Annotated in this window: 32 protein-coding genes, 1 pseudogene and 1 riboswitch (1 of these 34 running past the window's edge); of the genes and pseudogenes, 19 read left to right on the plus strand and 14 right to left on the minus strand. The window is 70.9% G+C overall.

The window, feature by feature from the left end; translation table 11 throughout:
* The 3 genes from ACIQAC_RS39025 to ACIQAC_RS39035 form a co-directional block, all read right to left on the minus strand.
* Positions 1 to 1,162: the 5' portion of a hypothetical protein gene (locus tag ACIQAC_RS39025; RefSeq protein WP_402200164.1), read on the minus strand. It extends 233 nt beyond the left edge of the window; only the first 1,162 of its 1,395 coding nucleotides appear in the window; the start codon lies at positions 1,160 to 1,162; the stop codon falls past the left edge of the window.
* Positions 1,163 to 1,486: 324 nt separating this feature from the next.
* Complete coding sequence (locus tag ACIQAC_RS39030) at positions 1,487 to 2,623, minus strand: alpha/beta hydrolase (protein WP_402200166.1); 1,137 nt, start codon at positions 2,621 to 2,623, stop codon at positions 1,487 to 1,489.
* A gap of 288 nt (positions 2,624 to 2,911) precedes the next feature.
* Positions 2,912 to 3,631, minus strand: a complete 720-nt coding sequence (locus ACIQAC_RS39035) for a class II aldolase/adducin family protein (RefSeq protein ID WP_402200167.1) — start codon at positions 3,629 to 3,631, stop codon at positions 2,912 to 2,914.
* Between the two features lie 252 nt (positions 3,632 to 3,883).
* On the opposite strand from ACIQAC_RS39035, the gene ACIQAC_RS39040 reads away from it, so the two are divergent.
* From ACIQAC_RS39040 to cobI, 9 genes are all read left to right on the plus strand, one after another.
* On the plus strand, positions 3,884 to 5,125 hold the full coding sequence (locus tag ACIQAC_RS39040; RefSeq protein ID WP_402200169.1) for an anion permease: 1,242 nt from the start codon (positions 3,884 to 3,886) through the stop codon (positions 5,123 to 5,125).
* 40 nt (positions 5,126 to 5,165) lie between these two features.
* Positions 5,166 to 5,390: a hypothetical protein gene (locus tag ACIQAC_RS39045; RefSeq protein WP_402200171.1), complete on the plus strand. Its 225-nt coding sequence runs from the start codon at positions 5,166 to 5,168 to the stop codon at positions 5,388 to 5,390.
* A gap of 167 nt (positions 5,391 to 5,557) precedes the next feature.
* Positions 5,558 to 5,700, plus strand: a riboswitch (cobalamin riboswitch).
* Between the two features lie 99 nt (positions 5,701 to 5,799).
* Positions 5,800 to 6,846, plus strand: a complete 1,047-nt coding sequence (locus tag ACIQAC_RS39050) for a cobalamin biosynthesis protein (RefSeq protein ID WP_402200172.1) — start codon at positions 5,800 to 5,802, stop codon at positions 6,844 to 6,846.
* Positions 6,843 to 8,348: a cobyric acid synthase gene (locus tag ACIQAC_RS39055; protein WP_402200175.1), complete on the plus strand. Its 1,506-nt coding sequence runs from the start codon at positions 6,843 to 6,845 to the stop codon at positions 8,346 to 8,348. Before ACIQAC_RS39050 ends, ACIQAC_RS39055 begins: the two co-directional genes overlap by 4 nt.
* Positions 8,345 to 12,004 carry a cobaltochelatase subunit CobN gene (cobN, locus tag ACIQAC_RS39060; protein WP_402200177.1) on the plus strand — a complete coding sequence of 1,220 codons (3,660 nt, stop codon included), beginning with the start codon at positions 8,345 to 8,347 and terminating at the stop codon, positions 12,002 to 12,004. The genes ACIQAC_RS39055 and cobN overlap by 4 nt, the downstream gene beginning before the upstream one ends.
* On the plus strand, positions 12,001 to 14,007 hold the full coding sequence (locus ACIQAC_RS39065; protein WP_402200178.1) for a putative cobaltochelatase: 2,007 nt from the start codon (positions 12,001 to 12,003) through the stop codon (positions 14,005 to 14,007). The genes cobN and ACIQAC_RS39065 overlap by 4 nt, the downstream gene beginning before the upstream one ends.
* Positions 14,007 to 14,606 (plus strand): cob(I)yrinic acid a,c-diamide adenosyltransferase, encoded by a 600-nt coding sequence (cobO, locus tag ACIQAC_RS39070; RefSeq protein WP_402200180.1) that lies wholly within the window; start codon positions 14,007 to 14,009, stop codon positions 14,604 to 14,606. Before ACIQAC_RS39065 ends, cobO begins: the two co-directional genes overlap by 1 nt.
* The gene (locus tag ACIQAC_RS39075) at positions 14,603 to 16,051 is read left to right on the plus strand and encodes a cobyrinate a,c-diamide synthase (protein ID WP_402200182.1); all 1,449 of its coding nucleotides are present in this window, start codon (positions 14,603 to 14,605) and stop codon (positions 16,049 to 16,051) included. The genes cobO and ACIQAC_RS39075 overlap by 4 nt, the downstream gene beginning before the upstream one ends.
* Positions 16,048 to 16,782, plus strand: a complete 735-nt coding sequence (gene cobI / locus ACIQAC_RS39080; protein ID WP_402200185.1) for a precorrin-2 C(20)-methyltransferase — start codon at positions 16,048 to 16,050, stop codon at positions 16,780 to 16,782. Before ACIQAC_RS39075 ends, cobI begins: the two co-directional genes overlap by 4 nt.
* 20 nt (positions 16,783 to 16,802) lie before the next feature.
* Here cobI and ACIQAC_RS39085 read toward each other — a convergent pair whose 3' ends face one another.
* Positions 16,803 to 17,549: a ZIP family metal transporter gene (locus tag ACIQAC_RS39085; RefSeq protein WP_402200186.1), complete on the minus strand. Its 747-nt coding sequence runs from the start codon at positions 17,547 to 17,549 to the stop codon at positions 16,803 to 16,805.
* A 124-nt stretch (positions 17,550 to 17,673) separates the two neighbouring features.
* Between ACIQAC_RS39085 and cobM the strand changes: the two genes are divergently transcribed.
* Genes cobM through cobC form a run of 6 tightly spaced genes read left to right on the plus strand, consistent with a single transcriptional unit; the run spans position 17,674 to position 23,976 of the window.
* A complete protein-coding gene (gene cobM, locus ACIQAC_RS39090; protein ID WP_402200189.1) occupies positions 17,674 to 18,492 on the plus strand; it encodes a precorrin-4 C(11)-methyltransferase in 819 nt (272 codons plus the stop codon).
* Positions 18,489 to 19,721, plus strand: coding sequence for a precorrin-6y C5,15-methyltransferase (decarboxylating) subunit CbiE (gene cbiE, locus ACIQAC_RS39095; protein WP_402200192.1), 1,233 nt, complete (start codon positions 18,489 to 18,491; stop codon positions 19,719 to 19,721). Before cobM ends, cbiE begins: the two co-directional genes overlap by 4 nt.
* A complete protein-coding gene (gene cobJ / locus ACIQAC_RS39100; protein ID WP_402200194.1) occupies positions 19,718 to 21,427 on the plus strand; it encodes a precorrin-3B C(17)-methyltransferase in 1,710 nt (569 codons plus the stop codon). The genes cbiE and cobJ overlap by 4 nt, the downstream gene beginning before the upstream one ends.
* Positions 21,424 to 22,011 (plus strand): precorrin-8X methylmutase, encoded by a 588-nt coding sequence (locus ACIQAC_RS39105; RefSeq protein WP_402200196.1) that lies wholly within the window; start codon positions 21,424 to 21,426, stop codon positions 22,009 to 22,011. Before cobJ ends, ACIQAC_RS39105 begins: the two co-directional genes overlap by 4 nt.
* Positions 22,008 to 22,934 carry a sirohydrochlorin chelatase gene (locus ACIQAC_RS39110; protein ID WP_402200199.1) on the plus strand — a complete coding sequence of 309 codons (927 nt, stop codon included), beginning with the start codon at positions 22,008 to 22,010 and terminating at the stop codon, positions 22,932 to 22,934. The genes ACIQAC_RS39105 and ACIQAC_RS39110 overlap by 4 nt, the downstream gene beginning before the upstream one ends.
* Complete coding sequence (gene cobC / locus ACIQAC_RS39115) at positions 22,924 to 23,976, plus strand: Rv2231c family pyridoxal phosphate-dependent protein CobC (RefSeq protein WP_402200202.1); 1,053 nt, start codon at positions 22,924 to 22,926, stop codon at positions 23,974 to 23,976. The genes ACIQAC_RS39110 and cobC overlap by 11 nt, the downstream gene beginning before the upstream one ends.
* A gap of 451 nt (positions 23,977 to 24,427) precedes the next feature.
* Here the strand turns inward: cobC and ACIQAC_RS39120 are convergent, their stop codons facing one another.
* Positions 24,428 to 25,312: an SCO1860 family LAETG-anchored protein gene (locus tag ACIQAC_RS39120; RefSeq protein WP_402200205.1), complete on the minus strand. Its 885-nt coding sequence runs from the start codon at positions 25,310 to 25,312 to the stop codon at positions 24,428 to 24,430.
* Positions 25,313 to 25,778: 466 nt separating this feature from the next.
* On the opposite strand from ACIQAC_RS39120, the gene ACIQAC_RS39125 reads away from it, so the two are divergent.
* On the plus strand, positions 25,779 to 27,299 hold the full coding sequence (locus ACIQAC_RS39125; protein WP_402200207.1) for a carboxylesterase/lipase family protein: 1,521 nt from the start codon (positions 25,779 to 25,781) through the stop codon (positions 27,297 to 27,299).
* Between the two features lie 12 nt (positions 27,300 to 27,311).
* Here ACIQAC_RS39125 and ACIQAC_RS39130 read toward each other — a convergent pair whose 3' ends face one another.
* The 4 genes from ACIQAC_RS39130 to ACIQAC_RS39145 are packed head-to-tail and all read right to left on the minus strand — an operon-like array spanning position 27,312 to position 30,904.
* Complete coding sequence (locus tag ACIQAC_RS39130; RefSeq protein ID WP_402200209.1) at positions 27,312 to 28,403, minus strand: amidohydrolase family protein; 1,092 nt, start codon at positions 28,401 to 28,403, stop codon at positions 27,312 to 27,314.
* 25 nt (positions 28,404 to 28,428) lie between these two features.
* Entirely contained in the window at positions 28,429 to 29,235 is an 807-nt protein-coding gene (locus ACIQAC_RS39135) for an amino acid ABC transporter ATP-binding protein (RefSeq protein WP_402200212.1), read from the minus strand.
* On the minus strand, positions 29,232 to 30,059 hold the full coding sequence (locus ACIQAC_RS39140; RefSeq protein ID WP_402200215.1) for an amino acid ABC transporter permease: 828 nt from the start codon (positions 30,057 to 30,059) through the stop codon (positions 29,232 to 29,234). Before ACIQAC_RS39140 ends, ACIQAC_RS39135 begins: the two co-directional genes overlap by 4 nt.
* Positions 30,056 to 30,904 carry a transporter substrate-binding domain-containing protein gene (locus ACIQAC_RS39145; protein WP_402200217.1) on the minus strand — a complete coding sequence of 283 codons (849 nt, stop codon included), beginning with the start codon at positions 30,902 to 30,904 and terminating at the stop codon, positions 30,056 to 30,058. Before ACIQAC_RS39145 ends, ACIQAC_RS39140 begins: the two co-directional genes overlap by 4 nt.
* 182 nt (positions 30,905 to 31,086) lie before the next feature.
* On the opposite strand from ACIQAC_RS39145, the gene ACIQAC_RS39150 reads away from it, so the two are divergent.
* From ACIQAC_RS39150 to ACIQAC_RS39160, 3 genes are all read left to right on the plus strand, one after another.
* Positions 31,087 to 32,187 carry a pyridoxal-phosphate-dependent aminotransferase family protein gene (locus ACIQAC_RS39150; RefSeq protein WP_402200220.1) on the plus strand — a complete coding sequence of 367 codons (1,101 nt, stop codon included), beginning with the start codon at positions 31,087 to 31,089 and terminating at the stop codon, positions 32,185 to 32,187.
* An 84-nt stretch (positions 32,188 to 32,271) separates the two neighbouring features.
* Positions 32,272 to 33,141 (plus strand): helix-turn-helix domain-containing protein, encoded by an 870-nt coding sequence (locus tag ACIQAC_RS39155; RefSeq protein ID WP_402200223.1) that lies wholly within the window; start codon positions 32,272 to 32,274, stop codon positions 33,139 to 33,141.
* Positions 33,138 to 33,401, plus strand: coding sequence for a DUF397 domain-containing protein (locus ACIQAC_RS39160; RefSeq protein ID WP_402200224.1), 264 nt, complete (start codon positions 33,138 to 33,140; stop codon positions 33,399 to 33,401). The genes ACIQAC_RS39155 and ACIQAC_RS39160 overlap by 4 nt, the downstream gene beginning before the upstream one ends.
* 780 nt (positions 33,402 to 34,181) lie before the next feature.
* Here the strand turns inward: ACIQAC_RS39160 and ACIQAC_RS39165 are convergent.
* The 5 genes and pseudogenes from ACIQAC_RS39165 to ACIQAC_RS39185 form a co-directional block, all read right to left on the minus strand.
* Positions 34,182 to 34,667 (minus strand): hypothetical protein, encoded by a 486-nt coding sequence (locus ACIQAC_RS39165; RefSeq protein WP_402200225.1) that lies wholly within the window; start codon positions 34,665 to 34,667, stop codon positions 34,182 to 34,184.
* 398 nt (positions 34,668 to 35,065) lie between these two features.
* Positions 35,066 to 35,401 (minus strand): hypothetical protein, encoded by a 336-nt coding sequence (locus tag ACIQAC_RS39170; RefSeq protein WP_402200227.1) that lies wholly within the window; start codon positions 35,399 to 35,401, stop codon positions 35,066 to 35,068.
* Positions 35,402 to 35,916: 515 nt separating this feature from the next.
* Positions 35,917 to 36,665, minus strand: a pseudogene (locus ACIQAC_RS39175) (transposase family protein).
* A gap of 280 nt (positions 36,666 to 36,945) precedes the next feature.
* Positions 36,946 to 37,158: a hypothetical protein gene (locus tag ACIQAC_RS39180; protein ID WP_402200229.1), complete on the minus strand. Its 213-nt coding sequence runs from the start codon at positions 37,156 to 37,158 to the stop codon at positions 36,946 to 36,948.
* A 152-nt stretch (positions 37,159 to 37,310) separates the two neighbouring features.
* A partial coding sequence (locus tag ACIQAC_RS39185) for a polymorphic toxin-type HINT domain-containing protein (protein WP_402200232.1) occupies positions 37,311 to 43,886 on the minus strand: 6,576 nt, incomplete at its 5' end.

The following is a 43,886-nucleotide window of genomic DNA, read 5'->3' on the forward strand; positions in this document are numbered from 1 at the left end:
GCCAGGTGGCCTCCTCGCGGGTGAGCACCTCGTGGGCGTCCTCGGGGTCGGCACCGTCGTGCTCGGCGAGCCACAGCAGGGCGTAGGGCCGCAGCGTCGGCTCGTCGACGACCGTGCGGACGCCGGGCTCGGCGGGGGCGCCGACGACCCGCAGCGCCTCGAAGGCGAGGCTGCGCAGCAGGGCGTCCTCGCCGCGGGCGGCGTCGAGCAGTTCGGTGACGGCGCTGCCGACGGGCCGGGCCGCGAGCCAGGCGCGGTACTCGGCGCGGGCGGCGTTGGGGCGCAGCTGGGAGCAGCCGCGGAGCATGTCCTCGGCGGCGGCCTCGATGTTGCCGGCGGGGCTCTGCGCGGCGACGCAGATCTGCTCCAGCTTGACCCAGACCGCCCAGCTGCCGAGCGGGGTGAGGGTGGCCTGGGCGTCGCCGTAGGTGAGGGCGCCGACGGAGGCGAGGGCGTGCAGGGCCCAGTCGAGGAGCGGGGCGAGGGCGGTGTCGTCGCTCGGCGGGGTGGGCTCCGGCTGGGGGCCGTAGGGGATTTCGCAGCGCTCGGTGCGGAGTTCGCCGACCCGCTGCTGGAGGAGGTCCAGGAGCTGTTCGACGGGGACGGAGCCGGCGGAGAGCTGGAGGAAGGAGAGCACCTGGGGCATGGCCGAGACGACCTCGGCGACGGCGGCGGGCTCATGGCCCCGCGGCTCGGGGTGGGCGAGCGACCAGGCGTCGAAGAGGGCGACCCAGCCGCGCAGTACGGCGCTGTCGTCGCGGTCCCAGGCGCGCAGCCGCCAGCCGGGGCGGGCGACGTCGCCGTGCACCTCGACGAGGCCGGCGAGGCGGGCGGTGTCCCAGTCGGCGCTGACCTGAGCCGGGGTCAGGCCCAGCTCGGCGGCGGCCCGTTCGGCGGTGGGGGCGGAGAGGGTCGCCATGCCGTCGGTGGTGGCGTCGTCCCGCCCGGGGCTGAGCGCGGTGTCGGCCCAGCGGGCCACGCGGGCGGCTCCGGCCAGCCCCGAGCGGGCCATTCTGGCCAGCTCCGCGGGTGCCGGGGTGCCCTCCGGGGGGCGGGGGGCGGGTCGGCGCGAGCGCCGCTGGTTCATCGCTCGGGGGGCGGCGGCCAGGGGTCGCGGGCGGACAAGTCGAAGCCTGGAGTCGCGCGGGATACGGGACGTCACGGGTGCAGTCTTCCGGTTGACGGTCGGAAAACCCAAACGGAATGTCACGGCGGGCTACGGGACTGGCCAACGGGCGGGACCTGAAGGGCGGTGAACAGGCGCGATCAGGCCAGTGGTACGGGCTTAAACGGAACCGTCGCGACCGGGTGGCGGGAGACGGGGGTGCGGGACGGGTGGTGCGGGGAAGTCGGTTGGGGGCGGGGGGAGTTGGCGGCCCGGTGTCACTTCGGGGCGTGCCGCGGCCGGCTACCGGAGGGCGCCTCGCGATCCGCCCCGGGTGTGTCGGGTCTCCGCGGGTGTGTCAGGTCTGCCGCGGGGCCCGGCTCACATCAGGGGGACGAGGAAGCGGCGCAGGGTCTCCTCGTAGGTCCCGGGGTCCGCGTTCCACATGGCTGCGTGGGGGGCGTTGTCGACCTCGTGGAGGGTGATCAGGTCGGGGCGGCGGGCCGCGAAGCGGCGGGAGATGTCCCAGGGGGCGACCTGGTCGCCGGGGCCGTGGACGACGAGGGTCGGCACGGTGAGCCGGTCGGCGGTGAGGGGCGCGGCCGGGTCGGTGCCGGTGGCGGTGTGCAGGCCGGTGCGGCCCTGGGCGGCGCGGACCGCGAGCGGCAGCAGCGCGCCCGGGGTGCGGCGGGCCGTGGCGAGGGCCTTCAGCGTGGTCTGCCAGCTGAGCACGGGCGAGTCCAGGACGAGGCCGGAGACCCGGTTGCGTACGGCGGAGTGCGTGGCGGCGTGCAGGGCCATGGTGGCGCCGGTGGACCAGCCGAGCAGGACGACCTGGCGGGCGCCGTAGCGGACGGCGTACCGGATCGCCGCGTCGACGTCGCGCCACTCGGTCTGGCCGAGATGGTTCAGGCCGTCCGGGGAGCGGGGGGCGCCGGGGTCGCCGCGGTAGGCGGGGGCGAGGACCGGGAAGCGCTGGTCGTGCAGGAACCGGATGAGGTTCATGGTGTGTTCGCGGGTGGTGCCCAGGCCGTGCAGGGCGATCACCCAGGTGTCCCGGGCGGCGGGGACGAACCAGGCGGGGAGTTCGCCGAGTTCGGCGGGGACGCCCACGTCGGTGTGGTCCAGGTCAAGGGCGGTGCCGGGGTCGCCGATGTGGAGGCCGGGCGTGAGCCAGACGTGGTCGCCGGCGGCGGGGTTGCCGTGGGTGACGCGTTCGAGGCGGCGTACGACGGTGTCGGCGGAGTGGGGCGCGGCGGTCAGGACGGGGCCGACGACGGCGTGGGAGAGGTCGCCGGTGAGGCCGTAGGTGCCGGGGCGCAGCGAGGCCAGGTGCCGGGTGAGGGTGATCTGGCCGGCGGCCGTGCCGTGCACGGTGAGCCGGGGCTCGGTCGGCAGGGGGCGGCCGGGCGGCGCCTTGAGCGCGGCGTCGCTGGCGAGCCGTCCGGCGGCCACGCTTGCCGCGCCGGCTGCCAGGGCTACGGTGACGGCTGTGGCCGTCGCTTTGACAGTGCGCACGGGTCCAGTGTCCTGGCCGATCTTCTTTGGGGCCAGTGGGAGGGGTGGCCGGGGTTGGTTCGGGCCCGGCCCGTTGCCCCTGAAGGTGTTGCCCTTGAAGGTGTTGCCTTTGAAGGTGTGGAGTGCGGGTGCGGGCTTGTTGTGGCTGGTCGCGCAGTTCCCCGCGCCCCTGGGTGGGCTCGCCGTGCCGTCCGAGAGGATGTGCCGTTTCCTCGGCCGCCGAAAAGATCGCGCAGTTCCCCGCGCCCCTCATAACGATGCGCAGTTTCCCGCGGCCCTGGGTGGGGGCTAGGGGCGGTGTTGGCCGTAGGTGTGCATTTTTTGGGTTGCTTCTGTTAGTTGGGGGGTGGTCAGGAGGGTGGGGGTCCGGTCCGGGATCGCGGAGGCGGTCAGCCAGAGGTGGGACATCCATTCCAGTTGGGCTGTGCGGTCGTAGGCCTGGTCGAGGGTGGTGCCGTAGGTGACGGTGCCGTGGTTCTGGAGGAGGCAGCCGGAGCGGTCGGCGAGGGCGCGGAGCATGTTCTCGGCCAGCTCCTTCGTGCCGTAGGTCGCGTAGGGGGCGACGCGGACGGGGCCGCCGAGTGCCGCGGTCATGTAGTGGATCGTCGGGAGTTCCTGGACCAGGGTCGAGACGGCGGTCGCGTGGACGGCGTGGGTGTGCACGACGGCGCCCGCGTCGGTGGCGCGGTAGACGGCCAGGTGCATGGGCAGCTCGCTGGTCGGGACGAGCGTGCCGAGGACCTGTCGGCCGTCCAGGTCGACGCCGGTGATGTCGTCGGGGCGGAGGCGGTCGTACGGCACTCCCGACGGGGTGACGAGTACGGTGTCGTCGACGCGGACGGAGACGTTGCCGGAGGTGCCGACCACCAGGCCGTCGGTGACCGTGCGGCGCGCCGTCGCCACCAGCGCCTCCCAGGCTTCCGCCTCCGCCTCGTTTGCCCGTCGCGCGTCGTTCCGGTCGCCCCGTGGGTCCCGTGGGTCCCGCTGGTCCTGTCGCTGCTCAGCCATGGCGCGATCCTGCCAGCAAAGGAAAGTGACCAGAGTCTCTTCGGGCGTCCTCGGAGCGGCCGGGGAGGGTCGCGACGCGGGTGTGGTCCGTGCGGCACACGGGGTGTGTGTGCGGTACCGGGTTCGGTCCCGGGAAAACGGAACGTCAACCACCCACCCCGGCAACCACGGATCCCCCTTCAGTTCACCCGTCGTTCATCTGGGTTACTTAGGTTCATCCGGCCGATGACCTTCGAACGAATGCCTGGGTAAATGGAAAGCTTCTCGCTGATCCTCGCGATTGTGGTGGTCACTGCTCTCGCGTTCGATTTCACGAACGGTTTCCACGACACAGCGAACGCGATGGCCACGACCATCTCGACCGGCGCCATGAGACCCAAGATCGCGGTGGCGATGTCCGCCGTCCTCAATCTCGTGGGCGCTTTCCTCTCCGTGGAGGTCGCGAACACGATCTCCAAAGGGCTCGTCGACGAGTCGGGTATCCAGCCGGAGGTCATCTTCGCCGCCCTGGTCGGCGCGATCCTGTGGAACCTGCTGACGTGGCTGGTGGGTCTGCCGTCCTCCTCGTCGCACGCCCTGATGGGCGGTCTGATCGGCGCCACCATCGCCTCGGCCGGCGTCGGTGCCGTGCACGGCGACGCGCTGGTCACCAAGGTGCTGATCCCGGCGATCGCCGCCCCGATCGTGGCCGGCCTCGCCGCGATGCTCGCGACCCGGCTCACCTACACCCTGGGCAAGAAGGCCGACGGCAAGGCCGCCGCCAAGGGCTACCGGGCCGGACAGATCGCCTCCGCGGGCCTCGTCTCGCTGGCCCACGGCACCAACGACGCGCAGAAGACGATGGGCATCATCACCCTCGCCCTGGTCGCCGGCGGCAGCCTCGCCCCCGACTCCGACCCTCCCACCTGGGTGATCCTCTCCGCGGGCCTGGCCATCGCGCTCGGCACCTACCTCGGCGGCTGGCGCATCATCCGCACCATGGGCAAGGGCCTGACCGATCTCCAGCCGCAGCAGGGCTTCGCCGCCCAGACCAGCGCCGCGACGGTCATCCTGGCCTCCTCGCACCTCGGTTTCTCCCTCTCCACCACCCACTCCGTCTCGGGTTCGGTGATGGGCGCGGGCCTGGGCCGCAAGGGCGGTGTGGTCCGCTGGTCCACGGCGACCCGGATGTTCATCGCCTGGGGCCTGACGCTGCCGGCCGCCGCGCTGGTCGGCGCGGTCGCCGAGTGGGTGACCGGCTTCGGGGCCTGGGGCACCGGGTTCGTGGCCGCGTTCCTGATCGGCTCCAGCGCCTGGATCTGGAAGCTGTCCCGCCGCGAGGTCGTCGACCACACCAACGTCAACGGCACCGAGGAGCCGGGCGTGGTCACCGCCGCCATCGCCGCCGTGACCCCGCCGCCCGCGGGCCCGGCCGACGAACTGGCCGCCACCCTGCCCGCGCCGGCCGTCCCGGCCGCCTCCGCCGACGCCGCGGCGCCACGCGCCGGCGTCTGAGCCCGCCCACCCCTCCCCACTCCCCCAAGGACACACCAGCATGAAGATCGACTGGGCGGCACTCGGCTCCGTCTTCGGCGTCAGCCTCGTGGTCACCGTGGCCCTCGTCGGCCTGTTCACCCTCGGCGTGATGGGTCTGTCGCGCCGCGAGCGCGCGGTCGCGCAGGCCGGCGGCGGCGCGGCGCTCGCGGTCACCGGCGCGTACGCGTGCTTCGCGGCGTGCGCGGCGGCGGTGGCGTACGGGATCTATCTGATCGTCGCCTGACGGCACGATCTCGCCCGGCGGCACGATCGTCGCCCGGCGGCGGCACAGCGGCAGACCGCGAGGGCGGGTACGGGACATGGTTCCGTACCCGCCCTCGGCGGTGTTTCCGACAGGGGCGGTGTGGGCCTCAGCACACTCTCCCTTCGCAGGTCAACGGCAAGTTGACGGGTCTTCCAACCCCGTGGTGGACTGCCGGGGCCATGTACGGCGGCAGAAGAGGAAGCCGGTGTGAATCCGGCGCGGTCCCGCCACTGTCACCGGGGAAGAAACCCCCGGGAGCCAGGAACTCTCACCGCCGGTCTCGTCGAATCAGGGCGCGGACACCCTGAGTGAGGACATATCGCCATGCTCGGCTGCCGAACGAGATTCCGTACCAGGACACTTCCTGACCGCACGGCCGGCTGAGCCGATGGGTGCCGATCGCGTCTTCGCGTACGGCGCCGCCGCCGGGCTCCTCGGTGACCTGCTCCTCGGCGATCCCCGCCGCGGGCATCCGGTCGCCGGTTTCGGGCGGGCCGCCGGTGCCGTGGAACGTCTGCTGTGGCGCGACCACCGCGGGTGGGGTGCGCTGCACACCGCCGTGTGCGCGGGCGGTGCCGTGGCTCTGGGTGCCGTCGCCGCGCGCGTTGTACGGTCCTCCCCCGCCGCGTCCGTCGCGCTGACCGGTGCCGCCACCTGGGCCGTCGTGGGCGGGACTTCCCTCGGGCGGGAGGCCCGGGCGATCGGGCGGGCGCTGGAGGCCGGGGACGTCGAGGGGGCGCGGGCACGGTTGCCGCATCTGTGCGGGCGGGATCCGCAGGCGCTCGACGCCGACGGGATCGCTCGCGCTGTGGTCGAGTCCGTCGCCGAGAACACGTCCGACGCGGTGGTGGGGGCGTTGGTGTGGGGGGCCGTGGGTGGGGTGCCGGGGCTGCTCGGGTTCCGGGCCGTGAACACGCTGGACGCGATGGTGGGGCACCGGTCGGTGAAGTACCGGCGGTTCGGGTGGGCTTCGGCCCGGCTGGACGATGTGGCCGGGTGGCCCGGGGCGCGACTCACCGGGGTGCTCGCTGTGGTCGCCGGGGCGGATCGGGTGGGGGCTGTACGGGCTTGGCGTGCCGATGCCGCCGAGCATCCGAGTCCCAATGCCGGGGTTGTCGAGGCGGCGTTCGCGGGGGCGTTGGGGGTACGGCTCGGCGGGACCTTGTCGTACGCGGGGCGGGTTGAGCGGCGGCCTGTGCTGAATCGTTCCGGGCGGGCGGTCGCCATGGCCGACGTGGAACGTGCCGTGCGGTTGTCGCGGCGCGTGCAGTGGATGGCGCTCGGCGTCAGTGCGGGGGCTGCGCTGCTGCGGGGCCGGTTGCAGCGGCACCCGGCGTTGGGGGCTGTGCCCACCCTCCCCGTCGCCCTGCGCAACGCCTGCCCACAGCCGGTGCCGAGCACGCAGCGCGAGCAGACCGCCGGAGGTGCCGCGTGACGGGGCTGCTGGTTGCCGGGACCACCTCTGATGCCGGGAAGAGTGTGGTGACCGCCGGGATCTGTCGGTGGTTGGTTCGGCGGGGGGTCCGGGTCGCGCCCTTCAAGGCGCAGAACATGTCGCTCAACTCCTTCGTCACCCGGGAAGGTGCCGAGATCGGGCGGGCCCAGGCCATGCAGGCGCAGGCCTGCCGGGTGGAGCCGACCGCGTTGATGAACCCCGTGCTGCTGAAGCCCGGCGGTGACCGGAGCAGTCAGGTTGTGCTCATGGGGAAGCCCGTGGGGGAGATGACTGCCCGGGGCTATCACGGCGGGCGGCAGGAGCAGTTGCTCGGGACCGTGCTCGACTGTCTTGCCGAACTGCGGGGCACGTATGACGCGGTGATCTGTGAGGGGGCCGGCAGTCCGGCCGAGATCAATCTGCGGCGGACCGACATCGTGAACATGGGGATCGCCAGGAACGCCCGGCTCCCCGTGCTGGTGGTCGGTGACATCGACCGGGGTGGCGTCTTCGCGTCCTTCTTCGGGACCGTCGCCCTGCTGTCGCCGGAGGACCAGGAGCTGGTCGCCGGGTTCCTCGTGAACAAGTTCCGCGGGGACGTCTCCCTACTCGAACCCGGGCTCGACATGCTCAAGGGGCTCACCGGGCGGCCCACTTACGGCGTGCTGCCGTTCCGGCACGGGCTCGGCATCGACGAGGAGGACGGGCTCCGCGTCTCGCTGCGCGGGACCGTCCGGGAGTCCGTGGTCGCGCCGCCCGTCGGCGAGGACGTGCTGCGGGTCGCCGTCTGTGCCGTGCCGCTGATGTCGAACTTCACGGACGTCGACGCGCTCGCCGCCGAACCCGGTGTGGTCGTGCGGTTCGTGGACCGGCCGGAGGAACTGGCCGACGCGGACCTGGTCGTGGTGCCCGGCACCCGGGGCACGGTGAAGGCCCTGGAGTGGCTGCGGAACCGGGGGCTCGCGCGGGCGCTGGCACGGCGGGCCGCCGAGGGGCTGCCGACGCTCGGCATCTGCGGCGGCTTCCAGCTCCTCGGCGAGCACATCGAGGACGACGTGGAGAGCCGGGCCGGTCATGTCGACGGGCTCGGGATCCTGCCGGTGCGGGTGCGGTTCGCGCGCGAGAAGACCCTCACGCGGCCGGTCGGCGAGGCCCTCGGGGAGCCGGTCGCCGGGTACGAGATCCATCACGGGGTCGCCGATGTCGTGGGCGGGACCCCGTTCCTGGGTGGGTGCCGGGTCGGTCAGACCTGGGGCACGCACTGGCACGGCTCCCTGGAGTCGGACGGGTTCCGGCGGGCGTTCCTGCGCGAGGTGGCCGCCGCCGCGGGCCGGCGTTTTGTGCCCGCACCCGACACCACGTTCGCCGCGCTGCGCGAGGAGCAGCTCGACCGGCTCGGCGATCTCATCGAACAGCACGCGGACACGGACGCGCTGTGGCGGCTCATCGAGTCCGGCGCGCCGCAAGGACTGCCCTTCATTCCACCGGGAGCGCCCGTATGACCACTGGCACTGTGTTGTTGTTGTCGACCGCCGACACCGATCTGCTGGCGGCGCGTGCCTCCGGCGCCCCCTACCGGATCGGCAACCCGACCCGCGTACACGTGACCGAGGAGCTGCCCGCGCTGCTCGACGGGGCGGACATCGCCGTCGTACGGCTGCTGGGCGGGAAGCGGGCCTGGGAGGACGGACTGGCCGCGCTGCGGGCGGCCGGGGTTCCGACCGTGCTGCTCGGCGGGGAGGCCGTGCCCGACGCCGAGTTGATGGCCGAGTCGTCCGTGCCGGCCGGGGTGGTCGCCGAGGCCCTGCGGTATCTGGTCGAGGGCGGGCCCGGGAACCTCACCGAGCTGGCCCGGTTCCTGTCCGACACCGTGCTGCTGACCGGTGAGGGCTTCGAAGAGCCGCGGAAGATGCCCGAGTTCGGCGTCCACGGCGAGCGCGCCCACGAGGAGGGGCGGCCGACCGTCGGTGTGCTCTTCTACCGGGCGCACGAGACGAGCGGCAACACCGCCTTCGTCGACACGCTCTGCGACGCGATCGAGGCGCGCGGCGCCAACGCCCTTCCCGTGTACTGCGGTTCGCTGCGCGGCGCCGATCCGCAGCTGTACGAGATCCTCGGCCGGGCCGACACGCTCGTCGCGACCGTGCTCGCCGCCGGTGGCACGCACGCCTCGCAGGCGTCGGCCGGCGGTGACGAGGAGGCCTGGGACATCGGGGCGCTTGCCGACCTCGACGTGCCGGTGCTCCAGGGGCTGTGTCTGACGTCGTCGCGGGAGGCCTGGGACAAGTCCGACGCGGCGCTGTCGCCGATGGACGCGGCGATGCAGGTCGCCATCCCGGAGTTCGACGGGCGGCTGATCACCGTGCCGTTCTCCTTCAAGGAGCAGGGGCCGGACGACGTGCCGGTGTATGTCGCCGACCCCGAGCGGGCCGCCCGGGTGGCCGGGATCGCCGTACGACACGCGCGGTTGAAGCACAAGCCGAACACGGAGAAGCGGATCGCGCTCGTCTTCACCGCCTACCCGACCAAGCACTCACGGGTCGGCAACGCGGTCGGTCTGGACACCCCCGCGTCGGCGGTGCGGGTCCTGGACACGCTGCGGGAGGCCGGGTACGGGGTGAGCGGATATCCGTCCGGCGGCGACGAGTTGATCCACCGGCTCATCGAGGCGGGCGGGCACGACGTCGAGTGGCTGACCGAGGACCAGCTGGCCGCGGCGCCCGCGCGGGTGCCGCTGGCGGACTACCGGGCGTGGTTCGACAAGCTCGAACCGGCGCTCAAGGAGGGCATGCTGGAGGCGTGGGGCGAGCCGCCGGGCTCGCTGTACGTCGACGGGGACGACATCGTGCTCGCGTCCCTCCAGTTCGGGAACGTCGTGGTGATGATCCAGCCGCCGCGCGGCTTCGGCGAGAACCCGATCGCGATCTACCACGACCCCGACATGCCGCCCTCCCACCACTACCTGGCGGCCTACCGCTGGCTGGAGAACAGTTTCGGCGCGGACGCCGTGGTGCACATGGGCAAGCACGGCACGCTGGAGTGGCTGCCCGGCAAGGGGCTCGGGCTGAGCGGCGGCTGCGCGCCGGACGCGGTGCTCGGCGAACTGCCGCTGGTCTACCCGTTCATCGTCAACGACCCCGGCGAGGGCACCCAGGCCAAGCGGCGCGGACACGCCACCGTGGTCGACCACCTCGTACCGCCGATGGCGCGTGCGGACACCTACGGCGATCTGGCGAAGCTGGAGCAGCTGCTCGACGAGTACGCGCTGGTCTCGGACCTGGACCCGACGAAGGCGCCGGCCGTCCGCGCGCAGATCTGGACGCTGGTGAAGGCCGCCGAGCTCCACCACGACCTGCATGTCGACGACCAGCCGGACGACGACGCGTTCGACGAGTTCGTGATGCACATCGACGGCTATCTCTGCGAGATCAAGGACGTGCAGATCCGCGACGGACTGCACATCCTGGGCGGTGGTCCGGTCGGTGAGGCCCGTGTCAACCTGGTCCTCGCCGTGCTGCGGGCCTCGCAGGTGTGGGGCGGGCAGGCGAACGCGCTCCCGGGGCTGCGGGCGTCGCTCGCCGCGCACTTCGGTCTGGTCGAGAAGGAGCTGCTGGCCGAGCCGGGCGCCCCGGTGAAGGTGCCGGCCGAGCTGACCGGGCTGGTGGACGGGCCGGCGCGGTCGGCCGCCGACGCGATCGACCTCCTTGAGCAGCTGTGCCGGCGACTCGCGGAGGGCATGGAGGAGCGCGGGTGGGCGACCGCCGAGAGCGAGCCCCTCGTCCGTCAGGTGCTCGGTGCCGAACTCCCGGACGCCGTCGCCGTGTTGCGGTTCGCCTGCGACGAGGTCGTGCCGCGGCTCGCGCGCACCACCGACGAACTGGACCACATCGTCCGGGCGTTGCGCGGCGGTTACGTCCCGGCGGGCCCGTCGGGCTCCCCGACCCGCGGTCTGGTCAACGTCCTGCCGACCGGCCGGAACTTCTACTCCGTCGACCCCAAGGCCATCCCGTCCAGGCTGAGTTGGGAGGTCGGGCAGTCGCTCGCCGACTCGCTCGTGCAGCGCTACCTGGACGACAACGGGGAGTATCCGAAGTCGGTCGGCCTGACCGTGTGGGGCACGTCCGCCATGCGCACCCAGGGCGACGACATCGCGGAGATCCTCGCGCTGCTCGGCTGCCGTCCCGTCTGGGACGACGCCTCACGCCGGGTGACCGGCTTCGAGGTGGTGCCCCTGGCCGAGCTGGGCCGGCCGCGCATCGATGTCACGGTCCGGATCTCGGGCTTCTTCCGGGACGCGTTCCCGCACGTCGTCGGACTGATCGACGACGCGGTACGGACGGTGGCCGACCTGGACGAGCCCGCCGACCGCAACTACGTGCGGGCGCACGCCGACGAGGACACCGCCGAGCACGGTGACCGGCGGCGCGCGACCGCCCGGGTCTTCGGCTCCAAGCCGGGCGCGTACGGCGCCGGTCTGCTGCCGCTGATCGACGCCCGCAACTGGCGCTCCGACGCGGACCTCGCCGAGGTGTACGCGGTGTGGGGCGGCTACGCCTACGGGCGCGGGCTGGACGGGCGCGCGGCGCGCGGCGACATGGAGACGGCGTTCAGGCGGATCGCGGTCGCGGCGAAGAACGTCGACACCCGCGAGCACGACCTCGTCGACGCCGACGACTACTTCCAGTACCACGGCGGCATGGTCGCCATGGTCCGCCATCTGACGGGCACCAGCCCCGAGGCGTACGTCGGCGACTCCGCCACCCCCGACCAGGTCAAGACCCGCACACTGGGCGAGGAGACCCACCGGGTGTTCCGCGCCCGGGTGGTCAACCCGCGCTGGATGGCGGCGATGCGCCGGCACGGCTACAAGGGCGCCTTCGAGATGGCGGCCACGGTCGACTACCTCTTCGGCTACGACGCCACCGCCGGGGTCGTGGACGACTGGATGTACGAGAAGCTCAGCGCGGAGTACGTCTTCGACCCGGAGAACCGGGACTTCATGAAGCAGTCCAACCCGTGGGCGCTGCGCGGCATCACCGAGCGGCTCCTGGAGGCGGCGGAGCGTGGGCTGTGGGCGGAGCCGGACGCGGAGACGCTGGAGCGGCTGCGCGCCACCTATCTGGAGCTCGAAGGCGACTTGGAGGGCGAGGAGAAGTGACCACCCCGTTTCCGTTCACGGCCGTTGTCGGCCAGGACGACCTGCGGCTCGCGCTGCTGCTGAACGCCGTGTCCCCGGCGGTCGGCGGTGTGCTGGTGCGCGGCGAGAAGGGCACGGCCAAGTCGACGGCCGTACGGGCCCTTTCGGCGCTGCTGCCACAGGTGCCGGTGGTCGCCGGCTGCCGCTTCTCCTGCGACCCGGCCGCCCCCGACCCGGCCTGCCCGGACGGCCCGCACGAGGCCGGGCCGGGCACACAACGCGCCGCCCGGATGGTCGAACTGCCCGTCGGCGCCTCCGAGGACCGCCTGGTCGGCGCACTCGACATCGAACGGGCCCTCGCCGAGGGGGTGAAGGCCTTCGAGCCCGGCCTGCTCGCCGACGCCCACCGCGGGATCCTCTACGTCGACGAGGTCAACCTCCTCCACGACCACCTGGTCGACCTGCTGCTCGACGCGGCGGCGATGGGCGCCTCGTACGTGGAGCGCGAGGGTGTCTCCGTACGGCACGCGGCCCGGTTCCTGCTCGTCGGCACCATGAACCCCGAAGAGGGCGAGCTGCGGCCGCAGTTGCTCGACCGGTTCGGTCTCACCGTCGAGGTCGCGGCCTCGCGCGAGCCGGACCAGCGGGTGGAGGTCGTGCGCCGCAGGCTCGCCTACGACGACGATCCGGACGGTTTCGCCGGGCGCTGGTCGGACGAGGAGGGTGCCGTACGGGCGCGGATCGTGGCCGCGCGGGCGCTGCTGCCGTCGGTGGTGCTCGGCGACGGTGCGCTGCGGCAGATCGCGGCGACCTGTGCCGCCTTCGAGGTCGACGGGATGCGGGCCGACATCGTGATGGCCCGTACGGCGACCGCGCTGGCCGCGTGGGCGGGCCGTACGGAGGTGCTGGCGGAGGACGTCCGGCAGGCCGCGCTGCTCGCGCTGCCGCACCGGCGCCGCCGCAACCCCTTCGACGCGCCCGGCCTCGACGAGGACAAGCTCGACGAGACGCTGGAGGAGTTCGGTGGCTCCCCCGAGTCCGAGCAGGACGACGACCCCGATCCGGACGGGCCGCCCGACGGCGGTCCCGGCGGTGGCGGCGGACAGCCCGACACCGGGCCGCAGGCCGGCGACGACGCCGGGGCGCGCCCCGAGGAGTCGGGCGAGGGCGAGCAGCGGCCGGCCGGGGGCGGCGAGCAGTCGCCCGTACGGGCCTCGGAGCCGTTCCGTACGAAGGTGCTGAGTGTGCCGGGGATCGGTGAGGGTGCCGCCGGGCGGCGTTCGCGGGCGCGGACCGAGCACGGCAGGACCACCGGGGCGCGCCGGCCGCGCGGTGCGCTGACCAAGCTGCATCTGGCCGCGACGATCCAGGCCGCCGCCCCGCACCAGCGGGCGCGCGGACGGTCCGGGCGGGGGCTGGTGGTGCGGCGGGACGATCTGCGGCAGGCGACCCGGGAGGGCCGCGAGGGCAACCTCGTGCTGTTCGTGGTCGACGCGTCCGGGTCGATGGCGGCCCGGCAGCGGATGAGCGCGGTGAAGGGTGCCGTGCTGTCGCTGCTGCTCGACGCCTATCAGCGCCGGGACAAGGTGGGTCTGGTGACGTTCCGCGGGTCGGCCGCGGAGGTCGCGCTGCCGCCGACGTCGTCCGTGGACGCCGCGGCCGTGCGTCTGGAGTCGCTGCCCACGGGTGGCCGTACGCCGCTCGCGGCCGGGCTGCTGCGGGCCCACGACGTGCTGCGGGTGGAGCGGCTGCGGGACCCGGCCCGGCGGGCGCTGATGGTGCTCGTGACGGACGGCCGGGCCACCGGGGGTCCTGAGCCGGTGGTGCTGGCCGGGCGGGCGGCGCGGCTGTTCGCCGCGGACGGGGTCGCGTCGGTCGTCGTGGACTGCGAGTCGGGGCCGGTGCGGCTCGGGCTGGCCGGGCAGGTCGCCGGCGAGCTGGGCGGGACGGCTGTGACGCTCGACGAGTTGCGGGCCGAGTCGATCGCCGGGCTGGTCAAGGACGTACAGAGGAGGGCCGCGTAATGCCTCAGGGGCAGCCGAGTGTGGTGCCGGACGACGGGCTCACCACACGTCAGCGGCGCAACCGCCCGCTGGTCGTGGTGCACACGGGCGTCGGCAAGGGGAAGTCGACGGCCGCGTTCGGGCTCGCGCTGCGGGCCTGGAACCAGGGGTGGCCGATCGGGGTGTTCCAGTTCGTCAAGTCGGCGAAGTGGAAGGTCGGCGAGGAGCGGGCGCTGCGGGTGCTCGGCGACTCCGGCGAGGGCGGGACCGTCGACTGGCACAAGATGGGCGAGGGCTGGTCCTGGGTCCAGCGGGACGCGCAGCTCGACAACGAGGAGAAGGCCCGCGAGGGCTGGGAGCAGGTCAAGCGCGACCTCGCCGCCGAGACGTACCGGCTGTACGTGCTGGACGAGTTCGCCTATCCCCTGCACTGGGGGTGGGTCGACGTCGACGAGGTCGTGTCGGTGCTGCGGGACCGGCCCGGTCAGCAGCACGTGGTGATCACCGGGCGGAACGCGCCGGACCAACTGGTCGAGTACGCCGATCTGGTCACCGACATGTCCAAGGTCAAGCATCCGATGGACGCCGGACAGAAGGGGCAGAGGGGCATCGAGTGGTGACCTCCTCCGTCCCCCGGCTGGTCGTCGCCGCCCCCTCGTCGGGCAGCGGCAAGACCACCGTCGCCACGGGGCTGATGGCCGCGTTCGCCTCGCGGGGGCTCACCGTGTCTCCGCACAAGGTGGGGCCGGACTACATCGATCCCGGGTATCACGCGCTCGCGAGCGGGCGGGTGGGGCGGAATCTCGACCCGTATCTGTGTGGCACCGAGCTGGTCGGGCCGTTGTTCCTGCACGGGGCGCGGGGGTGTGATGTCGCCGTCGTCGAGGGTGTGATGGGGCTGTTCGACGGGGCCGCCGGGGAAGGGGAGCTGGCCTCGACGGCGCAGGTGGCGAAGTTGCTGCGGGCGCCGGTGGTGCTGGTCGTCGACGCCTCGTCGCAGGCCCGGTCCGTGGCCGCGCTGGTGCACGGGTTCGCGTCCTGGGATCCCGAGGTGCGGGTGTCGGGCGTCATCCTCAACAAGGTCGCCTCGGATCGGCACGAGGAGATGCTGCGGGAGGCGCTGGACGCGTCCGGGGTGCCGGTGTTCGGGGTACTGCGGCGCGTTGCCCAGGTGGGGACGCCTTCTCGGCATCTTGGGCTCGTGCCGGTTTCCGAGCGGCGGGGGGATGCCGTGGACGGGGTTGCGGCGATGGCTTCGCAGGTGCGGGAGGGGTGTGATCTGTCGGCGCTGCTCGCGTTGGCGCGGGGCGCTCCGGCGCTCGGCGGGGGCGCGTGGGATGCGGCTGAGGCTGTGGTTTCCTCGCCCCCGCCGCCCCTTCCCGTTCCCGACCTCGGGGGCTCTGCCCCCGGACCCCCCCTTCGGCCCGAAGGGCCTCGTCCTCAAGCGCCGGACGGGCTGAAAAAGCCCGTGGTGGCTGTTGCGGGTGGGGCCGCCTTTACCTTCTCCTATGCCGAGCACGCCGAGTTGCTCTCCGCTGCCGGGGCCGACGTGGTCGTGTTTGATCCGTTGCGGGACGAAGGGCTGCCCGACGGGACTCGGGGGCTTGTTCTCGGGGGTGGGTTTCCCGAGGTGTACGGCGGTGAATTGTCTGCCAATGTGCCGCTGCGCAAGGCCGTTTCCGTGCTCGCCGGGTCGGGGGCGCCCATCGCCGCCGAGTGTGCCGGGCTGCTGTATCTGTGCCGGGAGTTGGACGGGCAGGAGATGTGCGGGGTGCTGGACGTCTCCGCGCGGATGACCGAGCGGCTGACGCTCGGGTATCGCGACGCGGTCGCCGTGAGCGACAGTGTGCTGGCCGAGGCCGGGACCCGGATGCGCGGGCACGAGTTCCACCGGACCGTCGTCGAGCCGGGGGCGGGCGGTGAGGCCGCCTGGGGGGTACGGGTGCCCACTCGGCGTCTTGAGGGTTTTGTACAGCGTGGTGTGCACGCCAGTTATCTGCACACGCACTGGGCTTCGGCGCCCGGTGTCGCCCGTCGGTTCGTGGAGAGGTGCCGGACGTCATGAGCAGCAGCAAGTTGATCGGAGTCGGGGTCGGGCCCGGTGATCCCGAGCTGGTGACCGTCAAGGGCGTCAACGCGCTGCGCGGCGCGGACGTCGTGGTGGTGCCCGTGATGGACGGCGGGGAACGCGGGCGGGCCGAGGCGACCGTGTTGCACTACGTGCCCGAGGAGAAGGTCGTCCGGGTCGTGTTCGCGCTGAACGAGCGGACGGACCGGGCGCGGCGGGAGGCCGCGTGGGACGCGGCCGGGCGGCGGGTCGCCGAACTGCTCGGTGCGCACACCTCCGTGGCCTTCGCGACCATCGGCGACCCGAACGTGTACTCCACCTTCACCTATCTCGCGCAGACCATCGCCGAACTGGTGCCGGGGACCGTCGTCGAGACCGTGCCGGGCATCACCGCCATGCAGGACCTTGCCGCCCGGTCGGGGGCCGTGCTCACCGAGGGCACCGAGCCGCTGACGCTGGTGCCGGTGACCGCCGGGGCCGGGGTGCTCAAGGACGCTCTGAACGGACCCGGGACCGTGGTCGCCTACAAGTTCGGGCGGCAGGCCGCCGAGGTCGCGGAGGCGCTGCGGGACAGCGGGCGGCTCGACGGGGCCGTGTGGGGGTCCGCTCTCGGACTGGCCGAGGAATCGATTCGACCTGCCGGGGAGCTGGACGGGAGTCCGCTGCCGTATCTGTCGACGCTGATCGCGCCCGCGCGGCGGGACGGCGGACGGGGTGGCAAGTTGTGAGCCGTGGGAGAGGGCCGCGCTCACTCCGCGATGCCGACTACGAGCCAGATGAAACCGGCCCCCGCGATCGTGCAGAGCAGGGTCGGGCCCGCGGGGTGTCTGTGGTGGGCCTCCGGGAGGATCTCCGCCGCCGCGAGATAGAGCAGGGCGCCGCCGAACAGGCCGAGATAGCCGCCCAGTACGGGCTGCGGGATGGTCACGAAGAGCGTGGAGGCCGCGCCCACCACCGGGGCCACGGCGTCCGCGACGAGCATGGCGACGGCTTTGCGGCGGGCGTTGCCGTACAGGCTCGCCAGGGTGAACGTGTTGAAGCCGTCCGCGAAGTCGTGGGCGATCACCGCCAGGGCGACGGCCAGGCCCATGCCCTCGCCGACCTGGAACGCGGCGCCGATCGCCACACCGTCCATCACGCTGTGGCCGACCATCGCGCCGGCCGCCGTGAGGCCCACCTCGGGTGTGCGCCGGTGCTCGTCGCCGCCGTGCTCGTCGCCGCCGTGCTCGTCGCCGCCGTGCGCGGCGGCCAGCAGACGCTCCACCAGATGAGCGACGAGGAAACCGGCGACGAAGAGCAGCAGGGCGGCCGGTACGCCGAACACCTCGCGGCCCGCCGCCTCCAGCGCCTCGGGCAGCAGGTCGAGGCCGACCACACCCAGCATCAGGCCGCCGGCCAGACCGAGCACCAGGTGACGGCGGTCCGTCACCCGTTGTGCCGTCCAGCCGCCGGCCAGCGTCATCAGGAACGCGCCGAGCGCGACGAACACCGCCATGTGCCCTTGCTATCCGAAGCGGGCGCCCGCGCGTGGTTCCGACGCCCCGGACGGCCGTACTCGCCCTGACGTCCACCCCTTGATGTCCGCAATGACCCGTTCAGTACGAGAGGAATCCGAACCCATGGCCGATGCCCCCACCGGCAAAGTGACCTTCGTCGGTGCCGGCCCCGGCGCCGCCGACCTGCTGACGTTCCGTGCCGCGCGAGCCATCGCGGACGCGGACGTGGTGATCTGGGCCGCGAGCCTGGTCCAGGCGGAGGTTCTGCAACACGCGCGCGAGGGCGCGGAGATCCTCGACTCGGCCGTGATGTCCCTGGAGGACGTGGTGGCCGTGTACGAGCGGGCCCGGCGGGACGGGCTGCGCGTGGCGCGGATCCACTCCGGCGATCCCGCGCTGTGGGGCGGCACGCAGGAGCAGGTCGACCGGTGTGCGGAGCTCGGGATCGCGACCGAGATCGTGCCGGGTGTCTCGTCGTTCTCCGCGGTCGCCGCGCTCGCGCAGCGCGAACTGACGATCCCCGAGGTCGCCCAGTCCGTCGTGCTGACCCGGCTCGGCGGCGGCAAGACCCCGATGCCGCCGGGCGAGGAGGTACGGGAGTTCGCCCGGCACGGCACCACCATGGCGATCTTCCTGTCCGCCGCCCGCAGCGGGCAGCTGGTGCGGGAGCTGTTGGAGGGCGGCTATCCGACGGACACCGCGGTCGTGATCGCGTACCAGGCGACCTGGCCCGAGGAGCTGGTCGTGAAGTGCACGATCGGCACGCTGGAGGAGACGGTCAAGGAGCACAAGCTGTGGAAGCACACGCTGTTCCTCGTCGGCCCCGCCCTCGACGCCCACGGCACCCGCTCGCACCTCTACCACCCGGGCCACTTCCACGGTCACCGCAAGGCCGACCCGGCGGCCCGGCGGGCCCTGCGCGAACGGGGTGCGAGCACGTGATCACGGTCGTCGGTACGGGGACGGGGGCGCCGCTGGACGCCGAGGTCCTCGCGGGCGCGGAACTCGTGGTGGGCGGGCGGCGGCACCTGGACGCCGTACGGCTGCCGGAGACGGCCGAGCGGATCGTCCTCGGTCCGCTGGCGCCGGCGCTCGACGCCATCGAGGAGTACGTGGCCAAGGACCGGCCGGTCGCCGTGCTGGCCTCGGGCGACCCCGGGTTCTTCGGGATCGTGCGGGCGCTGGCCGAGCGGTTCGGGTCCGGGCGGCTGGAGGTACGGCCCGGTGTCTCGTCCGTCGCCACCGCCTTCGCACGGCTCGGGCTGACCTGGGACGACGCCGTCGTCGTCAGCGCGCACGGACGGGAGCTGCGGACGGCGGTGAACGTGTGCCGGGTGCAGCCCAAGGTGGCGGTCCTGACCGGACCGGGCGCCGGGCCCGCCGAGCTGGGTGCCGCGCTGCCCGGCGGGCGGATGCTGGTTGTGGCGAGCGCGCTGGGCGACCCGGAGCACGAGCGGGTGGAGCGGGTGACCGCCGCCGAGGCCGCGGGACGCGACTGGGGTACGGCGGTGAGTGTGGTGCTGTGCCTGGACGAGACGCGGGTGCCGGGCGCCGCACGGACAGTGGCGGGGGCGGCCGTTGGGCCCGGTCGATGGGCGCTGGACGAGCGGGAGTTCACCCACCGGGATTCGATGATCACCAAGTTCGAGGTGCGGGCGCTGGCGCTGGCCCGGCTCGGGCCCCGGCTGGGTGAGCTGGTCTGGGACGTCGGCGCGGGGTCCGGGTCCGTCGCCGTCGAGTGCGCGCGGCTCGGGGCGGCCGTCGTCGCCGTGGAGAAGACCGCGGACGGTGTCGAGCGGATCCGCGCCAATGCCACCGCCCACGGTGTCGAGGTGCGGGTGGTGCACGGTGAGGCGCCGGTCGCGCTCTCTCAACTCGACGATCCGGACGCCGTGTTCATCGGCGGGGGCGGGCGTGAGCTGGCCGCCGTCGTCACCGCGTGTGCCCGTCGGGCCCGCCGGTCGGTCGTCGTGGCGATGGCCGCGCTCGACCGGGTACCGGCCGCCCGTCAGGCACTCGTCGGTGCCGGGTTCGACTGCGACGGGGTGCTGTTGCAGTCGTCGCGGCTGGCCCCGCTGCCGGGGGACGTGACCCGGCTCGCGGCCACCAACCCCGTCTTTCTGCTGTGGGGGACTCGAACCCCCGTCACTCGTGAAGGAGTTGCCCAGTGATCGGGCTCATTTCCGCCACCGCGGCGGGGGCGGTGGCGCGGGACCGGCTGGCCGCGGCGTGGCCGGAGCGGACGCGGGTGTACGAGGGGCCCGTCGGGGACGCCGTACGGGCCGCGTTCGCGGAGTGCGAGCGGATCGTCTGTTTCCTGGCCACGGGGGCGGTGGTGCGGTTGGTCGCCCCGCTGCTGGTGGACAAGGCGTCCGACCCCGGGGTGGTGTGCGTCGACGAGGGCGGGCGGTTCGCCGTGTCGCTGCTGGGCGGGCACGGGGGCGGCGCGAACGCGCTGGCCGCTGAGGTGGCGGGGTTGTTGGGGGCGGAGGCTGTCGTCACCACGGCGACGGACTCCGTCGGGGTGTTGGGGTTGGATCAGCTCGGGGTGCCCTGTGAGGGGGACGTGGCGGGCGTGACTCGGGCGTTTCTCGACGGGGAGTCCGTCGAGCTGGACGTCGAAGTGCCTTGGCCGCTGCCCTCGTTGCCCTTCATGGAGCAGAACCCGACATTGGGGGCTGTGCCCGGCACCGGCGCCATCGTGCGGGTCACGGATCGAGCCCTCGACATCGGCGACGGTGAGGTCCTCCTTCGACCGCCTTCGCTTGTCATTGGTGTTGGTGCGTCCAGGAACGCGCCCGTGGACGAAGTGCTCGCGCTGATTGACGGGTGTCTGCGGGAGGCGGGACTGTCGCCTCGTAGCGTCGCTCGCCTCGCGACCGTCGACGCGAAGGCCGATGAGGTGGGGATCGTCGAGGCGGCCGCGCGGCTTGGTGTGCCCCTTGTCACTCACTCCGCCGGGGAGTTGGCCGGCGTGGAGGTGCCGAATCCGTCCGACGCGCCGCTCGTGGCCGTGGGGACGCCGTCCGTCGCCGAGGCGGCTGCCCTGGTGCACGGGGGTGAACTGCTGGTGCCCAAGCGGAAGTCGGCGATGGTGACCTGTGCCGTGGTGCGGCTGCCCGTGCGGGGGCGGCTGGCCGTGGTGGGGCTGGGACCGGGGGCGCGGGACCTCATGACACCCCGGGCGAAGGCCGAACTCCGCCGGGCCGCCGTGCTCGTGGGACTCGATCAGTACGTCGATCAGGTCCGGGATCTGCTGCGGCCCGGGACGCGGGTGCTGGAGTCGGGACTCGGCGCCGAGGAGGAGCGGGCCCGGACGGCCGTCGAGGAGGCGCGCAGGGGACAGGCCGTGGCGCTGATCGGGAGTGGGGACGCCGGGGTGTACGCGATGGCCTCGCCCGCGCTCGCCGAGGCGAGTGACGACATCGACGTGATCGGAGTGCCCGGTGTCACCGCGGCGCTCGCGGCCGGGGCGATCCTCGGGGCGCCGCTCGGGCACGACCACGTGTCGATCAGCCTCTCCGATCTGCACACGCCGTGGGAGGTGATCGAGCGCCGGGTGCGGGCCGCGGCCGAGGCGGACATCGTCGTGACGTTCTACAACCCGCGCAGCCGGGGCCGGGACTGGCAGTTGCCGAAGGCGCTGGGCATCCTCGCCGAGCACCGCGCGCCGGGCACGCCGGTCGGTGTGGTGCGCAATGCCTCACGGCCGGACGAATCCGCCCGGCTGACGACCCTGGCCGCACTCGATCCGGCGACGGTCGACATGATGACGGTGGTGACCGTCGGCAACACGGCGACCAGGGAGATCTCGGGTCGTATGGTGACGCCGCGCGGCTACCGCTGGCAGGAGAGCGCTCGGGAGGGAGTCCGGTGAACCGCGTTGTTCATCCCATCGAGCAGGAGTCGTTCCGGCGGCTGCGTGCCCGGCTCGACACCTCGCACTTCCCGCCGCTCACGAGGGCGGTGGTGGAGCGGGTCATCCACTCCGCCGCCGACCTGGAGTACGCCTCCGACCTCGTGACGGCCGAGGCCGATCTGGTGTCCGCGCACGCGGCGCTGCACGCCGGGGCGCCCGTGGTCACGGATGTCCAGATGGTCGCGGCCGGGATCACGCGCCGCGAGACGGTGTGCCGGCTGAAGGACGCTGTGTCGGGTCCGGGGCTGACGCGCTCGGCGCACGCGATGCGGCTGGCCTTCGAGCAGGTCGGCCCCGGTGCGATCTGGGTGATCGGCTGCGCGCCGACCGCCCTGGAGGAACTGCTCACCCTGGATGCTGCCCCGGCCCTGGTCGTCGGGCTGCCCGTCGGCTTTGTCGGGGCGGCCGAGTCCAAGGCCGCGTTGCGCGGGAGCGGACTGCCCGCCGTGAGCAACGTGTCCGAGAAGGGCGGGTCGGCGGTTGCCGCCGCCGCGCTCAACGCCCTGCTGTACCACCCGATTTCCGCTGAGGAGAAACAGTGACCACCCCGCCGCCCGCCCTGCTCATCGCCGGCCACGGCACCCGGGACGACGCCGGAGCAGAGGCGTTCCGCGACTTCGTCCGTGAGCTGGGCCGCCGCCATCCGGAACTGCCCGTCGCGGGCGGCTTCATCGAGCTGTCGCCGCCGCCGCTGGGCGAGGCCGTCGCCGAGCTTGTGGAGCGCGGTGTCCGGCGGTTCGCCGCGGTGCCGCTGATGCTGGTGTCCGCCGGGCACGCCAAGGGTGACATCCCGGCGGCGCTGGCCCGCGAGAAGGAGCGGCACCCCGGGATCTCGTACACGTACGGCCGTCCGCTGGGCCCGCACCCGGCGCTGCTCTCGGTCCTGGAGCGGCGGCTGGACGAGGCCCTCGGCACCGCGGGCCGTACACCGTCGGACCGTGCCGATGTGACCGTGCTCCTGGTGGGGCGCGGTTCGACGGACCCGGACGCCAACGCCGAGGTGCACAAGGCGGCGCGGCTGCTGTGGGAGGGGCGCGGGTACGCCGGGGTGGAGACGGCGTTCGTCTCGCTGGCGGCGCCGGACGTGCCGAGCGGTCTCGACCGGTGTGTGCGGCTGGGGGCGCGCAGGATCGTCGTACTCCCCTACTTCCTGTTCACCGGGATCCTGCCGGTGCGGGTGCGGAACCAGACGGAGGGCTGGGCCGCCGCGCATCCGGAGGTGGAGGTGGTGTCGGCGGACGTCATCGGTCCGGAGCCGGAGCTGCTCGACCTGGTGTGGGAGCGGTACGAGGAGGCGGTGCGGGGGGATCTCCGGATGAACTGCGACACGTGTGTGTACCGGATCGCGATGCCGGGGTTCGAGGACAAGGTGGGGTTGGCGCAGCAGCCGCACTTCCACCCGGACGACGACGGTCACCACCATCACGGTCACGGTCACGCCCATTCCCCTTCCCATGCGCACTGAGGGGCCCGACCTGGGGCATCACGGGGACGCGGAGGTCCGCGACGACGGTTCGGCGCTGGTCGATCTGGCGGTGAACGTGCGTGCGGACACTCCGCCGGTCTGGTTGCGGGAGGTGATCGCCGGTTCGCTGGACGGGCTCGCGGCCTATCCGGACGGGCGGCGGGCGCGGGCGGCGGTGGCGTCGCGGCACGGACTTCCCGTGGAGCGGGTGCTGTTGACCGCGGGCGCGGCGGAGGCGTTTGTGCTGCTGGCGCGGGCGTTGCGGGTGAGCCGGCCGGTGGTGGTGCATCCGCAGTTCACCGAGCCGGAGGCGGCGTTGCGGGATGCCGGGCACGAGGTCCGCAGGGTGCTGCTGCGTGCGGAGGACGGGTTCCGGCTGGATGCGGGGGCCGTGCCGGAGGATGCCGACCTGGTCGTGATCGGCAATCCGACGAATCCCACGTCCGTGCTGCATCCGGCGGCCTCGATCGTCGAACTCGCCCGGCCCGGGCGAGTGTTGGTGGTGGACGAGGCGTTTATGGACGCGGTGCCCGGCGAGCGGGAGGCCCTGGCCGGGCGGACGGATGTGCCGGGGCTGGTGGTGCTGCGGAGTCTGACGAAGACGTGGGGGCTTGCGGGGTTGCGGGTCGGCTATGTGCTGGGCCCGCCGGGGGTGGTGGCGGAGCTTGGGCGGGCGCAGCCGTTGTGGCCGGTGTCGTCGCCGGCGTTGGTGGCGGCGGAGGTGTGTGTGGGGGCGCGGGCGGTGGCCGAGGCGGGGCATGCCGCGCATCGCGTGGGGGTTGATCGGGGTTATCTGGTGGACGGGTTGTCACAGGTTCCCGGGGTGCGGGTGGTGGGTCCGGCGGAGGGGCCTTTCGTCCTGATCCGGATGCGGGATGCGCTGACGGTCCGTGAACGCCTGCGCGCTCTTGGCTTCGCGGTCCGGCGTGGGGATACGTTTCCCGGGCTGGGGGCGGAGTGGCTGCGGGTGGCTGTGCGCGACCGAGCCACAACGGACACGTTCCTGAAGGCCCTGCACGACGCCCTGCCCGCGGGCCCCTAACCAACCCCTTCGACCGCGGCCCGGTGGGCGCCGATCGCGCAGTTCCCCGCGCCCCTGCGTGCTACCGGTCGCCGGCCGAGCGCGGCCCGGTGGGGCCGTTTCGCGCAGTTCCCCGCGCCCCTTGGAGGGGTGCCGGTCGCTGGCCGGGCGCGGGCCCGTGGGGGTGATTCGCGCAGTTCCCCGCGCCCCTGGGGGTACCGGTCGTCGGTCGGGTGCGGGCTGTTCCTCATGCCCTGGGTGGGTTGCGGGTGGCAAGGCGCCTCCCAACCCGCGCCGAAAGGGGCGCGGGGAACTGCGCGACCAGCCCCCACCGGCCCGCACCAGCCGCACGACGGCCCCCCCTCCCCCCTCAGGGGCGCGGGGAACTGCGCGAACACCCCCACCGGGCCCGCACCCGTCGGCTATCAGGGGCGCGGGGAACTGCGCGAATGCCGCCACCAGGCCGCAGGTGTCAGTTCCTTCTGCGGGTCAGCGCGAAGGCGCCACCGCCCGCCAGGAGCAGCGCCACCGCACCGCCCGCGATGTACGGCGTCGCCGAGCTGCCCCCGGTCTCGGCGAGGTCGGCCTCGACGGGACCACCCTGGGGTTTGACTCCCGGCTTCGTCGGCGCAGCGACCGCCGGAGGCGCCTCGCACGTCGCCTTCACCAGCGTCACCACCCCCCGCACCTCCGCCACGTTCAGCTTCAACGGGTTCACGGACACGTTGAGTTCGAGCGCGGTGGCGGCCGCCGTCCGCGACGTCGTCTCCCGCTTGGACAGGTCGAGGCGCACATCACCCACCCCCGGCACGGTGACCTCCGTCGTACCCCCCGCAGTCAGCGTCACCTTCTTGCCGAGGACCGTCACCGACCCCAGCACATTGGACTCGGCGACCGGCTTCTTCCCCGCCGCACAGGTCGCCCTGGACGTGACGTCCTCGACCTCGATCAGGGACAGCAGCGGCAGACCCGGGACGTGGAGTCTGGCGTGGGCCAGGCGCGTCGACCCCTCCGCCGTACCGTTCTCCACGGTCGCCCGCGCCTGGGCGACCTCCGCGCTCAGGACACTGAAGGGCTTTCCGCCGTCGACACCGTCGAGTTCGACGGTCAGCGCGGTCTTCTCGGCGGACCGTGGTGCCTGGACCTCGTTCAGGGTGACCGCGAGCGGGACGTTCACGGTCTTGTTGAGCAGGCTCACGTCGAGGCCGGTCCGCAGGACGAGCGCGCTCGCGCGGCCCTCCTCGGTGGCGTGCGCGGCACCGGCGCCGCCGAGGACCGCGGGACCGGCGGCCAGGGCGGTGGCACACGCGGCGACGGCGATGCGGCGTGCGGGCATACGGAAGCTGGAGCTGTTCAAGGGTGGGACCCCCATAAGAGACAAGCTTGGGACCCCGTAAGAATTACGCACTGAGAGTGAACGGACGGCGATCCTGCGTCACTTCACCCAAACGTGGGTTTTCCGTCAACAGATTCGATTCTCCTGACACCGGTGTTCCACAACTTCACCGGAGCATCAGATTTCATTCGAGCGCCCGGGGCGGCACCCAGCGTTTGCGCGGGGTGCACAACGACCCGCCACCCCCCTCCGTAACGATCCGTCAAGTCCGGAACTCGCCATACCTTTGACGCGTCATTGACAGCTCTTGGTCAGGGCTTGGGAAGGCGCGCCTGCTGGGCGATTCCTGTGTGCTGACCAGCTTCTTCCAGGCCATGGAACAGGTGATGATGAGGGACGTGATCCGCGCAGCGACTCGGCCGTGGGCGTCCCCGCCGCAATGCCCGCGGGTGGTGGACTTCTTCCACAAGCAATTGAAGGAGCGCTCATGAACACCAGCCCGCCGCCCGTGGCCAAGACCTCAGCGGGTGCGGTACGCGGTCGCGTCGAGGGCGGTCTCGCCGTCTTCCGCGGCATTCCGTTCGGCCGGCCGCCGGTCGGCGAGGACCGGTTCGCGGAGCCCCGCCCCCCGCTGCCGTGGGACGGCGTACGGGACGCCCTCGCGTTCGGCCCGAAACCTCCGCAGACGGCGCTGGCGCCGGGCACGCCGGTGGAGCCGGCCGGCTCACCGGACTGGCTGACGGTGAACGTGTGGACCCCGGCGCCGGACAGGGCGGCCCGGCGTCCGGTGATGGTGTGGATCTACGGCGGCGCCTACGCGACCGGCTCCTCGGCGGAGCCCGGCTACGACGGCGGCCGGCTCGCCCGCGAACGGGACATGGTCATCGTCACCTTCAACCACCGCGTCGGCCTGGAGGGTTTCGGACAGCTGGCCGGCGCGCCCGCCAACCGCGGTCTGCTCGACCAGGTCGCGGCGCTGCACTGGGTGCGGGAGAACATCGCCGCGTTCGGCGGTGACCCCGGTCAGGTCACCGTGTTCGGCGAGTCGGCCGGCGCCGGCTCGATCGCCGCGCTCCTGACGATGCCCCGCGCCAAGGGCCTGTTCCACCGGGCGATCGCGCAGAGTGTGCCCGGCGCCTTCTTCTCCGGCGCGCTGGCCGCCGACATCGCGGGCGTCCTGGTCGAACCGCTCGGTCTGGCCCCGACCGCCGCCGCCCTCGCCGCCGTGGACCCGGACAAGCTCACGGAGTCGGCCACCGCGGCGATGCCTTCGACGCGGCAGCACGTGGACCGCTGGGGGATGGTCGCGTACGCCGTCACGCCGTTCGCGCCGGTGGTGGACGGCGAGATCCTGCCCGAGTACCCCTGGCGGGCGCTGGCCGAGGGCGCGGGCCGCGAGGTGCCGCTGATCACCGGTCACAACCGCGACGAGTTCCGGCTGTTCGTCACGCTCAGCGGGCGGTCGGGGAAGATCACGGCCGAGCGGACGGCCGCCACCCTGCGGCTGTTCGGGCCGGGACCGGAGCCGGAGACCGGCTACCGTGCCGCGTACCCAGGTGCCTCCGACGAGACCCTGCACGAACTCGTCCAGTCCGACTGGTACTTCCGCATGCCGACGCTGCATCTCGCGCAGGCCCAGCTGACCGGCGGCGGGCAGGCCCACCTGTACGAGCTGACCTGGGCCGCCCCGGCGAACGGCGGTGCCCTCGGCGCCTGTCACGCCCTCGACGTGCCGCTCACCTTCGGTGACTTCAGCGGCATCGGCAACGAGTGGTTCGGGGTCGGGTCGGCGCCCGAGGCGGAAGCCCTGTCCGCGCACATCCGTTCGGCGTGGACGTCCTTCGCCGTCGACGGTCTGCCGGGCTGGCCGGCCTACGACCTCGACCGGCGCCTGACCCGGGTCCTGGACGCCGAGCCGGCGACCGCGCCCTACCCGGAGGAGGCCTCCCGGCGCCTGTGGGAGCACCACACCTTCGACACCCTGCCCCTGCTCACCGGGGACAGGTGACCAACACCCGGTTCAGCCGACGATCCGCCCGTTGAGCACCACCCGCCGCGGATCCGCCATCACCCGTACGTCCGCGCGCGGATCCGTCTCGTAGACCACGAGGTCGGCCGGGGCCCCCTCCTCCAGCCCCGGCCGTCCGAGCCACTCGCGCGCGCCCCAGGTCCCCGCGGAGATCGCCTCCACCGCCGGAATACCGGCCGTCACCAGCTCCGCCACCTCGGCCGCCGCCAGACCGTGCGGGAGCGTCCCACCCGCGTCCGTGCCGACGTAGACCGGGATACCGGCGTCGTGGGCGTTGCGGACCGTCTCGTAGCGGCGTTCGTGGAGCCGGCGCATATGGGCCGACCAGCGGGGGAAGCGGGACTGGCCGCCCTCGGCGAGTGCGGGGAAGGTGGCGATGTTGATCAGCGTGGGGACGATGGCCACCCCGCGGGACGCGAAGAGCGGGATCAGGTCGTCCGTCAGACCCGTCGCGTGCTCGACGCAGTCGATGCCCGACTCCACCAGGTCCCGCAGGGAGTCCTCCGCGAAGCAGTGGGCCGTCACCCGTGCCCCCAGGCGGTGGGCCTCCGCGATGCCGGCCGCCACCGCCTCCCGCGGCCAGCACGCCGACAGGTCGCCCAGGTCCCGGTCGATCCAGTCGCCCACCAGCTTCACCCAGCCGTCACCGCGCCGGGCCTCCTGGGCGACGTAGGCGACGAGGTCCTCGGGCTCGATCTCCCAGGCGTAGTTGCGGATGTAGCGGCGGGTGCGGGCGATGTGTCGGCCCGCCCGGATGATCTTCGGCAGATCCTCGCGGTCGTCGATCCAGCGGGTGTCCGAGGGCGAACCGGCGTCCCGCAGCAGCAGCGCCCCCGCCTCCCGGTCGGTGAGCGCCTGCTTCTCGGCCACGTCCGCGGAGACCGGGCCGTGCGAGTCGAGGCCGACATGGCAGTGGGCGTCGACCAGACCGGGCAGGGTCCAGCCCGTCACCGTCACCACGTCGCGGGCGGTGACGGGACGGTCGTAGGAGATACGGCCGTCCACCACCCACAGTTCGTCGCGGACGTCCTGCGGGCCGGCCAGGACCCTGCCCTTCACGTGCAGCACAGCGCCATCGCTCATGCACCGCACACTAGTCAGTCGGCCTTCAGTCGGTCTTCCCCACCCGACCGTCCACCTCGTCGCCGACGGTCTCCTCCTCGACCTCGGCCATCGCCGGGTCCAGGAGGCGGGAGAGGAAGTGGCGGGTGCGTTCGTGGCGGGGGTTGGTGATGACGTCGTCCGGTGTGCCGTCCTCGACGACCACTCCGCCGTCCATGAACACCACCCGGTCCGCGACCTCGCGGGCGAACGTCATCTCGTGGGTGACGACCATCATCGTCATGCCCTCCTCGGCGAGCCTGCGCATGACCGCCAACACGTCCCCGACCAGCTCCGGGTCGAGTGCCGACGTCGGCTCGTCGAAGAGCATGACCGACGGTTCCATCGACAGCGCGCGGGCGATGGCCACCCGCTGCTGCTGGCCGCCGGAGAGGGAGGCCGGGTAGGCGGCGGCCTTCTCCGACAGGCCGACCCGTTCCAGGTTCTGCGCCGCCACCCGCGCCGCCTCCGCCTTGTCCCGGCGCAGCACCCGCCGCTGGGGCAGCGTGAGGTTCTCGGTCACGGTGAGGTGCGGGAAGAGGTTGAACTGCTGGAAGACCATGCCGATGCCACGCCGTACGGCGTCGATGTCGACGTCCGGGTCCGTGATCTCCGTACCGGCGACGAAGACCTGTCCCTTGCTCGGCTCCTCCAGCAGGTTCACACAGCGCAGCAGGGTGGACTTGCCGGAGCCGGACGGGCCGATCACGCACACGACCTCGCCCTGGCCGATCTCCAGGTCGATGCCGCGCAGCACGTGGTTGTCGCCGAAGGACTTGTGCAGGTCCCGTACGAGGATCTGGGGGTTGCTCACTTCACGGCCTCCTGGGCCTTCGCCTCCATGCGGCGTACGACGAAGCCGAGCGGGATCGTCACCAGCAGATAGCACAGGCCGGCGACGAGGATCGGCGTGGAGTTGGCGGTCTGGCTGGCGAGGTCGCGGCCGAACTTGGACAGTTCGCGCTCCTCCAGCGTGACACCCAGGAACAGCACCAGCGAGGAGTCCTTGAAGAGCAGGACGAGTTCGTTGGTGAGCGGCGGCAGGATGATCCGGAACGCCTGCGGGATGATGATCGAGATCATCGCGCGGGCCGGCGAGAAGCCGAGCGAACGCGCCGCTTCCATCTGCCCCTTGGGCACCGCCTGGATGCCCGCGCGGATGGTCTCCGCCATGTAGGCGGCGGCGACCAGGCCGAGCGCCAGCGCGACCTTGCCGTAGGTGCCGCCCGGGATCTCCGTGCCCGGGAAGGCGAGCGGGACCGCCACCCCGATGAAGATGAAGATCAGCAGGGCGGGCAGACCACGGAAGATCTCGATGTAGACCCCGGCGACCCAGCGGTAGGGACCGACGGACGACAGCCGCATCAGGGCGATCACCATGCCGAGCACCAAACCGACGGCGAAGCCGGTCAGGGTGTACAGCACGGTGTTCTTCAGCGCGAGCGTGATGACGTCCGGGAACATCTGCTCGGCGATGTCCCACTGGGCGAACTGGTTCTTCAGCCGCCCCCAGTCAGCACTCAGCCCGAGGGCGACCAGCGCGCCGACGAACACGACGTACTGGGCGCCCCGGGAGAGGCTCCGCCGCTGGGTCCGGGTCAGCCCCGAACGCTTCGGCTGGACTTTCGCCTCGCTCATGAGGAGGCCGACGGGGAGGCGGCGGCCTCGTCGTACGGGCCGATCCACTGCTCGTAGAGCTTCTTGTACTCGCCGTCGGCCTTGGCGTCCGCGAGGGCCTTGTTGATGGCGTCGACGAGCTTGGTGTTGCCCTTCTTCACCGAGAAGCCGTACTGCTCACCGGTGTTGATCTGGTCGGCGACCTCGAAGGCGTCGGCGTTGGCCTTGTCCTTGAGCCAGCCCTGGACGACCGGGTAGTCGATGACGACGGCCTGGACCTGGCCGGTGCGCAGTCCGTTGAGGACGGCGTCGGAGGACTCGAAGGAGACCGGGTCGAGGCCCTGGCTCTTGGCGTAGTCCTCACCGGTGGTCTGCGCCTGCGCGCCGACCTTCTTGCCCTTGAGGTCGGCGAAGGACGTGATGCCGCTCTTCTTGTCGGCGAGCACGGCCTGGGTGGCGTCGAAGTACGGGTCGGAGAAGTCGACGTTCTTCTTGCGCTCGTCGGTGATGGTCATGCCCGCGGCGGCCAGGTCGCACTGGTCGGCGTTGAGGGAGCCACCGGTCTTGAAGTTCTCGAAGGGCTGGTCGACGATCTCCTGCTTCACGCCGAGGTTCTTCGCGACCAGGTCGATGAGGGAGACGTCGAAGCCCTGCACCTTGCCGTCGATCTCCGACTGGAACGGCGGATACGGCAGGTGGGTGCAGGTGGTCAGCTGCCCCGCCTTGACCAGCTCGACACCGCCCGCGGCGGTCTTGCTGCCACTGCCGGCGTCGTCGTCCGACGAACAGCCGGCCACGAGCACCAGACCTGCCGTCGCGGTGATGGCGGCCAGAATGCGGGCGCGGCGCCCGAGGACCGTGTTCACGGAGACCTCCAGTGAGGGAACTGAGTCATCTGATTATAAGGATGGGTTTGAGTCACCCAAAACAAACCCATGGCCACGTGGCCGCCCAGCCTAAGAAGTCACCGGTGCGGGAGCGCCGGGACACTCCCGGTTACGCTCGACTGCGTCGAACCACCCCCGTCCGTGACCGAAAGAGCGCCGCCGTGACCCACCCCTTTCTCGACCTCGCCCCGCTGAGTGCCGCCCGTTTCGCGGCGATCGAGGACCGCGTGGCCCGGCTGCTCGGCACCCGGCAGGACGTGGTGATCATGCAGGGTGAGGCACTGCTGCCGCTGGAGGGCGCGATCCGCGCGACCGCCGGTCCCGGCACGACGGCCCTGAACGTGATCACCGGCCCCTACGGCCAGACGTTCGGCGACTGGCTGCGGGACTGCGGTGCGACCGTGCACGACCTCGCGGTGCCGTTCCACACGGCGGTCACCGCGGAGCAGATCGCCGGGGCCCTCGCCGAGCACCCGGAGATCGACTTCGTCTCCCTGGTCCACGCGGAGGCTGCGACCGGCAACACCAACCCGGTCGCGGAGATCGGCGAGGTGGTACGACGGCACGGCGCCCTCTTCTACCTGGACGCCGTGGCCTCGGTCGGCGCGGAGCCGGTACTGCCGGACGCGTGGGGCGTCGACCTGTGCGTGATCGGGGCGCAGAAGGCGATGGGTGGCCCGGCGGGTGTGTCGGCGGTGTCGGTGAGCGAGCGGGCGTGGGGCCGGATGGCCGCCAACCCGGGCGCACCGCGCAGGTCGTACCTGTCTCTGCTCGACTGGAAGGAGCGCTGGATCGACGGCGGCCGCAAGGCGCTGCTGCACGCGCCGGCCCAGCTGGAGATGCTGGCACTTGAGGCGTGCGTGGCCCGCATCGAGGCGGAGGGCCTGGACACGGTGATGGACCGCCACCGGGCGTCGGCGGCGGCGACCCGCGCGGGGGCGCTCGCGCTGGGCGGGGGTCTGGAGCCGTACGTATACGAGGCGGCGGACGCGGCACCGGTCGCGACGACCCTGCGGACCCCGGCGGGAGTCGTCGCCTCGGAGCTGGTGGCGCGGGCCCTCGCGGCCGACCCGTCACTCCCCCTCGCGGCGGGCGGCGGCGCGCTGGCCAAGGAGATGATCCGCGTCAACCACTACGGCGCCGACGCGACGCCGGGCGCGGTGCGCGGCTGCCTGACGGGGCTGGGGGCGGCGCTGGCCGAACAGGGGCTGGACGTGGACGTCGTCGGCGCGCTGCGGGCGGCGGACACGGCGGCTGCGTAGACCTTTCTCCCAGGTCAGCGGCCACGTACGCGGGTACGGCGTACATGGTCACCCTCTGGACAGTACCCGTCACAGCTCGTGACCATGGTCCGCGGGAGGTGGCTGACAGTGGCCAACGATGCGATCAGCAAGGGCGGCGAACCGGAGTCGTCGGACAGTCTGCGGACGTTCGGCGCGGTGGTCCAGGCGCTGCGTGAACACACGGGGTTGAGCCGGGCGGCGCTCGGAGAGCGTGTGCGGTACTCCGAACACACCGTGGCCTCGGTGGAGTTGGGGCGGCGCATGCCGGACGCGGCGTTCGTGGAGCGCGCGGACGAGGCCCTCGGCGCCACGGGCGCGTTACGGAAGGCGGCGGCCCATCTGGTACGGCAGCCGGGGCTGGCGGCTTGGTTCCGGCAGTGGGCGGGGCTGGAGCGGGTGGCCATCAGTCTGTACACGTATGAATGCCGGGTGGTGCCGGGGTTGTTGCAGACGGAGGCGTATGCGCGGGCCGTCTCGCTGAGTGTGCCGCCGATCCCTGACACCGAGACACTGAACGAGCGGGTCGCCGCGCGGCTGGAACGCCAGACTCTCCTGTCGACGGAGCGTCAGCCGCCGTGTGCGTTCACCTTCATCGTCGAGCAGGCGGTGCTAGAGCGGCATACGGGCGGGGAGGAGGTAACACGCGAACTGCTGGACCGGATCCTGGAGTTGACGGAACGGCGCTGGAACGTGGAGGTGCAGGTCATGCCGTTGCGGTCACCGGTGCACTCCGGTCTGGACGGACCGCTGCGACTCCTGGAGACGCCTGAGAACCGGTGGTTCGCGTACTCGGAGGGGCAGGAGAACGGCCGTCTCATCTCTGACGCGAAAGCCCTGAGCCTCCTCCAACAGCGCTATGCGAAACTGCGCTCGCAGGCCCTCTCACCCGAGGACTCCAGAGGCCTGCTGGAGCGAATGCGAGGAGCGCTATGAACACGTCCGAACTGGCCTGGTTCAAGAGCAGCTACAGCGGCTCGCAGGGTGACGACTGCGTAGAGGTCGCCTCCTGTCCCAAGGTGATCCACGTCCGGGACTCCAAGCACAAGGAAGGCCCCCGGGTCACCGTCTCCGCTTCGACCTGGACGGAGTTCCTGACCCTGGCCTCACTGATCACTTCTGGACGGAGTGCGATCCGGGAGTCCGCCCAGCCAGCGTCCTATCGCAGCGCGGGTGCAGTCATCGACACGCGGTGATCCGGCCATCCATTCCCCATGTTGCCGGAGGGTGTGAGCGTAACGAGCTTCAGGAACGACGCTGAAATCGACTGACGCCTGCCCGAGGTCGCATCTCATGATGACTCGACCATCCAGGGAAAGCATGACAAATGAGGGCCGGCAGGGTGCGTTCCCCAGAATTCCAGACGCCGCACCTTTGCCAGCAATGTCCCACTCATCCAACAACTCGACCCGCACCCACCACCACCGAGGAGAATCCTCGGCGAGACAGTCAACTGCCACCAGAAACTTGGCGCCAACTCCGCCCAAGAGTTCACCCTGCCGCGCCAGTCGATACCATTCAGCGTTCGCCTTGTCCCGCAAGCTGGTGTCATCCAAGCTTACCGAGCCCCCAAAGGCACCATCATCCGAGTCGCAACTAGCGGCAAACGTCGCAAGCGTCGGCGGAATGAGCGGATCCTCCGTGTCGGCGACTCCTTCCAAACGCAACCCGGCCTTGGCGAGCGATTCCGAGAGTTCACGACGATTCATGACTTAAGTCACTGACGGTGGACGCACTGACCGTAGGCACTGGCAGAACCTCACCGCCTTGGACGACTCCTCCTACTCACTTGCCTTGCGCACCACCACACGTCCGCCTCCGCCTCCAGCGTCAGGCCATCGACACCCTGGAGGCGGCTCCCGGCACCGGGGGATGACAACCCTGTCCGTTGACCTTGCCGTCACCGTTGCCGTCAAGACACCCGAAGGCCCCACCGGCACCACCGCCGGTGGGGCTTTTGAATTCGCACTTTCCCGCTATGTCCGTGGCACCAGAAGAACCTTCTGAGCGCTGCGTTCAGAGAGCCACTCCTCGGATTCGTGGAACTCCACAAGTTCACGAATTGACACCCGCACATCCGGATCGACTGCATGCATAGCCTCATTGAAGACATTCACTGCCACGGGACCAGCCTGAGACAGGATTAGAAGGATATTCCCACTCCCGTCCCGGGGAATGGAAAGAAGTTCCTTGGCCGCGCCAGCCACTCCTTGGCCGAGGTCCGAACAAGGGTAGCGACCCAAAGCTGCATGCGCTGCTTGGTAGGCCCCGCAATCCTCCTCAGCCTTCAAGGAAGAAACGATCGCTGCAACACCAGCTGGGCCTTCGTCGCCAGTCACCGAATCAGCCAGCTCGACATATCGATTCCACCGACGCTCAGCCTCGTCGGGAGGAGCGACCTCATCATCGTCTTGCACGAGGTCACCACACTCGACGATCTCAACTTTCCAATCCGACGACACCCGAATCTCATTTCTTTCTGCGCAATATCTAGGGATTCTGCCGATCTGAGGCCTATTTTCGAAGGGCCTTATTCCGGCCGAGGCTCATCCGCATCTCCACGATCACCTCATCGTATTTGTTGCCGAAAGCTGGCACGAATGTCATCTACGTCCATTTTATGACACCTCGGAAATCGCCGGCGTCTATCAGTTCCCTCTGCCTCATGCGCCAAGCCTTCGAGCCGAGAGATAACCTCCGGCACAGCCAGTACGCGGGAGCGCCCTCGTCCACCGACCTTTCCGCCACCCTGAACAGGCAGGCGACCGCGTCCGTTTCCCGGATCTCACCGAGGACTCCACGAGATCCTCTTGAATTCAGACCCCGGTTCCATGATTAGCTAAGAAGCCCGAATAGCCGATCATTGGCCGCTCCCCTCACCCGCAAGCAGGGCCCGGAGTCGTCTAACCTCTTCCACAAGGCGCGGCACAGCCTCCCGCGCCATTGCGATGAAGGCCGCGTTCTCGTCCCAGCGTTCGTCGCCAGAATCGACGTATCGCGGATGTTGAACCAAAGTTGCGGCAATCATGTCTCGATGATCAAAGTTCGGCCACCTCTCGGCAGCACCAGTGTCGGGAGTCGTGCTCACCACCACAAGATTCATGGCAGAGTCATCGTCCAAGGTCCTAACGAACCAAGGCGCCGGAGTCGCCGCAGTGCACAACTCCTCGATCTCCTCGAGTTCATCTTCACGCATGTGGCCACCTTCTACCAGCCTGTTTACCCAGTTTGGTGTGCCCCGCGAGCCAGCAAGTACGAGGCACCCCAAACAGTATGATCAACTAATATCGCTCACGGGGCGATCCACATCCGCGACTCGAAACCAAGAGTGGCCCGCAGTTCACGGTTTCCGTGGCGGCGTGGACGGAATTCCTGCCCCTGACCCACGCCTGAGCCGTCAGTCAAGGGCAGACAGCAGCTCGCCCCACTCCGGATAGACCTCCGGGTCAAGATCTTCCAGCAAGCTCTGGTGCGCGCCCAGGCAGGCCACAACGCCGTTGCCGGTGGCAGCCTCCCCAGCGACTTCCCGGGTTGCTCCGCACGGTCATGCCTCTACCGGGCGGCGGTGAACGGCAAGGATCTCCTGAAGAGCCCCGCCGAGGCCCGGCGCCTGCAAGGGGGCGGCCAGGTTGGCGAACTTGTCGACCCTCGTCCAGTTTCCCGCGCGAGCTGCTTCCCGGATCCAGGAGGCGATCAGCTGAGTGAGCCTTTTCAGCGGTGCCGCTTCAGGGTGAGAATGGCGGCTGCGATTGACGACATGCGGTTGGGACTGCACCGGGCTTTGCGGAAGATGCGCCAGGACTTCAGTCGTGCGATGCCGCGTTCGACCGGGGCGCGTGCTGCCGACAGCGTGCGGTTGACGGTCCGCTGGGTTGGTGTGAGGTCGCGGCTCGGTGGACGTCTGAGGGGTGTTGTCACCCATGGGCCGGCTCCGATGTAGGCGCGGTCGGCGAGGATCGGGATGCCCTGGCATTCGCAGATTCGGATGATCCGGTGGGTGCGGGCCGCAGTCAGATCGTGCGCGCGGCCGGGCAGTGCGGGCGAGATCCACAGCAGTCGTCCAGCTGGATCGGTCACCACCTGCACGTTCACGCCGTGACGTCGGTGTTTTTGGGAGAAGTCGGCGCGACTTTCGCCTACCCGGTCGCACTCCGCGAGGGTGCCGTCGAGCAGGACGTAGTCGGGGTCGGCTTCGCGCAGGCTCCGCAGGAGCCCGGGTGCGCGGTCGGCGAGCAGGGCGATGACGGCTGCGGTGTAGGCGTGGGCGGTGCCGACGGAGATGCCGAAGCCTGCCGCGAGTTGGGCGAGGGTGTCTGGCGGCGCAGGTACACCAGGCCGACCAGCGCACGCTGGTGCGGCGGGAGTTTGCACCGTCGGTCACCCTCGCGGGTGACGATGAGCAGGGTTACCCACTCGACCAGAGCGTGCGGCAGGTCGAGTGCGGCAGAATACGGAACCAACGCTGCTCCTGTGCCTGTGGGTTGAGACTTCGAACACCTCCCCCAACGGCACGGGAGCCTCGTGCGTTGCGCACCCTGTCGGCGTCACCCGATCGGTGGCCGAGCTGAAAGGGCTTAGGGACCTCGGGGGGCACCCGCTTACCGTTCGGGCGCCCCCCGACTGTGCTTCTGTCTTTCATCGCCCACCCGGACGTCGGGTGCTGCGGCGTTCATTAGAACCCGAGTCGTCCGGCGGGGCTCCCATCGATCGCGACCTCTCAGTGTGGCGCCGACGCGGGCGCTACCGCCGCTTCCAACTGAAGCTCTGCGGCAGCACGCCGTCCTCCCACAGTCGGTCGAGTCGGACGAGGAGTCTGGGAAGGCTGTTGTCGAACTCCTCCCACGCCGCGGGGTCCACGTCCCGCCACGGATCCGAGAAGGTCAGCCCGGGCGGCAGCGGGCTGGTCGCACCCGCCGCCCTGCGGCAGGCAGCGCACCACGTGTAGCTGATCACCGCTGGACGATTCGCATGCTCCGTGGCTCTGCAGTAGGAGCGAACCGCCACTTCCCCACATGCCGGACAAGGCCATTCCGACTGGTCCCGCAGGAAGTCCCGCTCCCGCCCGAGCGTCTCGATCTCCGAAGGCATGAAGCGCTTCACCTGAGTCACGAACGCGTCCTCCGTTTGAAGACCCTCAGCATAGCTTGGCCATATGCCTCCGCCGCGCCTTCCTTTCCGCCCATGGAGTTCGGCCAAATGCGATACATCCGGTGGTGGTAGATCTCGTGGTAGATCGTGGCCACGGCCGTGTCCATATCGGCGAGCCCCATGTCGGAGATCTGGATCACCGGACGCCCACGCGGCCCCTTGTTCGACTGCCCTGAACCGTCGTGGGGGCTGTTGCCATAGGCGGGAATGCCTTCAGCGGTGCGGATCTGCGGCACATGCACGATGTCGTACTTCGAGACGCTCATACCGGCTCGTCCCAGCGCCATCTTCACCTGCTTGATGCTGACGCCGCAGTTGTGGACAAGAACCGGCGCCTCTCCCGCCAGCACGTAGTACGTGTGGACGTCAGTGACGGTCAGGTTGTGGACTGTCGCCTTCTTGGCCGTCCACGCCTTGACGGCGCTGATCTGGACCCAGGTGCCCGAGGACGTCTGGACCCACTGGCCGGGCTTCAGTTCGCCCGCGTCGATCCACTCCCGCAAGGACGGCACCCAGAACGGGTGGCCGGCCGTCGCAGTGACCGTGGTGGTGTCGGTCTTGGCCGTGGAGCCGTCGTGGATCTTCAGCGTGATGCGGACGAGGTCCTTGCTGCCCTTGCCGACGATCGTCGCCGCCGCTGTCTGGATGGATGTCCGGCCCGTCTTGGGGTCGGTGGCCACCACCTTGTCGCCGGGTTTGACCTTTTCGATCGGCTTGGTCGAGCCGTCGGCCATCAGGACCTTGGTGCCGGGGACGAAGCTGTTGGCCGTTTCACAGGCCGCACCCTGCGCCTCTTCCTTGACGGTGTCCTTGGCCTCCTCCCGGACCTCCTTCGCGACCTTCTTCACCGCGCGTTGTACCTGGCGCGGCTTTGGTCGTGGCTTCGGCTGGGAGCGGGGCTTCGCCCGCGGCTTCGGGCGGGCTGCTGCCTTGCGGGCTGCCGCACGGCGGGCCGCTGCCCGCTGGGCCGCCGCGCGCGCCGCGCGGGCGCGTGCCTGGGCTGCTGCCCTGCGGGCCGCCGCGCGTTTGGCCGCCGCGCGGGCTGCTGCCCGCTTGGCCGCCGCGCGCTTGGCCGCGGCTGCCTTGCGGGCCGCTTCCCGGCGGGCCTTGGCCGCCGCACGCTTGGCGGCCTCGATGGCGCGCTTGCGGGCGAGGGCCGCGGCGCGGCGGGCCGCCGCCTGGGCCGCCTTGCGGGCCGCGATGATCGCCGCGCGGCGGGCTGCCGCGCGGATCGCCGCCTGGATGGCGATGCGGGCCGCGATGCCGATCAGGATCGGGAAGAACTCCCCGGACGGGTCCGAGAAGGTGGCGGGTGCGTTGTTGCTGTACGCGTACGGGTTCATCGTGGCCGGCTGGCCGTAGTCGACCATCGGGTCGACCTGGATGAACCGGCCCGTCGCCGGGTCGTAGTCACGGGCACCCAAGCGGGTCAGGCCCGTGTCCTCGTCGACCGTGCCGCCGACGAAGCCGCGCTGTCCGGGCCAGGATGTGGGTGTCTGCCCGCGTGCCTCACCGAACGGCATTGACTTGCGCCGGGTGACCCGCATCGCCGGATCCGCCATGTCCACCACTGTGTTGGAGGTGCCGTGGTGGTCGGCCAGCATCAGTTGCCGGGTGCCGCCGGTCGCGCGGACGAACGTGGAGCCGTCCGGGAGCGGGTAGAAGCGTTCCGCCTTCTTGGTGGTGTTGGCCGCGTTGACGGTCAGCTCCGCCTCGCCGAGGTAGAGCGTGCGGCTGCCGTCCGCTCCGGTGCGGATGAGACGTTGGCCGTCCGCTCCGTAGAGGTACGACGTGGTCTTGGTGTCGCCGCCCTCCACCGGCTGGGTCACCTTGCGCAGCTGGCCCTCGATGTCGTACTCGAGGGTCTGGTTGGTGCCGCCGTGCTGGCGTCCGGTGGTGTTGCCGGCCTTGTCGTAGCCGAAGGTGGCCAGCGTCTGGCCCTGTGGGCCGGTGGACTTGACCTCGGCGAGTGCGTTCGGGCCGCCTACGCCCGCCTTCCCGTAGACGTAGTCACGGGTGACGTTCTTCGCGGTGTCACCCGTCGGGTCGTGCTCGACGAGCTGCTTGCGGTTGCCCGCCTCGTCGTACTGGAACGACTGCCAGTACGCCTCCGGACCCCCGACCGTCTCCTTCGTCGGCGCCGCCGCGCACTCGTCCTTCGTCTTCGACGTCCAGGCGGAGGTCATCTGCCTGAGCTTGTCGTAGACGAAGCACTGGGTGTCGCTCTCGCCGCTGCCCTCCACCGCCGCGCCGGGCGCGTCGGTGATCCTGGTGACGTTGCCGGCCTCGTCGTAGCCGTACCGCGTCTCGTTGATGCGGCCCGGGTTGATCGAGCGGTCGAAAGTGGATGTCTGAAGGCGGCGGGTGAACTCGTCGTAGATGTACGACCCGTACACCTGCTTGCCCGCCGGACCCGCGTCCGTGCGGAGGATCTCGCCGAACGCCGAGTACTGGACGTTGGTGAGGTAGTTGGACGTGCCGCCGATGGAGATCGGCAGATCGTCGGAGTTGTAACGGAAGACAACGGGCTCGGTGACCAGTCCGCCAATGCCGGGCACGGACACCCAGGCAAGGTTGCCGGTCGGCGTGTAGGAGTACTGGTACTCATACGTGCCCGCCAGGCCCGTCTCCTCGGCAGGGATCACCGTCTGCGACTTCTTCACCCGGTAGGCGTCGTCGTATGCGGTGACCTCCTCCCGGTACTCACGACCGCCCTCGTAGCGGATCTGCGCGACGGGCAGGCCCTTGCCGAGAGTGTCGTACGTCCATTCCATGCGCTTGGGGCCGGTGGTGCTGCCCTCGCGCAGGGTGGTCGGACGTCCGCCGTCGTCGTAGGTGGTGAACAGGGACCGTTTGAGCGGGTCGATCGTCTCGACCACGTTGTCCGCGTTGTCGTACACCAGCTCGGTGCGGCCGCCGTCGGGGTCCGTCATCGCCGTCTGACGACCGCGCTTGTCGAACTCGAAGGTGGTGGCGGCGCCGCCGGGTGCGGTGACCTTGCGGAGGTTGTCGAGGTCGTCGTACTCGTAGACGGTGTCCCGCCACTTGGTACGCGCCTCGTCGGTGTACTCGCGCAGCCGCTCCACACGGCCCTCGGCGTCCTCGAAGGTCGCCGTGATCGTGTCGCCCTTGGGCGGGGTCGTCGTGGAGACGTCCCCGTCGCGTTCGGTGGTGGTGCGCAGTTTCTCCGTGCCGCGGTAGTAGGTGACCTCGGCGGTGGGCTGGCCCAGGCCGTCGTAGGTCGTGCGGTCCTGGGAGGGGACCTCGTTGTCGCCTACCTGGAGGAGCTTGGGTTCGGGTGCGGCGGTGTTGTAGTAGCCGTCGTTGACCTTCGAGACACGTCCGGCGCTGTCGTAGAAGGTGTCGTTGATGATCCGGCCGTCGCCGATCGCCTTGTCCTGGGTCTGTCGCTCGCGCAGCAGGCCGTCGAGGATCTCGTACGAGGTGGCGTACTGGCCGTTGTCCTTCAGTGTCCGCGTGGTGACGATCGTGGGTCCGTCGCGGCGGATGGTGTAGTCGTAGGTGGCGGTGGGTGTCTCGGTCGCGGGATCGCGGTCGATCTCCCAGACCTTCAGGAGCCGGCCCAGCGGGTCGTACTCCATCGTGGCCTTTTTGCCGTTGGTGTCCTCCTCGGTCAGTGGCAGACCGCGGACGTCGTCGAAGACCGTGGTCTCCGTGTGCTCCAGCGGGTCGTGCGAGATCTGCTTCGTCGGACGGGCACCCGTGGCGGGGAAGTACTCCATCCACGTCTTGCGGTTGTCGGCGTCCCAGGTCGCGAGTTCGCGGCCGTGGACGTCGTACTCCGTCTTGTCGATGGTGACGTAGCCGTCGCCCTTGCCGTTCAGCTCCTGGACCTCGGTGGGCAGTCCCTCGGTGGGGGCCGCGCCGAAGGCCAGGTTGTCGTAGAACGTGCGGGTGTCCTCGACGACTTCGCCGCCCGTGGTGCCGCAGGCGCCCAGGACGGTCTTCTCGCGGGACTCCGGCTCGATCAGGTACGCCGTCGTGTTGCGGGCGTAACTGACCGTCGAGCAGCGGACCTTGCCGCCGGGGCTCTTGTCCTCGACCTGTGTCGGCAGTCCGTAACTGTCGTACGTGGTGGTCTCGGTGGAGGTGCGCCAGGTGTCACCCTTGACACGTTCGCGGGTGCGGACGGTCTCCGGACGGGTCATCCACGCCTCCAGCGGCGTGGTCCCGGCCCGCTTACGCGTCGCCGTCTTCACCGCCCAGGGGGTGGTGACCGTCGCGGAATCGACCGGCCCGCCGTCGGAGGCGTAGGTGATCTGTTCCAGCAACTGGCCCTGGTACTGGCCCAGGTCGTCGTAGTCGGTGCCGTCACTGGTGGTGACGGTGGAGGTCCGGGTCCCGGAGGGCAGCTTGTCGCCGTGCAGGCCGCGGAAGTAGCGGTGCTCGGTGAGCTGCTTGACATCGTTGCCCCCGCCGAGACGGGTGCGGACCTTCTCGTAGCCGCGGAACTGCGACCACGTGCGGTGCTTGTTCTCGGTGAACTCGCTGTCGTCGTACGCCCATCCGGCGCCGCCGAGGAACTCGTACGACGTCACCTTGGCGGGACTGTCCGTGACCAGGTCCTCCTCGCGGACCTCGGTCGCGAGATACTTGTGGAACCAGTCCTTCACCGGGTTCAGGGCGCCCTTGGGCGTCCAGTACTGCGGAAAGCAGCGCATGGTGTTCGACTCGGGCGACGCCGGCATCCGCACCGGGGCCAGGGCCTGGCAGTCACGCGGCGAGTAGGTGACGCCGATACGTCCGCCGGTCTCCGTGTCGATGGCGTGCACCCGCAGGCGGGAGAAGGGCGGCAGGCCCTCCACCTTGTCCACCCGGTTGTCCATCTGGATGCCCGCGAAGGACACCTTCGGCATCACGGCGGTGGCACCGGCGCCGTGACCGGTGCGGGTGATGGAGTCCAGCCACAGCGCCGGCGAAGTCCCGTCACCCGTGGCCGGGTAGGTCTGCTCCAGCGCCCACGAGTCGACCGTCTTCAGCGCGGTACCGGAGAGCACACTCGTGGTGATCTTCGTCAGCCGCTTCGTCGACCAGAACGTCGGCGAGTACTTGTCCGTGCACTTGGCACCGGACGCGCACTCCTGGTCCAGCGGGGTGTCCGGCCAGTTCTTGGCGTTGGCCGCGGTCCGCTTGGACTCCGCACAGTCGAACGAGGCTGTGGCGAGGCAGCGTTCGGCCAGGGTGAACGCGACCCGGCCGGCCGGCTGGACACCGAACAGCTTGTCGGCGCGCAGACCGTAGTCGATACGCGAGAGCTGGGAGTTGCGGTCGTAGGACGCCTGCTGGTCGGCCTTCATGTTCTGGCCGTAGAAGTTGGACCACTTCGTCCACCACAGAGTCATGGCATCGCCGAGCGGGTCGACGACGTAGTCCAGGTTCCACCGGTAGGCCTGCTTGCAGTCCGAATCCATGAACGCCGTCGCATGACACGGTTCGGTCGGGTGGTTGCCGAACACCGGCACCGTGAGCGCCGAATTGGTGACCGTGCCCTCCGGAGCGCCCGGCAGCTTGTTCAGACCGAAGTGATACTGAGTACCGTCCGTCGTGGTCAGGACCCAGTACTCGCCGTCCTTGGACCCGTTGGCCACACCGGACTTACGCTGAAGGCGCGAACCGTCGTCATCCGCCGGACGCCACTCCTCGGTGCCGTCCTTCTTCACGAGTTCGGTGGTGTTGCCGCCCAGCGACATCACGACATGATCCGAACCCCAGCACAGGTCACCACTGTCACCAGTGTTGTTCGGCTTGAGCTCCGTGCCGTCGTCGTCCTTGATGACCGCCTTGTCGTCCGAGCACGAACGGTAACGCCGCTCAATGAAACCAGGCTCGTAGTCCCAGCCCTCGGCAATCCACGACGACTGCGCGTTCGTCGAAGCCGTACGGCCGTCCACCGCCTGCGAGGAATAGGAGAGTTCGACCTCGGGCTGCGGACCGCCGGGAACCTCGGGCGCCTCGACCGGATACGTCCACGCGAAACCACCGGACGACGAACCCGCCATCCAGGAACCGGTGGGCGACAGCGAAGTCGCCTCGTGACTGCCACCGGGACCGGAAGCCGCAGCCGCAGCCGCGAACACCGCAGGCGCAGCCGCCAGATCCGTCGTACCGGTCACCTTCTTCGCCGCCGGATCGTTCGCACCCGGCAACGCGGTACGAGTACGGCACTTCTCCAGCTCCGGCGTGGTCAGCGCACACGCCGGCAGACGGTACAACCGCAGCCGGGAGCCCCAGTCGCCGCCGTAGGTGTCCTTGATGGACGTGTAGTCCAGCTCCAGGTCCACCGAACCCGAAGCAGCGGGTGCCAGATTGCCGTCGGCCGCAGCCGCGGTGAACAGCACACCCTGCACACCGACTTCACGGGCAGCGGCCGGGTTCTTGACCTCGACCTCAACCGCGGTACCGGGATCGGCGGCAGCGCGCTTCGGGGCGACACCGCGGGTACGCAGACCCTTGCCGGTGGTGGCCGGGCCGGTCTCCGTCGGGCCGGTGGTCGCCTGACGAACCTTCACCAT

This window comes from Streptomyces sp. NPDC088387, from assembly GCF_044753385.1.
In the GTDB taxonomy this organism is placed as follows: Bacteria; Actinomycetota; Actinomycetes; order Streptomycetales; family Streptomycetaceae; genus Streptomyces.

Excerpts from the sequence above, each read along its gene's own strand:
- ACIQAC_RS39035 (WP_402200167.1), bottom strand. The coding sequence starts at position 3,631 with ATGGCTGAGCAGCGACAGGACCAGCGGGACCCACGGGACCCACGGGGC.
- ACIQAC_RS39040 (WP_402200169.1), top strand. The coding sequence starts at position 3,884 with ATGGAAAGCTTCTCGCTGATCCTCGCGATTGTGGTGGTCACTGCTCTC.
- ACIQAC_RS39045 (WP_402200171.1), top strand. The coding sequence starts at position 5,166 with ATGAAGATCGACTGGGCGGCACTCGGCTCCGTCTTCGGCGTCAGCCTC.
- ACIQAC_RS39050 (WP_402200172.1), top strand. The coding sequence starts at position 5,800 with ATGGGTGCCGATCGCGTCTTCGCGTACGGCGCCGCCGCCGGGCTCCTC.
- cobN (WP_402200177.1), top strand. The coding sequence starts at position 8,345 with ATGACCACTGGCACTGTGTTGTTGTTGTCGACCGCCGACACCGATCTG.
- cobO (WP_402200180.1), top strand. The coding sequence starts at position 14,007 with ATGCCTCAGGGGCAGCCGAGTGTGGTGCCGGACGACGGGCTCACCACA.
- cobI (WP_402200185.1), top strand. The coding sequence starts at position 16,048 with ATGAGCAGCAGCAAGTTGATCGGAGTCGGGGTCGGGCCCGGTGATCCC.
- ACIQAC_RS39085 (WP_402200186.1), bottom strand. The coding sequence starts at position 17,549 with ATGGCGGTGTTCGTCGCGCTCGGCGCGTTCCTGATGACGCTGGCCGGC.
- cobM (WP_402200189.1), top strand. The coding sequence starts at position 17,674 with ATGGCCGATGCCCCCACCGGCAAAGTGACCTTCGTCGGTGCCGGCCCC.
- cobC (WP_402200202.1), top strand. The coding sequence starts at position 22,924 with ATGCGCACTGAGGGGCCCGACCTGGGGCATCACGGGGACGCGGAGGTC.
- ACIQAC_RS39125 (WP_402200207.1), top strand. The coding sequence starts at position 25,779 with ATGAACACCAGCCCGCCGCCCGTGGCCAAGACCTCAGCGGGTGCGGTA.
- ACIQAC_RS39130 (WP_402200209.1), bottom strand. The coding sequence starts at position 28,403 with ATGAGCGATGGCGCTGTGCTGCACGTGAAGGGCAGGGTCCTGGCCGGC.
- ACIQAC_RS39140 (WP_402200215.1), bottom strand. The coding sequence starts at position 30,059 with ATGAGCGAGGCGAAAGTCCAGCCGAAGCGTTCGGGGCTGACCCGGACC.
- ACIQAC_RS39155 (WP_402200223.1), top strand. The coding sequence starts at position 32,272 with ATGGTCCGCGGGAGGTGGCTGACAGTGGCCAACGATGCGATCAGCAAG.
- ACIQAC_RS39160 (WP_402200224.1), top strand. The coding sequence starts at position 33,138 with ATGAACACGTCCGAACTGGCCTGGTTCAAGAGCAGCTACAGCGGCTCG.
- ACIQAC_RS39170 (WP_402200227.1), bottom strand. The coding sequence starts at position 35,401 with ATGCGTGAAGATGAACTCGAGGAGATCGAGGAGTTGTGCACTGCGGCG.